Annotated in this window: 37 protein-coding genes, 1 tRNA gene, 1 pseudogene and 1 riboswitch; of the genes and pseudogenes, 17 read left to right on the top strand and 22 right to left on the bottom strand. The window is 62.4% G+C overall.

Annotated elements, in window-relative coordinates; translation table 11 throughout:
• Positions 1 to 76: 76 nt before the first annotated feature.
• The 3 genes and pseudogenes from NKJ35_RS28735 to NKJ35_RS28725 form a co-directional block, all read right to left on the bottom strand.
• A pseudogene (locus NKJ35_RS28735) lies at positions 77 to 586 on the bottom strand (PQQ-dependent sugar dehydrogenase); the annotation flags it as partial.
• 68 nt (positions 587 to 654) lie between these two features.
• Positions 655 to 1,104 (bottom strand): DUF2231 domain-containing protein, encoded by a 450-nt coding sequence (locus NKJ35_RS28730; protein ID WP_254818349.1) that lies wholly within the window; start codon positions 1,102 to 1,104, stop codon positions 655 to 657.
• 128 nt (positions 1,105 to 1,232) lie between these two features.
• Entirely contained in the window at positions 1,233 to 1,589 is a 357-nt protein-coding gene (locus tag NKJ35_RS28725) for an SPW repeat protein (protein WP_254818350.1), read from the bottom strand.
• 494 nt (positions 1,590 to 2,083) lie between these two features.
• On the opposite strand from NKJ35_RS28725, the gene NKJ35_RS28720 reads away from it, so the two are divergent.
• The 3 genes from NKJ35_RS28720 to NKJ35_RS28710 all read left to right on the top strand — a co-directional run bounded on the left by NKJ35_RS28720 (position 2,084) and on the right by NKJ35_RS28710 (position 7,219).
• Positions 2,084 to 3,178, top strand: a complete 1,095-nt coding sequence (locus tag NKJ35_RS28720; protein WP_352650921.1) for a glycosyltransferase family 4 protein — start codon at positions 2,084 to 2,086, stop codon at positions 3,176 to 3,178.
• Between the two features lie 247 nt (positions 3,179 to 3,425).
• Positions 3,426 to 4,280 carry a class I SAM-dependent methyltransferase gene (locus tag NKJ35_RS28715; RefSeq protein WP_352479767.1) on the top strand — a complete coding sequence of 285 codons (855 nt, stop codon included), beginning with the start codon at positions 3,426 to 3,428 and terminating at the stop codon, positions 4,278 to 4,280.
• A 359-nt stretch (positions 4,281 to 4,639) separates the two neighbouring features.
• Positions 4,640 to 7,219, top strand: coding sequence for a bifunctional diguanylate cyclase/phosphodiesterase (locus tag NKJ35_RS28710; RefSeq protein WP_352650930.1), 2,580 nt, complete (start codon positions 4,640 to 4,642; stop codon positions 7,217 to 7,219).
• A gap of 87 nt (positions 7,220 to 7,306) precedes the next feature.
• On the opposite strand, the gene radC is transcribed toward NKJ35_RS28710, so the two are convergent.
• Both radC and map read right to left on the bottom strand, forming a co-directional pair.
• Positions 7,307 to 8,053: a RadC family protein gene (radC, locus tag NKJ35_RS28705; RefSeq protein ID WP_352650918.1), complete on the bottom strand. Its 747-nt coding sequence runs from the start codon at positions 8,051 to 8,053 to the stop codon at positions 7,307 to 7,309.
• Between the two features lie 52 nt (positions 8,054 to 8,105).
• Entirely contained in the window at positions 8,106 to 8,933 is an 828-nt protein-coding gene (gene map, locus NKJ35_RS28700; RefSeq protein WP_254818354.1) for a type I methionyl aminopeptidase, read from the bottom strand.
• Between the two features lie 304 nt (positions 8,934 to 9,237).
• Here map and NKJ35_RS28695 point away from each other — a divergent pair, with 304 nt between their 5' ends.
• Entirely contained in the window at positions 9,238 to 9,537 is a 300-nt protein-coding gene (locus NKJ35_RS28695; RefSeq protein ID WP_254818355.1) for a DUF982 domain-containing protein, read from the top strand.
• 115 nt (positions 9,538 to 9,652) lie between these two features.
• Here NKJ35_RS28695 and NKJ35_RS28690 read toward each other — a convergent pair.
• The 3 genes from NKJ35_RS28690 to phaC form a co-directional block, all read right to left on the bottom strand.
• Positions 9,653 to 9,727, bottom strand: a tRNA-Glu gene (locus NKJ35_RS28690).
• 173 nt (positions 9,728 to 9,900) lie between these two features.
• Complete coding sequence (locus NKJ35_RS28685) at positions 9,901 to 11,052, bottom strand: YcbK family protein (protein ID WP_352650915.1); 1,152 nt, start codon at positions 11,050 to 11,052, stop codon at positions 9,901 to 9,903.
• Between the two features lie 288 nt (positions 11,053 to 11,340).
• Positions 11,341 to 13,176, bottom strand: a complete 1,836-nt coding sequence (gene phaC / locus NKJ35_RS28680) for a class I poly(R)-hydroxyalkanoic acid synthase (protein ID WP_352650912.1) — start codon at positions 13,174 to 13,176, stop codon at positions 11,341 to 11,343.
• Positions 13,177 to 13,273: 97 nt separating this feature from the next.
• Here phaC and NKJ35_RS28675 point away from each other — a divergent pair, with 97 nt between their 5' ends.
• The 5 genes from NKJ35_RS28675 to recJ all read left to right on the top strand — a co-directional run bounded on the left by NKJ35_RS28675 (position 13,274) and on the right by recJ (position 19,302).
• A complete protein-coding gene (locus tag NKJ35_RS28675; protein ID WP_352650909.1) occupies positions 13,274 to 13,660 on the top strand; it encodes a hypothetical protein in 387 nt (128 codons plus the stop codon).
• Positions 13,661 to 13,700: 40 nt separating this feature from the next.
• Positions 13,701 to 14,918: an LL-diaminopimelate aminotransferase gene (locus tag NKJ35_RS28670; protein WP_254818358.1), complete on the top strand. Its 1,218-nt coding sequence runs from the start codon at positions 13,701 to 13,703 to the stop codon at positions 14,916 to 14,918.
• Positions 14,919 to 14,960: 42 nt separating this feature from the next.
• A complete protein-coding gene (locus tag NKJ35_RS28665) occupies positions 14,961 to 16,274 on the top strand; it encodes a homoserine dehydrogenase (protein ID WP_352650905.1) in 1,314 nt (437 codons plus the stop codon).
• A gap of 199 nt (positions 16,275 to 16,473) precedes the next feature.
• Complete coding sequence (gene glpX / locus NKJ35_RS28660; protein ID WP_352650902.1) at positions 16,474 to 17,457, top strand: class II fructose-bisphosphatase; 984 nt, start codon at positions 16,474 to 16,476, stop codon at positions 17,455 to 17,457.
• 60 nt (positions 17,458 to 17,517) lie between these two features.
• Positions 17,518 to 19,302: a single-stranded-DNA-specific exonuclease RecJ gene (gene recJ / locus NKJ35_RS28655; protein WP_352650901.1), complete on the top strand. Its 1,785-nt coding sequence runs from the start codon at positions 17,518 to 17,520 to the stop codon at positions 19,300 to 19,302.
• A gap of 21 nt (positions 19,303 to 19,323) precedes the next feature.
• Here recJ and NKJ35_RS28650 read toward each other — a convergent pair whose 3' ends face one another.
• The 3 genes from NKJ35_RS28650 to folE form a co-directional block, all read right to left on the bottom strand.
• Positions 19,324 to 20,295, bottom strand: coding sequence for a patatin family protein (locus NKJ35_RS28650; RefSeq protein WP_352650899.1), 972 nt, complete (start codon positions 20,293 to 20,295; stop codon positions 19,324 to 19,326).
• Positions 20,296 to 20,379: 84 nt separating this feature from the next.
• On the bottom strand, positions 20,380 to 20,850 hold the full coding sequence (gene hisI, locus NKJ35_RS28645) for a phosphoribosyl-AMP cyclohydrolase (RefSeq protein WP_352650897.1): 471 nt from the start codon (positions 20,848 to 20,850) through the stop codon (positions 20,380 to 20,382).
• A gap of 10 nt (positions 20,851 to 20,860) precedes the next feature.
• Positions 20,861 to 21,523 (bottom strand): GTP cyclohydrolase I FolE, encoded by a 663-nt coding sequence (gene folE / locus NKJ35_RS28640; RefSeq protein ID WP_254818364.1) that lies wholly within the window; start codon positions 21,521 to 21,523, stop codon positions 20,861 to 20,863.
• A 240-nt stretch (positions 21,524 to 21,763) separates the two neighbouring features.
• Between folE and NKJ35_RS28635 the strand changes: the two genes are divergently transcribed.
• Positions 21,764 to 22,210, top strand: coding sequence for an iron-sulfur cluster assembly scaffold protein (locus NKJ35_RS28635; RefSeq protein WP_352479757.1), 447 nt, complete (start codon positions 21,764 to 21,766; stop codon positions 22,208 to 22,210).
• Here the strand turns inward: NKJ35_RS28635 and NKJ35_RS28630 are convergent.
• Positions 22,207 to 23,121: a LysR substrate-binding domain-containing protein gene (locus NKJ35_RS28630; protein ID WP_352650895.1), complete on the bottom strand. Its 915-nt coding sequence runs from the start codon at positions 23,119 to 23,121 to the stop codon at positions 22,207 to 22,209. The two genes, NKJ35_RS28635 and NKJ35_RS28630, sit on opposite strands and share 4 nt — an antisense overlap.
• A gap of 339 nt (positions 23,122 to 23,460) precedes the next feature.
• On the opposite strand from NKJ35_RS28630, the gene yidD reads away from it, so the two are divergent.
• From yidD to thrS, 3 genes are all read left to right on the top strand, one after another.
• Entirely contained in the window at positions 23,461 to 23,835 is a 375-nt protein-coding gene (gene yidD, locus NKJ35_RS28625) for a membrane protein insertion efficiency factor YidD (RefSeq protein ID WP_352650927.1), read from the top strand.
• Between the two features lie 145 nt (positions 23,836 to 23,980).
• On the top strand, positions 23,981 to 24,793 hold the full coding sequence (gene blaOXA / locus NKJ35_RS28620) for a class D beta-lactamase (RefSeq protein WP_352650893.1): 813 nt from the start codon (positions 23,981 to 23,983) through the stop codon (positions 24,791 to 24,793).
• Positions 24,794 to 24,960: 167 nt separating this feature from the next.
• The gene (gene thrS / locus NKJ35_RS28615; RefSeq protein WP_352650892.1) at positions 24,961 to 26,934 is read left to right on the top strand and encodes a threonine--tRNA ligase; all 1,974 of its coding nucleotides are present in this window, start codon (positions 24,961 to 24,963) and stop codon (positions 26,932 to 26,934) included.
• A gap of 230 nt (positions 26,935 to 27,164) precedes the next feature.
• Here the strand turns inward: thrS and NKJ35_RS28610 are convergent, their stop codons facing one another.
• A complete protein-coding gene (locus NKJ35_RS28610; protein ID WP_352650924.1) occupies positions 27,165 to 28,130 on the bottom strand; it encodes an RgsD C-terminal domain-containing protein in 966 nt (321 codons plus the stop codon).
• Between the two features lie 156 nt (positions 28,131 to 28,286).
• Here NKJ35_RS28610 and NKJ35_RS28605 point away from each other — a divergent pair, with 156 nt between their 5' ends.
• On the top strand, positions 28,287 to 28,871 hold the full coding sequence (locus NKJ35_RS28605; RefSeq protein WP_254818370.1) for a nitroreductase family protein: 585 nt from the start codon (positions 28,287 to 28,289) through the stop codon (positions 28,869 to 28,871).
• A gap of 18 nt (positions 28,872 to 28,889) precedes the next feature.
• On the opposite strand, the gene NKJ35_RS28600 is transcribed toward NKJ35_RS28605, so the two are convergent.
• Positions 28,890 to 29,771, bottom strand: coding sequence for an HpcH/HpaI aldolase/citrate lyase family protein (locus NKJ35_RS28600; protein ID WP_352650891.1), 882 nt, complete (start codon positions 29,769 to 29,771; stop codon positions 28,890 to 28,892).
• A gap of 3 nt (positions 29,772 to 29,774) precedes the next feature.
• On the bottom strand, positions 29,775 to 30,224 hold the full coding sequence (locus NKJ35_RS28595) for a MaoC family dehydratase (protein WP_352650890.1): 450 nt from the start codon (positions 30,222 to 30,224) through the stop codon (positions 29,775 to 29,777).
• A 152-nt stretch (positions 30,225 to 30,376) separates the two neighbouring features.
• Here NKJ35_RS28595 and NKJ35_RS28590 point away from each other — a divergent pair, with 152 nt between their 5' ends.
• Positions 30,377 to 31,498: a DUF2336 domain-containing protein gene (locus NKJ35_RS28590; protein WP_352650888.1), complete on the top strand. Its 1,122-nt coding sequence runs from the start codon at positions 30,377 to 30,379 to the stop codon at positions 31,496 to 31,498.
• 158 nt (positions 31,499 to 31,656) lie between these two features.
• Here NKJ35_RS28590 and parE read toward each other — a convergent pair whose 3' ends face one another.
• A complete protein-coding gene (parE, locus tag NKJ35_RS28585; protein ID WP_352650887.1) occupies positions 31,657 to 33,708 on the bottom strand; it encodes a DNA topoisomerase IV subunit B in 2,052 nt (683 codons plus the stop codon).
• 274 nt (positions 33,709 to 33,982) lie between these two features.
• Between parE and NKJ35_RS28580 the strand changes: the two genes are divergently transcribed.
• Positions 33,983 to 35,152, top strand: coding sequence for a GGDEF domain-containing protein (locus NKJ35_RS28580; protein WP_352650885.1), 1,170 nt, complete (start codon positions 33,983 to 33,985; stop codon positions 35,150 to 35,152).
• Positions 35,153 to 35,224: 72 nt separating this feature from the next.
• Here NKJ35_RS28580 and gcvP read toward each other — a convergent pair whose 3' ends face one another.
• The 4 genes from gcvP to NKJ35_RS28560 form a co-directional block, all read right to left on the bottom strand.
• On the bottom strand, positions 35,225 to 38,035 hold the full coding sequence (gcvP, locus tag NKJ35_RS28575; RefSeq protein ID WP_352650883.1) for an aminomethyl-transferring glycine dehydrogenase: 2,811 nt from the start codon (positions 38,033 to 38,035) through the stop codon (positions 35,225 to 35,227).
• Positions 38,036 to 38,051: 16 nt separating this feature from the next.
• Positions 38,052 to 38,420, bottom strand: coding sequence for a glycine cleavage system protein GcvH (gene gcvH / locus NKJ35_RS28570; RefSeq protein ID WP_352650881.1), 369 nt, complete (start codon positions 38,418 to 38,420; stop codon positions 38,052 to 38,054).
• Positions 38,421 to 38,425: 5 nt separating this feature from the next.
• Positions 38,426 to 39,544 (bottom strand): glycine cleavage system aminomethyltransferase GcvT, encoded by a 1,119-nt coding sequence (gene gcvT, locus NKJ35_RS28565; protein WP_352650879.1) that lies wholly within the window; start codon positions 39,542 to 39,544, stop codon positions 38,426 to 38,428.
• Positions 39,545 to 39,692: 148 nt separating this feature from the next.
• Positions 39,693 to 39,779: riboswitch (glycine riboswitch) on the bottom strand.
• 117 nt (positions 39,780 to 39,896) lie between these two features.
• Positions 39,897 to 40,724, bottom strand: coding sequence for a transporter substrate-binding domain-containing protein (locus NKJ35_RS28560; protein ID WP_352650877.1), 828 nt, complete (start codon positions 40,722 to 40,724; stop codon positions 39,897 to 39,899).
• Positions 40,725 to 40,811: 87 nt separating this feature from the next.
• Between NKJ35_RS28560 and NKJ35_RS28555 the strand changes: the two genes are divergently transcribed.
• Positions 40,812 to 41,414: a DUF3011 domain-containing protein gene (locus tag NKJ35_RS28555; protein ID WP_352650875.1), complete on the top strand. Its 603-nt coding sequence runs from the start codon at positions 40,812 to 40,814 to the stop codon at positions 41,412 to 41,414.
• A gap of 28 nt (positions 41,415 to 41,442) precedes the next feature.
• On the opposite strand, the gene NKJ35_RS28550 is transcribed toward NKJ35_RS28555, so the two are convergent.
• Both NKJ35_RS28550 and NKJ35_RS28545 read right to left on the bottom strand, forming a co-directional pair.
• Positions 41,443 to 42,252: a molybdopterin-binding protein gene (locus tag NKJ35_RS28550; RefSeq protein WP_352650874.1), complete on the bottom strand. Its 810-nt coding sequence runs from the start codon at positions 42,250 to 42,252 to the stop codon at positions 41,443 to 41,445.
• 1 nt (position 42,253) lies between these two features.
• Positions 42,254 to 43,132, bottom strand: coding sequence for a cytochrome b/b6 domain-containing protein (locus NKJ35_RS28545; protein WP_352650873.1), 879 nt, complete (start codon positions 43,130 to 43,132; stop codon positions 42,254 to 42,256).
• Positions 43,133 to 43,341: the final 209 nt, after the last annotated feature.

Raw genomic sequence — 43,341 nt, 5'->3', positions numbered from 1 at the left:
AGTCGCTCCTTCGCTCAACTGCCTCTCCAAAGAATCCTTTCTCAGCCTAAACTCAACCCCAAAATCGCCATATGCGATTCCCCTGAGTGTTGTAGGGATAGCGGACGATGGAATCGGTATTGGCGACGTAGAGATCGCTTCCCACCAGCGCCACGCCGAAGGGCGAGTTGAGGTGGTCGAGGAATACGCTGGTCAGCTCCGGCTTGCCATCGCCGTCGGCGTCGCGCAGCAGCGTAATGCGGTTGCTCGGGCCGCTGTCGCCGCCCGAGGTGACCCAGGACTCGATCCAGCCCATCACCAAATCCTTGGGCCGTTTGATCGGTTCGCCGCCAGGCGCCTTGGACTCAACCACCAGGACATCGCCATTGGGCAGCACATAAAGCGACCGCGGATGCTGCAAGCCGTTGACAAAGGCCTGGATCTGCAGCCCCTGCGCGACTGTCGGCTTTTCGTCGTTCTTCCATCCGACCACGGAAGCGAGATGCATGGGCGGGAAGAAATATTGGACCGGCTCCGGCAGTTTTGGATTCGGCCCTATCTGACTGCTGGGGTCCGGGTCGTTGCCGCTGCACGCTGCAAGAGTGATCGCCGCAGTGCAAATGAGCACGGACACCGTGATGCGCCTGGTCTGACTGATGGAGCTTGCTGCGCGTATCAATCCGCCACTCCGACGTGATGCCGGTAAACCATGGACCAGCCCAGCCAACCGGTGAAGATAAGGATGAGCACGACAACCGCCGAGAGGATCAAGCCGGTGGGAACGATGGAGGTCCATGCATCGCGAGTGTGCACGAGCATGTTGATGATGGACAACGCCAGCGCCAGCAGATTGCCGAGCACGTGCGGCCAGGCGGGGGGCTGTGCCCTTACCAGCGGATTGGCCAGGAAATCGATCAGCCCCGCGATCGCTGCAAGGCAGCCCATGATCACGCCGACGGTAACCAGCCAAGCGGAGAAGTCAGCCCACATCATCTCCGCTGTTCGCCAGTAGGCCAGATCCGTCAGCAGGGTGCCGACGAAGCAGGCGATCGGAAACGGCACCAGCATCGGATGAATAGGATGTCCCGCAATCCTGGCCGTCGAACGCGGATTGTCACCGACCATGATGCGCCATCCTTCTTGGTTCTCGTCCAGACAACCGCCTACCCGGCCTCCGGCGGCTGTTGCCGAGAGGCCGGCAGACGACCGATCGATCTGTCAGGCCCAAAAAGGGCGCTGGCTGGCTGCGCCTGCTAGGCGGCCGACTGGGTCGGCGGGTTCTGATACATCATCCAGAGTTCGATCGCCGCCAGCACGGCGACCAGAATGCCGATCACGACATGCACGGTCATTGCCGTTGTCGCTTGGAATCCAAGCACCCAGGGCGATACGAGAACCCACAGTCCGACGACCAGATTCACCCACTCTTCCCACACGGCAAATGCTGCGAGGGCGGCAACCGAAAGCACGACGATCAAGATTCCGCTGCCGAGGGCGTTCTGCGTCTGCGGGCCTGCCGCAAACGTGAAGATCCAGGGAGAGAAGAACAGAATTGCCCCAAGGATCAGGTTGGCTACGTCACAGAGCCTGGCGTTTGTCCACTGGTTCATGGCATCCTCCATAGGGAGCGTTTATGGCTCCCGAGTTCGGCAAGGTGGTGCCTGAGTTCGGCGAGATGCGCCCGAAGCCGCTCACTCCGTGTCACGGTAGTGCCCTGCCCAGCTGGAATTCCGCATCTGGCGGTACTCCAGCCAAATCCGGCTATCTAACTGAATTCCGGGCTTTATGTTCCATTCGGCACCGGCACGCCTGGATCACTTGGTGGTGATCGAGCGATCCAAAGCTGCCTGTCAGGGGGCGGCGGGGCGGCGGCGCGTAGCTCATTCTGTCTTTTTATCGAGCCGGTGAAACATTTCTTATGGATCGCAGTTCTTGGATCCAGAGGAGTTGAATAAGGGCAACTTGCTTGCACGGGAGGAGCACGGACGGCACAACTATAAATACGCTCTGCATAGAATACTTCGCAACGAGAAGCTCTCGCTTGTCTTGGTTGCCGCCGAAGCTTGTTTGAAAGACGGCGGTCGCCGCCGAAAAGATTTTCTAAATGAAAATAGCCCAGATCGCGCCGCTAACCGAATCCGTGCCGCCCCGAACCTACGGTGGAACCGAGCGAATTGTTTCGTATCTGACCGAAGAACTTGTCCGACAGGGCCACGAGGTGACGCTGTTCGCCAGCGCCGATTCTCGCACCTCAGCCAAGCTGGTGCCGTGTTGCGACGTCGCGCTGCGCCTGAACCCCAGGGTCCAGGACGGTGGTGCGCACCACGTTATGATGCTTGAACGGGTGCGCCGGCGAGCCGATGAGTTCGACGTTTTGCATTTCCACGTCGATGTTCTGCACTTCCCCATCATTCGGGATTTTGCCAGACGAACGGTTACCACGCTTCACGGCAGGCTCGACCTGCCCGATCTGGCGCAGCTTTATGCGATGTTCGACGACGTTCCCCTGGTCTCGATTTCCTTCGACCAGCGCCGGCCCGTGCCGCCAGTCAATTGGATTGGAACCGTGCATCATGGCCTGCCCCGCGATCTTCTGCCATTCCACCCGAACACCTCTGGCTATCTTGCGTTTCTCGGTCGCATCTCGCCGGAAAAGGGGCCGGAAGCGGCCATAGAGATAGCAGCGCGGGCCGGGTTTCCCCTGAAGATCGCCGCCAAGATCGACAAGGTGGACCAGTCGTTCTGGAAGGAAAGGGTCGGGCCGCAAGTGCTGCGGCATTCGAACGTGGAGTTCATTGGCGAAATCGATGAGCGGCAAAAGGCGGATTTTCTGGGCAATGCGAAAGCGCTTTTGTTCCCAATCGACTGGCCGGAACCCTTCGGGCTCGTAACGATCGAAGCAATGGCCTGCGGCACGCCGGTGGTTGCGTTCCGGCGTGGCGCCGTCCCGGAGATTATCGATGACGGTGTGTCCGGATGGATCGTGGATACCGTCGAGGAAGCTGTGGGCGCGCTCCAGCGGATAGACAGCCTCGATCGCGCACGAGTGCGGCAGACGTTCGAGAAGCGGTTCACGGTCGAGCGCATGTGCAGCGATTATGTGGCACTCTTTCGAGCACTCACGAACGGCACGGCGGGCGCAGGTGCCCCCACAAACGAACTCTCCCGAAATGTCGCGATGGTGGCTGTGCCGGGCTGAGGAACCGACAATCCACATGCAGACCACGAGGATGGCGTCAGGTGCGCCTGCAGGGTCTTATTGCCAAGCGCGGCGACTGCGCCAGAAGCCTTTGATCTGCGGCAAGCGTTCCAGAAGCTATGGTGTCCGCGAACGGTGGCAAACTGCCGCCCGGTCCGGATTGACGCGCGATACTTTCGCTGCAAAGGTAGTTTAACGACTTGTTTACCATGCGTCAGTCAGGGGTGGGGGGAATTTGGAACGGTTTTTGGGTGCGAACCGCCTTAATTGGGATGATCGGGCCGAACTGCACTCGACCGACACAACGGGCAGCTACCACATCGAGAATGTGCTGGCCGGCGGATCCAATCTCTACGAGCTGGAAACGCGCGAGGTCGGCGATATTGCCGGCAAGGATATCGTCCACCTGCAGTGTCACATCGGCCTCGATACGATCAGCCTGAAGAATCTCGGCGCAGGCAGTGTGACGGGGCTCGACTTTTCACCGGCGGCGATCGCGGCGGCGCGGGATTTTGCTGCGAAGGCAGGCACCGACGTGCGCTTCGTGGAAGCGCCACTGTTCGAAGCGGTGGAAGCGCTCGGTCGGACCTTTGACATCGCTTACGTTACATGGGGCTCGGTAAACTGGCTGGACGACGTTTTCCGTTGGGCGCGGGTGGTTGCCGACCTCCTGAGACCCGGCGGCCGTCTCTACATGGCCGAGGGCCATCCATTGATGTTTCAGTGCGATCGAAAGGCCGCGGCCCTGGAATTGAAGCACGACTGGCGAACGCCGATAGCTCGACCGCTCGCCTGGAACGAGGAACTGACCTACACCGGCGATGACCGCATCTTGAAGCATCCTCGCTATTATGAATGGATCCACCCGATCAGTGACGTGGTGAATGCGCTGATTTCAGCTGGTCTGACGCTCGATTTTCTCAATGAGCATGACACTGTTTCGTGGCAGCACTTTTCATTTGCCGTGCGGGCCGGCAAGGATATGTACGGCTTGCCAGAGAACTCTCCCAAGATACCGATGGCCTATTCCATTGGCGCGACGAAGCGCAGCATCGGCAAGATACCATACCTTGTGTCTCCCAAGGCGATCGAGGGGCACTAGTCCAGGTCGACGCTCCTGAGTACTCGGGTCGGAGCGTCGAAGTTTGCAATCGCTCGCGCTCCTCGATCTTCCGAAGGATCGCCGGCGCCAGCGCATCTCAACTCAATCAGTGGGACCATGTCAGTGGAAGTCGGCAGCTGGCTCCAACCGCTCGGGCCTGCAGCATCAGCAACGGGTCGGAAAGCGCAAAGCTCTAAGGAGCGTGAAGGTGACATTAAACATTGAAAGCTAATGTTTCCTCATCGGGTCGACCCGGGAACCTGAAATGGCACTTGAGGAATCGCCTATTGGCTTTTTTCCGCGCTAAGTTCGGCGGCATCAAGGAGGTCGTCTTTTCGTCGGCAAATATTCCGGCGGCGATCGCGCTTGTCGTCATACTTATCAGCGCCGCGTTCGCGGAGCACCAGAACAAAGTCGTCTCGGACCAGGCCGTCCGTGCGGACGTGTTGACCAAGGTCAATCTCATCCGCGCCAAGCTCGAAGGCAATATCAACGGAAACCTTCAACTCGTGCGTGGATTGGTCGCCGCCGTCGTGACCGAGCCTTATATGGGACAGCAACGCTTCGCCTCGCTGGCGAGCAATCTGTTTGGCGCCGACTCGCAATTGAACAATATTGCCGGCGCGCCCGATCTGGTCGTTTCCCTGATGTACCCGATGGAGGGTAATGAGCAGGCGATGGGCCTGGACTACCGCAAGAACGAGCGGCAGCGTGCGGCTGCGCTAAGGGCGCGAGATGAACGCAAGCTGGTGCTTGCCGGTCCCGTCGAGCTGAAGCAGGGGGGACAAGGCTTCATCGGCCGCTTTCCGGTTTTCGTGCCGAGCGCGGGCAATACGGAAAGGTTCTGGGGCATTATTTCCGCCGTTGTCGACGTGCAGCGCCTTTACAAAGCGAGCGGCATGCTTGACGACGATCTCGGGATCGACATCGCGCTGATCGGCAGGGACGCCCTCGGTCACCGAGGTGGTCAATTCTACGGCAATGAGGAGATCAGCAAAAGCGATCCGGTGACGGCTGACGTTTTGCTTCCTTCCGGCTCGTGGCAGCTCGCTGCCATTCCCAAGAACGGCTGGCCTTCGACGCCAAGTAACGCATGGTTGTTGCGCGCGATCATGGCGACGGCCGGGGCCTTGGTTGTGTTCCCTTTCCTGGTCACTGGTCGTCTGATAGGCGAAAGACAGCGCAATTATGCAGAATTGCGCCGATTGTCACGACGCCTTGAACTCGCTCTGGAAGCTTCGGCTATCGGGGTTTGGGAACACGATCTCGCGACCAACGAGCTTACATGGGATGAACGCGTCAATGAAATATATGGCAAACCAGCGGGGGAGCACCGGGGCTACACAGACTGGGCGGGAGCGATCCATCCAGATGATCTGGCTGGCGCCAACGCAGATTTCGATACGGCGGTGGCCAGCGGACGACCATATTTGTCGGAGTACCGGATTGTGCGCCCGAATGGCGAGGTCCGTCATGTCCGGTCCAAGGCGATCCTTTACCGGGCCACAAACGACACCCCAAAAATGATCGGCGCGGAATGGGACGTGACTGCCGACGTCCTGCTGAACAAGGATCTGGTTCGCGCAAAACAGCTGTCGGAGTCGAAAAATGCAGAACTCGAGTCGGCCAAGGCGCGCATAGAGCACATTGCGCTTCATGACTCGCTGACCGGCTTGCCCAACCGGCGTTACCTCGACCAGGTACTGGAAGACTACGCGGCAAACGCCAGGCGCTCAGGCGGGCGTGCGGCACTGCTTCACATCGATCTGGATCGGTTCAAGCACATCAACGATACGCTGGGCCACGCCGCCGGTGACGCGATGCTGGTTCACGCGTCGACAGTCCTCAGATCGAAGGTCGGCGACGAAGGATTCGTCGCCCGCATCGGAGGAGACGAATTCATCGTTCTGTGCGTGGTACGCGACGATACCAAGCAACTGGCGCTGCTTGCCGATCGGGTCATCAGCCAGATGCGCGAGCCCGTCTACTATCAGGGCCATCGGTGCCGTTTTGGCGTCAGCGTGGGAATCGCTGTCGACAACGGAAAAAATGTCGAAGCCAAACACCTGCTGGTGAACGCAGATATCGCGCTTTACCGAGCAAAGAGCCGTGGGCGCAATCGATACGAATTCTTCACTGACGCGATGCAAAGCGAAATCGTCGATACAAAACGGATTGCCGACGAAATTCTCGGCGGCCTCGAGCGCAACGAGTTCATCCCGTTCTACCAGCCCCAATTTGACGCAAAGACGCTCGAAATCGTTGGGGTTGAGGCGCTGGCGAGGTGGCGACATCCAGTAAAAGGTATTTTGGCGCCCGACATCTTCCTGAGGATTGCAGAAGAACTGAACGTCGTCTCGATCATCGACCAAGCCATATTGAAGCAATCGCTTTCGGATTTCGAAGAGTGGTCCACTGCAAAATTTAACATTCCACGGGTGTCTGTCAATGTCTCGGCGAGGCGCCTTCAAGACGAGGAGCTTATCAAGAGCCTGCGAGAACAAGATATCAAGAAAGGAACAGTTTCGTTCGAGCTTGTTGAGTCGATTTTCCTGGACGAGAACGACGATCTTGTCACGTGGAACATCGAGCAAATAAAAGAACTGGGGATTGACATCGAAATAGACGATTTTGGTACCGGCTACGCTTCGATGGTCAGTTTGCTGAAGTTGCAGCCGCGCCGGCTGAAGATAGATCGGCAGCTGGTCACCCCAATCGTCAAATCGCCGCAGAGAAGGCAGGTTGTCTCGTCAATCATCGAAATCGGCAAATCGCTGGGTATCGAGGTCGTGGCGGAAGGCGTCGAGACGATGCAGCACGCACGGCTACTCAAGGGCCTGGGCTGCGACATATTGCAGGGTTATGCCTTTGGCCACCCGTTCGACTCCGAGGGACTTAAGACATTTGTCCGATCGCGGCGCCTGCGCACGGCCAGCTGAGCCTCGGCGCCAGAATTTATCGAGCGACCGCCTTGACGTTGCGGTACATAGGCGCATAGCGGACAAAGCTGAAAACAACGCCAAACCTCAGATCAGCAGCAGGCCCTTCATGCTGGAGTGGCCTTTCCTGCCGATGATGATGTGGTCGTGAACGGCAATGCCAAGCGGTTTGGCCGTCTCTATGATCAGCTTGGTCATCTCGATGTCGGCGCGCGACGGCGTCGGGTCTCCCGACGGATGATTGTGCGCCAGAATGATCGCCGTGGCAGAGAGCTCCAGGGCGCGCCTGACCACCTCGCGCGGATAGACCGGTGTGTGGTCGACGGTGCCGACCTGCTGCACTTCGTCGGCGATCAGCGCGTTTTTCTTGTCGAGGAACAGGATGCGGAACTGCTCGCGCTCCTCGAAGGCCATCACCGACCGACAGTATTCGAGAACCTGCGTCCAGGTCGACAACAGCTCGCGGCCGGCGATCTCGCCGCGCGCCATGCGCTGCGCCGTTGCCGCAACCACCTTGAGGTCGAGCGCCACCGCCGGGCCGATGCCCTTCACTTCCTGCAGGCGCTCGACGGGCGCGCCGAGGACCTCGGCCAATGTACCGAAGCGTGCCAGCAAGGCCTTGGCGACCGGCTTGGTGTCGGCGCGCGGGATCAGCCGGAACAATAGAAGCTCGAGCAGTTCGTAGTCGGGGAGGGTGTTGGGACTGGCGGCGAAGCGCTCGCGCAAGCGGTCGCGATGGCCGAGATAATGCGGCTTGTCGGCGGCCACCGCCTTCGCGGGCGATCGCACCGGCCTTTCGGGAAAGAAGGCCCGCTCGTCGTCGTCACCGTTCATGGCTGCCCCACCCAGCATTTGCCGGGCACGGTAACGCCCGATCTGCCAGACACTAGGCCCGCAGGCCGGGGCGGTCGAGGTTTTTTGGCGACAGCGTGAAGATCTCGCAGCCGGTTTCGGTGACGCCGATCGTGTGTTCGTATTGCGCCGAAAGCGAACGGTCACGCGTCACCGCGGTCCAGCCGTCCGACAGCACTTTCACATGCGGCCGGCCGAGATTGATCATCGGCTCGACGGTGAAGATCATGCCCGGCCGCATCTCGACGCCTTCGCTGGCGCTGCCGTAATGCAGGATGTTCGGCGCGTCGTGAAACAGCCGGCCGACGCCGTGGCCGCAGAAATCGCGCACCACCGAGCAACGCTCGGCTTCGGCATAGGTCTGGATGGCGGCGCCGATGGCGCCAGTGCGGGCGCCCGGCTTGATTGCCGCGATGCCGCGCATCAGGCACTCATACGTGACTTCGAGCAGCCGCTCCGCGGCACGCTTGATCGTGCCCACCGGATACATGCGCGAGGAGTCGCCATGCCAGCCGTCGAGTATATAGGTGACGTCGATATTGACGATATCGCCATCCTTCAACGGCTTGCTGTCGGGTATGCCGTGACAGACGACGTGGTTGATCGAGGTGCAGGATGATTTCGTGTAGCCGCGGTAGTTGAGTGTCGCCGGAAGCGCGCCATGGTCCATGCCGAACTCGAAGACGAAGCGATCGATCGCTTCGGTGGTGACGCCGGGCGCCACCATCGATACCAGTTCGTCGAGGCAGCGCGCGGTGAGATCGCAAGCCTTGCGCATGCCGATAAAGCCTTCCTCGTCGTAAAGACGGATCTGGCCGGTGTTTCTGAGCGGTGCCGTGGCGGCGTCGAGATAGGTGACCATTTTTGTCCGTCTTGCAGGGATGCGAGGGCTGGATGAGCCCCCGCCAGAGAAATCTCCCCAGATTTGGCACTGGAAGGCCCAAGGTTCAAGAACGAACTGCCGGCGACGGTCGAGGACCTGCGATATTCACGCCAAGGGGCGTCCTCCTTTGCCTGTAGCGGCCTAATGCTTCCGCCGGGTTCATTGGCTACCGCAGTGACGACACATTTCTAGGCGAGAAGTCGGCCCAGGCATGAAGCCGCCACGGCAACTTTTTTTATGCCGAACGATGTTGCTGCGGGGGTGTCGGTTCGGGAGAGGTCGAATGGACAGACTGCAATTTGCGGTGCCGGTGCGTATCGCGCCTGTGCCCAGCCAGCCGGTCGAGGAAATCTACAGTGTCGAGCAGGCGCTCGATTTCCTGCAAACGTGGCCGGTTCGCCGGAAGGGGCCAACCTACCAGGCCGCGTTCAATGCCTGTTTTGGCGCCACGGTGGACATCGTCGAGACCGAAGACGCATGGCGGGCCTTCATGGCCTTTTGCCGGGTGAGCGGCCTGCTTGCCAGGGACATGATGGTTCCTCCGCGCAAGCGCGGCGGCGAGGCGAGGGGACTGCGGGCGTAGGGAGCCCTGGGCACAATGTCTTCGCCCTTTGCTGACACCCCCATCAGAGTGGGTGGGGTCCGGCCAAGTTTGCCAGCGTCACGCTGGCGATAGACATATGCCGAGTTGAAATTGCTGGTACGCCCAAGGGGAATCGAACCCCTGTTACCGCCGTGAAAGGGCGGTGTCCTGACCGCTAGACGATGGGCGCGCTCAGATGTGAGCGCTTATAGTTGCGTCGCGGCAAACCGGCAACCCGTCTGCCGCCGGCTGCGACAACTTTTTTCCTTTGGCTCCAAACCGCGTCTTTCCGACAGCCAAGGTGGTTTTGCAGCATGCTGCAACGTCGCCGAGGGGACTTCGCTGTGGCCGAAGAACCTCTCCCTAGCCGCGCCTGCGGCAACGCCAGTTCCAGTCGCGCTCGGGGCCGACATCGACATGGACGGATTCGGTGTGGCAGTAGGTGCCGACGCCGCCGCGGCCCGGCATGGTGCGGATATAGCTCGCCAGTTCCCATTTCGAGACGCCGGGGACCTGGATGTCGGCGGCGGCGCAGTACATGTGCAGCGAATTCTTGGCGCCGTTGGCGCGGCGGTTGCGGGCCGGGTCGCGATAGCCGGAGGTGACCGTCATCTTGCGGCCGTAATGGCCTTCGATCGTCTTCAGCACGCGAACCAGCGACGGCTTCAAGCAGGCGACATCGACGCTTTCGTTCTGTTTCAGGAGGCCGTTGGGCGCCAGCCGGGCGAGGCCGGCGGCGGAGGCGACCTGGTAGGCGCCACCCGAACCTTCGTCTTCGTTGAGATCGACGTCGCTCTCATCGTCGAGGCCGGATTTGCGCTTGATCTCGAACAGCGCCGTCTGGCGCACTCCGGGCAGCGCATCGGCCGTGAAATGGCTGGTATCGCCGGTCGACACCAGCTGCACCGGCTTTTCAGCCGGATTGGCCGAGGCCAGGGTAACGGTGGGTTTTGCCGCGGGCGTCGCCTTGGCCTGCACGACCGTTGGCTGCCCGCCCGATCTGCTGTTGGCCGGCGATGCTGCCGAAGCGGGGGTGGCGCTGAACAGCGAGGCCAGGAAGTTTTTCTTCGGTGCGTAGGCCTGTGGCTGCGGCATCTCGCCGGCGGTTACATAGACCGGGTTGTTCATCGCCGCCGCGGCGGCCTTGGCGTCGGGCTTCGATGCATCAGCACTGTTCTGTGCCACGACCTGTTCGGCCGTCTGGGCGTTTGGTTGCAGCGGCTGCGGCGTGTGTCCCGCGATCGTCTCGGCTGCCGTTGGAACGGCGATCGGGAAGCCGGCATCGGGCTTGGCCCCTGGCTTGGCTATTGGCACATAGGCGACCTGCTCGGGAAGGCTGGCGTCACCGTCGGCATTCATCGTCATTTGTGCGGTTGTCATCTGCGACGATGATGCGGCCGTGCTGGCCTGGGGCGTACCGGCGGCCGTGCTGATTTCGGTAGCCGAGGTATTGTAGCCTGGCATGCCGACCGACATGGTCGGGTCGCCGGCCGAGGTGCAGGACGCCAGGAGCATCGAGAAAAGCGCCGCCACAATGGCGCGGCTTTCTCCCTTCGCGAGGCGCGATCCTGCTGATCTCAAAACAAAATTCCCCCTCGATATCCGACCGGTTCGTCATTGGCGCGGCGCCGAAACGTCTCGTCGAAATGACCCTTGTTCCCCGAACCGGAAACGAGACCTGTGTCAAATCTGCAAGCCTCAAAGTAATTTGGCGGCTAGAGGATGAATCAAGGCTGCTCAGGGTTGACGGCACCATTTCGCCCGCTTTTGGCGGCGCGTCAACTCACCACACATTACAGATGGTTACACGCGCACCTTGACATAGGTGCCGGGGGCTTCGCCTAGAACTTGCATGTGCTCGCCCGGTTTGCGGGCCGGAACGCGGGTATTGTCCTTGGCTTCGATCCAGCGTTGCCAGTGCGGCCACCAGGAACCGGGGTGGGCTGTGGCCCCGGCGAGCCATTGGTCGAAGTCGCCGGCCGGCTTGCCGCCGGTCCAGTATTGATATTTTTGCGCCGCCGGCGGATTGACGACCCCGGCGATGTGGCCGGAGCCGGCCATGACGTAGTCGACCTCGCCGCCGAAATATTTCGAGCCGAGGAATACCGACAGCGCCGGCGCGATGTGGTCCTCCTTAGAGGCGAGGTTGTAGACCGGAATGGTAACGTCCTTCAGCGAAACCGTGCGGCCCGCAAGTTCCATCATGCCTTGCGAGAGTCTGTTCTCGAGATAGCAATTGCGCAAATAGAAGGAATGGTTGGCAGCGCCCATGCGGGTCGAATCGGCATTCCAGTAGAGCAGGTCGAAGGGCAGGGGATCCTTGCCGCGCATGTAGTTGTTGACGACATAGGGCCAGATCAGGTCGCCTGAGCGCAGCATGTTGAAGGCGGTCGCCATCTTGGTGCCGTCGAGATAGCCTTTCTCGTTCATCGCCTTTTCGACGGCCGCGACCTGCTCCTCGTCGACGAACACTTTTAGATCGCCGGCATAGGTGAAATCGACCTGGGTGGTGAAGAAGGTGGCGGATTTGATGCGGTGGTCGCCTTCCTGCGCCATCAGCGCCAGGGCCGCCGCCAGAAGAGTGCCGCCGACGCAATAGCCGATGGCGTTGACTTGCCTTTGGCCGGTGGCCTTCTCGATCGTGTCGAGGCCGTATTGCAGGCCCTCCCTGATATAGGCCTCCCAGCTCTTGGCGCCGTGCCGCTCGTCCGGGTTGATCCAGGAGATTACGAACACGGTGTGGCCTTGCTCGACCGCCCAGCGAATGAAGGATTTTTGCGGGTTGAGGTCGAGGATGTAGTATTTGTTGATCCATGGCGGGCAGATCAGCAGCGGCCGCTTGAGCACGGTGTCGGTAGTCGGCTCGTATTGCAGGATTTCGGCGACGTCGCTGCGGCCGACCACCTTACCCGGCGTGGCGGCGAGATTCTTGCCGATCTCGAAGGGCGAATAATCTGCCTGCCGCAGCTTCAGGTCACCCTTGCCCGCGGCGATGTCCTCGGCGAGCATCTTCATGCCGCGCACCAGGTTTTCGCCGTTCGAGGCGACAGTCTCGCGAAACAATTCCGGATTGGTCAGGATGAAATTCGACGGCGAGATGGCATTGGACACCTGCTTGACATAAAAGCCGGCCTTGTGGCGGGTATGCTCGTCCAGGCCGTCGGCGTGCTCGACCAGTTCGGCCGCCCAGCGCGAGGTGACCAGATACGCCTGTTTGAGGAAATCGAAGAAGGCGTTGCGGCCCCATTCCGGGTCCTGGAAACGCTTGTCGCCGCGCTCGGGCTTGACCGCGTCCTCGGCGTCCTCGGCGCCGGCGCCGACGCGCTGGACAGCATTGGCCCAGACGGTCATGTAGCCGGCAAACAGCCGCGTTTGCGCCTCCAGCGCGCGCTGCGGGTCGGAGAGCCAGTACTCGGTGAGCTTGGAGAACGTCTTCACCATGTCGACGACCGGCTCGGCGACGTGATCGCGTACCTCGCCCTTTTCCCGCGGCTCGGCCCATGCCGAGGCGGCTTTGCCGGCCTGCTCGATCATGCGGGCCATATTCAGAGCGAAGCGTTCCGGGTCCTTCACCAGATATTGCTCGACGGTCGAAGGTTGGTCATCTTCCGCTTTGCCCGAATCGGGTGTTTTGGCCATGGTTCGCGGGGTTCCTCCCGAAGCGTTTTGTTGACATATTACCATGGGATATCGAACAGGGTCCAATGTGCTCTAACCCGGCCGCCAGGAAAACAATATGACGATTAATATTGGCAAGAACGTTTTTTCCGGCACTGGTCGCTTTTGCCGCATGGTGCTCGTCATGTTGGCGATGGCCGGTTGCACGAGCAGCAACATGGAAGGTGCGGCGCCCGCCACCGGCCTTGTCGGCGCGAAGGACACCGGTTCCTATCCGAACCTGAACATCCGGCCGCAGGTGGCGGCCGAGCAATTCACCGACGAGGAAAAGAACGCCAAGCTCGCCCAACTGAAGGCCGAAAAGCAGAGCCAGGCCGCCAGGGGCGGCGGCGTCAAGGTTGCGGACCAGGCAGCGCTGGACCAGCTGGCAAAAAAACACGGCGCCGAGGTGCTGAAGCAGATCGAAGGCAAATGCGACCCCGCTCTCGACCCTAGTTGCAAATAAGCTTATACGCGCGACCGCAACCTCACTGTCTGGAACTGCCATGGAAGAATTTCACAAGGTCCGCCGGCTTCCGCCCTATGTCTTCGAACAGGTCAACCGCCTGAAGGCCAGCGCCCGTTCGCGCGGCGCCGACATCATCGACCTTGGCATGGGCAATCCGGACCTGCCGACGCCCAAGGCCATCGTCGACAAATTATGCGAGGTGGTGCGCGATCCGCGCACGCACCGATATTCGTCGTCGCGCGGCATTCCGGGTCTTCGCCGTGCCCAGGCTAACTACTACGCACGCCGCTTCGGCGTGAAGCTCGACCCGGACAGCCAGGTGGTGGCGACGCTCGGCTCGAAGGAGGGCTTCGCCAATATGGCGCAGGCGATCACCGCCCCCGGCGACGTGATCCTGTGCCCCAATCCGACCTATCCGATCCACGCCTTCGGCTTCATTATGTCGGGCGGCGTCATCCGCTCGCTGCAGGTCGAGCCGGACGACGGCTTTATCCCGGCCCTGGAGCGCGGCATCCGCCATTCGATCCCGAAGCCGCTGGCACTAATCCTCAATTATCCGTCCAACCCGACGGCACTGGTCGCTTCGCTCGATTTCTACAAGGAGGTGGTGGCCTTCGCCAGGAAGAACGACATCATCATCCTATCGGATCTTGCCTATTCGGAGATTTATTTCGACGGCAATCCGCCGCCTTCGGTGCTGCAGGTGCCGGGCGCCATAGACGTCGCCGTCGAGTTCACCTCGATGTCGAAGACCTTTTCGATGCCGGGCTGGCGTATGGGTTTTGCGGTCGGCAATGAACGGCTGATCTCGGCGCTGACGCGGGTGAAATCCTATCTCGACTATGGCGCCTTCACGCCGATCCAGGTGGCGGCGGCGCATGCACTGAACGGCGACGGCGCCGACATCGCCGAAGTGCGCGACGTCTACCGCAAACGCCGCGATGTCATGGTCGACTCCTTCAGCCGTGCCGGCTGGACCATTCCCGCACCGGCGGCATCGATGTTCGCCTGGGCGCCGATCCCGGAGCCGTTCAAGCACCTGGGCTCGCTTGAATTCTCCAAGCTCCTGATCGAGCACGCCGACGTCGCGGTGGCGCCGGGCGTCGGCTTCGGCGAGCATGGCGACGATCACGTGCGCATCGCGCTGGTCGAAAACGAGCATCGGATCCGGCAAGCGGCGCGCAACATCAAGCGCTTCCTCGCATCCAGCGCCAAGCAGCCGAATAACGTCGTACCGCTCGCCGCACATCGCTGATCTTATACACATCGACCGAATTGTTGAGGGGCGTCGCCGGACATGGCTGAAGCGTTGCGTGTTGGAATTGCCGGCCTCGGCACCGTCGGTGCGTCTGTGGCCCGTGTGCTGCGCGACAAGGCGGCCGAACTGACGCGGCAGTGCGGACGCGACATCGGCGTGTCAGCAGTTTCGGCGCGCGATCCCAAGCGCGACCGCGGCGTTGATCTTGGCACAGCACAGTGGTTCGACGATGCCGTCAAGATGGCGCACACCGCCGAGATCGACGTCTTCGTCGAACTGATCGGTGGCGACGAAGGAGCGGCACGATCATCAGTGAAGGCCGCGCTCGAGGCCGGCCGTCATGTCGTCACCGCCAACAAGGCACTGCTTGCCAAGCACGGCGTCTCACTGGCCGAGATCGCAGAAAAGAGGGGTGTGCTGCTCAACTACGAAGCGGCGGTGGCAGGCGGCATTCCGGTCATCAAGACGATGCGCGAGGCGATGGCCGGCAATTCGGTGACCCGCGTTTTCGGCATCCTCAACGGTACCTGCAACTACATACTGACACGCATGGAGGCCGAGGGCCTGTCGTTCGATGCCTGCCTGAAGGACGCGCAACGGTTGGGCTATGCCGAAGCCGACCCGACCTTCGACATCGAGGGCCACGACACCGCACACAAGCTGTCGATCCTGACCAGCCTGGCTTTCGGCACGAGGATCGCAGCCAACGATATCTATATGGAGGGCATCTCCAACATCAGCCAGGCCGACATCCGCGCGGCCGGCGATCTCGGCTACCGGATCAAGCTGCTTGGCGTCGCCCAACGCACCGAAAGCGGCATCGAGCAGCGCGTGCATCCGACCATGGTGCCGACGGCCTCGGTCATCGCGCAGGTGCACGGCGTCACCAATGCGGTGGCCATCGAGACCGACATCCTCGGCGAATTGCTGCTCTCCGGCCCTGGCGCCGGCGGCAACGCCACCGCGTCGGCGGTGATCGGCGACATTGCCGACATCGCCAAGAGCCGGCCTGGCTTCCAGCATGGTCCGGTTTTCGGCCGGCCGGCGAAGGAATTGAAGCCTTACAAGAAAGCGCAGATGCGCAGCCATGCCGGGGGTTATTTCATCCGGCTGACCGTGCACGACCGCCTCGGCGTCTTCGCGGCAATAGCCAAGCGCATGGCCGACAACGACATTTCCCTGGAATCGATCGTCCAGCATGCCGCCGGGCCGGAAACCGAGGCACAGAAGACGGTCATCCTGGTGACCCACGAGACGACCGAGGCGGCGGTGCGCAAGGCCGTCGACGGCATCACCAGGGACAGCCTTCTGACCGACAAGCCGCAAGTCATCCGCATCGAGCGGGCCGGATAGAAGTCTCCTTATTTGCCTTCAATCGATTGATATTGCTGCGCTTTCAAAAAGGCCCGGCGCAGGTCTTGCTGTTGTCACGGGGCTTTGACACAAGAAGCGCGTCTCTGGTGGAAGGCTAATGCATGTCGCCCAAAAGTGTGCGGCGGTTTTGGGACAACGACATGCACAAAAACAAAGTGCCAACGAGGATTGTCCATCGATGAATGTGGCCCAGAACATTGTCGCCGGCCTCGACCGGATACTGACTATGGAATTGGTGCGCGTCACCGAACGCGCCGCGGTCGCGGCCGCCAGATTGCGCGGACGCGGCGACGAGAAGGCCGCCGACCAGGTTGCGGTCGATGCCATGCGGCAGGAACTCAACCGTCTTGCCATCAATGGCACGGTGGTGATCGGCGAAGGCGAGCGCGACGAGGCGCCGATGCTTTATATCGGCGAGGAAGTCGGTACCGGCAAAGGCCCGGCTGTCGACATCGCACTCGATCCGCTCGAAGGCACGACGATTTGCGCCAAGAACCTGCCCAACGCATTGGCCGTTATCGCCATTGCCGAAAAAGGCAGCCTTTTGTTCGCGCCGGACGTCTATATGGACAAGATCGCGATCGGCCCGGGCTATGCCGACGGCATCATCGACATCGATGCCTCGCCGGCCGAAAACATCGCCAGCTTAGCCAGGGCCAAGCGTGTGCTGGTGGCGGAGATCACCGCCTGTATTCTCGACCGGCCACGCCATGGCGCGTTGATCGAAGCCGTGCGGGCGACCGGAGCCGCGATCCGTCTGATCGGCGACGGTGATGTCGCCGGGGTCATCCACACCACCGATCCGGACGAGACCGGTATCGACATCTATCTCGGCACCGGAGGCGCGCCCGAAGGCGTGCTCGCAGCTGCCGCCTTGCGCTGCACCGGTGGCCAGATGCAGGGCAGGTTGATCCTCGATACGCCGGAAAAGCTGGCGCGCGCCGCCAAGATGGGCATCTCCGACCCCAAACGGATCTACCACACGCAAGACATGGCACGCGGCGACGTGCTGTTTGCCGCGACCGGCGTCACCGACGGCAATTTGCTGGCCGGCGTCAAGTTCGGCCGCAATTTCATCACCACGCACACGATCGTGCTGCGCTCGTCATCGCGGACCGTGCGCGAAATCAAAGCCAGGCACCAGGATCTGGAAAAGTTTTGATTTCGACTCAGTTAGCCGTTGCATATTGTGCGCAATGACAAATTGCAGACGGCGCGCCACGTGACGGGGGAAAGACGCTTTTTCCTCGATGTAAGGCAATCGGCCACCGGCGTTTCCTGGGAACACCGGCTGACCGAGCGCCAGGACATGGCCGCGCTCGCCATCGCGCAAGGTTATGGCGTGCCCGACATCGTGGCGCGCGTGCTGGCCGGGCGCGGCGTCACCGCCGAGCAGACCGAGCGGTTTCTCGATCCGACCATCCGCAACCTGCTGCCCGACCCGGCATCGCTGACCGACATGGACAAGGCCGCCTCTCGTATCGCCCAGGCGGTAACGGCCAGGGAAAAGGTGGCGATCTTTGGCGACTACGATGTCGACGGCGCCGCCTCGTCGGCGCTGCTCAAGCGCTTTCTCGCGCATTTCTCGGTGCCGTCGGAGATCTACATACCGGACCGCATCTTCGAGGGTTACGGCCCCAATCCGGAAGCGATGCGCGACCTCGTCTCGCGCGGCGCGACGCTGATCGTCACAGTCGATTGCGGCACCAATAGCGCCGCTTCCATCGACGCCGCAAAGGCCGCCGGCGCCGACGTCGTGGTGCTCGATCACCATCAGGTCGGCGGGCCGTTGCCGGCGGCGGCTGCGGTCGTCAACCCAAATCGCGAGGACGACCTTTCCGGCCAAGGTCATCTTTGTGCCGCCGGCGTCGTCTTCCTTTGCCTGGTGCAGACCGCGAAGATCCTGCGCGGCCGCTTGCCGGAAGCCGCACCGCCGGATCTGCTTGGCCTGCTCGACCTGGTTGCGCTGGGCACAGTCTGCGACGTGGTGCCGCTCACCGGCGTCAACCGTGCCTTCGTGGTCAAGGGGCTGCAGGTGGCGCGGCAGCAGAGAAACGAAGGGCTGGCGGCGTTGGCGCGGGTGTCGCGTATAGGCGAGCCAATCAGCACGTTCCATCTGGCCTTTCTGATCGGTCCGCGCATCAACGCCGGCGGGCGCATCGGCGACGCAGCACTTGGCAGCCGCCTGCTTGCAACCGACGACCCGGTCGAAGCCCGCACCATTGCCGAGACGCTGGATCGACTCAACCAGGAGCGGCAGTCGATGGAGCAGGAGATGCTGGCCGCGGCGCGCTCAGAGGCCGACGCCGAGCTTGCCGGCGGCAATGGTCCGGCCATCGTGGTCACAGCCAGCAGCAACTGGCACCCGGGCATTGTCGGCCTGCTTGCCTCGCGGCTCAAGGACCATGCGCGCCGGCCCGCATTTGCCATTGCCTTCAACGCCAATGGTGTCGGTACCGGTTCAGGCCGTTCAGTGTCTGGTTTCGACCTCGGCCGGCTGGTGCGCGAGGCGGCCGATGCCGGACTTATCGTCAAGGGCGGCGGCCATGGAATGGCGGCCGGCATCACTGTCGAGCGGGCGAAGCTCGGCGAACTCAGGGCTTTCTTCGAAGAGCGCGCGGCGGTGGACGTGTTCCGCCTGCAAGGCGAGGAGAGCCTGGCGATCGACGGTGCGCTTGCCGCCGAGGGCGCGACGCTCGCGCTGCTCGATGCACTTGAGAGGGCAGGGCCGTTCGGCGCAGGGCATGTCGCGCCGGTGTTCGCGCTGCCGCGCCACCGGCTTGTCGATGCGCGGGCGGTCGGCACCAACCACATCCGCGTCGACCTGCAGTCGGAAAGCGGCGGCCGCATCCAGGCGATCGCCTTTCGCGCCGTCGATACCGCGCTCGGCGAATTCCTGTTCAAGAACAAGGGTAAGCCGGTGCATGTAGCCGGCTCGCTGTCGGGCAACCACTGGAACGGCAACCGCACGGTGCAATTTCGTATCGTCGACGCGGCGCTTGCCTGAGAAGCTCGCTGTCCGCTCTGCCTAAGCGAGGACGGTCTGCAGCCGGGTCAGATCGCCGATCTGCGCCATTGTTGCCTGGTAGCCGATACGGATTGCTTCGTCGGCGCGGTGGAATTCGGTCAGGCCGATATGGCTGAGCTTCGGCTGCAGCGATATGTCCGGCGGGTCGCCGGCCAGCCTGGCGCGCGAAATGCGGTCCTGGATGATGTTGAAGGCCTCTACCATGACGCCGGTGATGCCGAGCCGCGTCTCGCGCGACTGGCGTTCGGGATTGGCGTGGCCGGCCCGCGGCGCGTCTTTCTCGATGACCAGCTCGCCGGCGCTGTGCTTGATCACCGCGGCGCGGCCGAACAGATCGTAGTGAAGGTTCACCGCGACCACGAGGGGCTGCTCGTAGGCGCGGCAGACCGAGACCGGCACCGGATTGACCAGGGCGCCGTCAACCAGCACACGCCCATTGCAGGCGACCGGCTCGAACACGCCGGGCAGCGCGTAGGAGGCGCGCATGGCGGTGCTCAACGAGCCGCTCGACAGCCATATCTCATGGCCGGTGCGGATTTCCGAAGCGACGCAGACGAACGGTTTTGGCAGGTCCTCGAAGCGGATGCCGGCTATGTGCTCGCGCAGCCGCGCATCGAGCTTCATGCCACCGAACAGGCCGCTGCCGCGTAGATTGAGGTCGAGAAGGCCAAAAATGCGCCGCCTGGTCAGGCTGCGGGCGAATTCTTCCAACTCGTCGAGCTTGCCGGCAACATAGCAGCCGCCGACCAGCGCGCCGATCGAGGTGCCGGCGATCATCGACACTTCGATGCCGGCTTCGTCAAGCGCGCGCAGCACGCCGATATGCGCCCAGCCGCGCGCACAGCCGCCGCCCAATGCCAGCGAAATCGCTGTTTTGCCCGGAGATTTGGTTTCGGATGCGCCCGCGGCCGAGGAGAGGCCATTCGCCTCCCGAACGTCAGGTCTGTTGCGCAATGACGCCCACTCGAGCATCACAATCTCCCTTGTCCCACGGTCATCCTACAGGCGGGCCGTATCGAAATCATGAATACACGTGGCTGAAGTGCTGCGAATGGTTCATATTGATGGTGTATTGAGCTTTCGATAGGTTTTTTCCGCATCGAACAGCGGCTTGCTGCCGTCGCTGGCAAGCGTCCCTTTGCCATCGCTCAGCCCCACCGTCCGATAAAAGCATGAACGTCGGCCGGTGTGACAAGTTGCTTCATGACCCAGCACTTTGACGCGCAACCATATCGCGTCCTGGTCACAATCCGTGAGCATCTCGACGACCTGCTGGACATTGCCCGAGGTTTCGCCCTTCTTCCACAGCGCGTTGCGCGAACGCGACCAGTAGTGCGCGATGCCGGTCTCGAGCGTCAGCGCCAGCGCCTCGGCATTCATATGCGCGACCATCAGCAGCATGCCGTCTTCGGCATCGGTGACGACGGCGGTGACGAGGCCGCCGGCATCGAAGCGCGGCGAAAGGACCGTGCCTTCCTCAAGCGCCTTCTTGTCTGAGGGAGCTTTCGGGAATTCCAATGCCGACATTCGCCGGTCCTTATTTAACGAAGGTGGGGCGGGTCTGATCAGTTCCGCCGCCGCGCACCATGGTGACGAAGCGGACCTGCTCTTCGGGTGTATCCTTGAAGGCGCCGGTGAAGGTCGAGGTCAGCGTGGTGGAGCCCTGTTTGCGGATACCGCGCATGGCCATGCACATATGCTCGGCCTCGAGCATGACGGCGACGCCGCGCGGATTGAGGACGTCCTGGATGACGCCGGCAATCTGCGCCGTCATCGCTTCCTGGGTCTGCAGGCGATGGGCGAAGATGTCGACGACGCGGGCGATCTTGGACAGGCCGACAACCTTGCCGTCAGGCAGATAGCCGACATGCGCCTTGCCGATGATCGGCACCATGTGATGCTCGCAATGCGAGTGGAAGGATATGTCCTTGACGAGGACGAGGTCGTCATAGCCGGCGACTTCCTCGAAGGTGCGGCCAAGTTCCTCGGCTGGGCACATATCATAACCGTTGAACATTTCGCGGAATGCCTTGGTGACGCGCTTTGGCGTGTCGATCAGGCCCTCGCGGTCAGGGTTGTCGCCGGTCCAGCGCAGCAAGATGCGCACAGCGGCTTCGACTTCGGCCTCGCTCGGCCGGTCGGTGACCGGCTTTTCCATATAGGCGGACCGCGGCATGAGTTTCTTGATAACGGCGTCCATAAAGGCGTCTCCCGTAGTTCCTCTCTCAGGAGGAACGAGTTGAACGGACCACGACCTTTCGGGTGTCAGAAACTCGCCCGGTTTCCAGCCCGTAAGTGGCGTGAACAGAATTGGGCACGACGAGGTTCGTGGTCGCCTTGTCGATACCCGACTACCGCCATTATATATGTTCGTGCCGAGCGAAAGGAAGACGCCAGAGCGGCAATGACTGTTCGCTGGGCGGCGACGGATTGGAAAAATATGATCGACGATGTCTACAATGCGAAAATTCTGGGTTTTGCTGGAAACATCGCACGGATCGGCCGGCTCGACCGCCCCGACGCAACCGCACGAGCACATTCCAAGCTGTGCGGCTCGACGGTGACCGTCGATCTGAAAATGGATCATGGCGTCGTCACCGATTTCGCGCATGACGTGAAGGCCTGTGCGCTTGGCCAGGCATCCTCTTCGATCATGGCGCAGCATGTCGTCGGCGCCAGCGCCGAAGAATTGCGCAGCGTGCGCGAGACGATGCTGAAGATGCTGAAGGAAAACGGCCCGCCGCCCGAAGGCCGCTTCGCCGACCTGAAATACCTGGAACCAGTGCGCGACTACAAGGCGCGCCACGCCTCGACGATGCTGACGTTCGACGCAGTGGTCGACGCCATCGGCCAGATCGAAAAGAAGCGGGCGGAAGAGGCGGCTTAAGCCTTTGCAAGGAAACGCCGGCTTTCGGCGAATTCCGCCCGGACCCAGTCGGCAAAAGCCCTGGACGGCTCGGAAAGGTCACTCAGCCTTCTGGCCACCAGCCAATAGGCGCCCGACGCGACGTCGATGTCGAAAGGCTTGATCAGCGCGCCGGACGCAAGTTCTTCGCCGATCTGCAAAAGATCGCCCAGCGCGACACCATGTCCAAGCAAGGCTGCCTGCTTCGAAAGCGAAGCATCCGCCAGCATCGGGCCGCGCGCAGGCACGGCCTCAGCCGTCACGCCAGCCGCTTCGAACCAGCGCGCCCAAGCTTGACGGTTTTCTTCGTGCAGCAATGTGTAGCGACCAAGGTCGATCGGTTTTTCCAGAGCTGGCCCGGATGCAAGAAGCGCCGGCGACAGGACTGGTGAATCGACGACCGCGGCAAGCTGTTCGGCTTCGCTGCGTGGCCATGAGGTGGCGTGCGCACTGAAGCGCAGGGCAAGTTCGGGCTGATCGCTGCGAAACTCTATCAACCTCGGGTCGACCTCAAGGGAAACGTCGATATCGGGTCGCAACTCGCGAAAGCGGTTGAGCCGCGGCACCAGCCATACGGATGCAAGCGATGGCTCGACGCTGACACGGACCACGGATTGCGTCTGGGCCGCCGTCAACTCCGAAAGCAGCCTGTCGATGCCCTCGAAACTTCTGACCAACTGGTCGAGCAGCCGCCGGCCGGTGTCGGTCAACTCGACGCGGCGATGATGGCGGAAGAACAAAGGTTGGCGCAGGAAGGCTTCGAGCTCGCGGATCTGGCGGCTGATCGCTGCCTGCGAGACATAAAGCTCCTCGGCCGCACGGCTGAAGCTGAGGTGACGACCGGCTGCTTCGAAGCTTCTGAGAGCCGTCAGGGGGAGGTGTCCGCGCTTCATTCGCATAACTCAGAGTTATCTGACGTGGACGTTATACTCGTTTGAAAGGCAAGGCCAGCGGCGCTCTAATCGGCGCTCAAGGAGTGCTGCCATGATCCAGTTTCTCAACGTTCTGGGCGATGTCGTGCGGATCGCGACGTTTCAATGGCATGACGAGAAGCCGCATAGGGATTGGTGCGAGGGAGAGGCCGCCGACCAGCGTCGCCGTATGCCGGAAGCCGACGCCCGACCGCTACCCGGCTTGCCGTGCCAGGCCATGACCGGATTACCGAAACGCCATTGCGTTCCTGGCCCGATGCGCACATCTATCGTGTTGAAAAACGTGATGTGGAGACTGCGGTGGTTGGCCAATATCGGCATGCACGCGGTGCCAGGCCGATTCGACAAGGACGCAACTGGCCCGGCCCGTGGCGCAAGACGCCGGGCCGCCTCCTCGGCACGTCGCTCGTCCGGCTCTACCAGCTGACGGTGTCCGGCTTCGTCGGTAATTCCTGCCGGCATCTGCCAACCTGTTCCGAATACGCGCACGAGGCGATCGCCCGGCATGGACTATGGGCCGGCGGCTGGATGGGGTTTTTCCGGGTGCTGCGTTGCGGACCGTTCGGAACACACGGCATCGACCGCGTACCGGAAATCCTGGCTGATCGTTACCGTTGGTTCACGCCATGGCGGTACTGGCGGATCGGGAAAAAACGTGGCGACCTGGACAGTTGACCGCAACTGTTCGGCGAACAACCGGACCGCTTTTACGATCTGGTAGGGTTAACCGCAGCTTGCGCGGACGTAGCGCATTTAAGACAAAATCGAGACAAGACGCCTCGCTAAGCCGCTCCTGATACCCTTCAGGAGAGATTGCCAAATGCGCCGGATAGATCGTCTTCCCTTCGTTTTCGCCGTGGTTCTCTATGTCCTGGCGTGGCTGTTGGGCTTTCCGATCCGTGCGCAATCGGCGCCTCTCGGGGACGTCGAATGCACGCTGATCGTCGACGCCGCGAGCGGCGAGACGCTGTACCGGCAAGGGGTTTGCGATCAGCGCGTCAGCCCCGCCTCGACATTCAAGATTCCGCTGGCGCTGATCGGCTATGACGCCGGAATCCTGGGCGACGAGCATACACCGAATTGGGAGTACAAAGCGGAGTTCAACGCGCCGAAACGGGACCGCAAGACCGTCGACCCGACGATCTGGGAAAGGGATTCGGTCATATGGTTCTCACGCGAGATTACGCGCCGGCTCGGCAGCAAACAATTTGCCGGCTACGTGTCGAAACTCGAGTATGGCAACACGGACGTTTCCGGAACTCCCGGCAAGAATGATGGACTCACCCATTCCTGGGTGAATTCTTCGCTCGAGATATCGCCCGTCGAACAGGTCAATTTCCTGCGCAAGCTGCTGGCGCGAAAACTGCCGGTTTCCAATAAGGCCCACGCCATGACCGGTGCGATCATACCGACCTTTCGAGCAGGCGATTGGACGGTGCAGGGCAAGACCGGGACGACCGGGCTCGGCGACGCCGACAAGCGCTCGCTTGGCTGGTTTGTCGGGTGGGCGCAGAAGGATGCTCGCAAGATCGTCTTTGCCCGCCTGGTAATCGATACGGAACGTTCCGACACGCCCAAGGGACCCAAGACGCGGGCGATGTTCCTGAAAGAGCTGCCGAATCTCGTCAGGTGACCATATCCGGCTTTACGGCGCCGAAAACTGTCCATAAAAGACCGCTCGCCGCCGGACGCATCCGGCTCTTACTTGATGTATGTCGTAACTCCAAAACAGCTAGGCAGTTTTGGGCGACGTGCATTTTACCACCCGCGCTCGTTTGCGGGACTGGATAGGAGAACTTTATGCTGAATTCCGTTTCCCTGACATTTCCCGATGGCTCCGTCCGCGACTACGACGCGGCGATAACCGGCGCCGGCCTGGCGGAATCGATCTCGAAGTCGCTGGCCAAGAAGGCCGTTGCCTATTCGATCGACGGCACGCTGCGCGATCTTTCCGACCCGATCGGCAAGCCGGGCAAGGTCGAGATCATCACTCGCGAGGACCCGCGCGCGTTGGAGCTCATCCGTCACGATGCAGCCCATGTGCTGGCCGAAGCCGTGCAGGAACTTTGGCCGGGTACGCAGGTGACCATCGGGCCGGTGATCGAAAACGGATTCTACTACGACTTCGCCCGCAACGAGCCGTTCACGCCCGACGATTTCCCGGTGATCGAGAAGAAAATGCGCGAGATCATTGCGCGCAACAAACCGTTCACCAAAGAGGTATGGTCGCGTGAAAAGGCGAAAAGGATCTTTGCCGACAAGGGCGAGCGCTACAAACTGGAGCTGATCGACGCCATTCCCGAGGATCAGGATCTCAAGATCTATGCGCAGGGCGACTGGTTCGACCTTTGCCGCGGCCCGCATATGGCCTCGACCGGCCAGATCGGCAGCGCCTTCAAGCTGATGAAGGTCGCCGGCGCCTATTGGCGCGGCGACAGCAACAATCCGATGCTGACGCGCATCTACGGCACGGCCTGGGCCGATCAGGCGCAGCTCGAAGCCTATCAGACGATGCTGGAGGAGGCCGAGAAGCGCGACCACAGGAAGCTCGGCCGTGAGATGGACCTGTTCCACTTCCAGGAGGAGGGGCCGGGCGTCGTGTTCTGGCACGCCAAAGGCTGGAGGATGTTCCAGAACCTGGTCAATTACATGCGTCGCCGCCTCGACGAGCAGGGCTATCAGGAGGTCAACGCGCCGCAGGTGCTCGACAAGAGCCTGTGGGAGACATCAGGCCACTGGGGCTGGTACCGGGACAACATGTTCAAGGTGACGGTTGCTGGCGACGACACCGACGACGACCGGGTGTTTGCGCTGAAGCCGATGAACTGCCCCGGCCACGTGCAAATCTTCAAGCACGGGCTGAAGTCCTACCGCGATCTGCCGGTAAAACTTGCGGAATTCGGCAATGTGCATCGCTATGAGCCGTCCGGCGCGCTGCACGGGCTGATGCGCGTGCGCGGCTTTACCCAGGACGATGCCCACATCTTCTGCACCGAGGAACAGCTCGCCGACGAGTGCATCAAGATCAACGATCTGATCCTCTCGACCTATGCGGATTTCGGCTTCGACGAAATCACCGTCAAGCTGGCGACCCGCCCCGAAAAACGGGTCGGCACCGACGCGATGTGGGATCATGCTGAGGGCGTGCTGCAGGACGTGCTCGACAAGATCGCGGCGCGGTCGGGCAATCGGATCAAGACGGGCGTCAATCCGGGTGAGGGCACGTTTTACGGGCCGAAGTTCGAATATGTGCTGAAGGACGCCATCGGCCGCGACTGGCAATGCGGCACCACACAGGTCGACTTCAACCTGCCGGAGCGGTTCGGTGCCTTCTACATCGGCTCCGATTCGGAAAAGAAGCAGCCGGTGATGGTGCATCGTGCCATCTGCGGCTCGATGGAGCGGTTTCTAGGCATCCTGATCGAGAATTATTCCGGCCATTTCCCGCTCTGGTTCGCACCGCTGCAGGTGGTGGTGGCGACGATCACTTCCGATGCCGACGATTACGCGCGAAAGGTCGTCGCGCAGCTGAAGGCGGCCGGGCTGATTGCCGAAGCCGACCTGCGCAACGAGAAGATCAACTACAAGGTCCGGGAGCATTCGCTGGCCAAGGTCCCGGTCATCCTCGTCTGTGGCAAGCGCGAGGCCGAGGAAGAAACGGTCAATATCCGCCGTCTCGGTTCGCGCGACCAGGAATCGCTTGGTCTCGCAGCTGCCGTGAAGCTGCTTGCCGAGGAGGCGGTGACACCCGACCGCAAGCGCCGCGCGGCCTGAACCAGCCGACCTGCAATGAATGGCGGTGGAGCGATCCACCGCCATTTTCATATGACTGTTGCGCCGCGCCTATCCGGCAAATCGATCGACGTGCGCTTCGGTCAGGTGCTGAATGAGACGAATTGCTCGAGCGGCTTTACCGGGCTGTCGTCGATCCGGCTCCGGTCGTATGGCGTGGCCACGCGCAGTTGCTGGCGCGACGCATGCAAAGCAACTTAGAGGGGCGCGGCTTAGTCGGCGCCTTCCTCGGAATCGATGGCCGAAGCCTCTGTGGCCAGAACCTCGATGTCCTGGTTGTGCCCCGCCACCACCGTAAAATCCTTCTGGTAGATGCGGTCGCGGTTCTTGGCGATGATGGTGTAGTCGCCCTCGGCCAGCACCATCGAGGCAAAGGCACCGACGGTTTCCTTGATCGGATCGCCGGATTCGTTCAGCAGCGACCAGGAGGTGTCGGCGATCGCCTCGCCGCCCGGTTCGCGCACCAGCTTCATGGTCATCTCGGCGGCACGGTGCTCGACGGTCGCTTCAGTCAGCTTGCCGGCCTCCACGCGGATGTCGGAGCGGATGACCGCGTTCACAGCGCCATAGGTCGAAACAACGTGGTAGGTGCCGGCATTGAGCCGCACGACGCTGTTCGGCTCGACATCGGGTATGATCAGGGCGCGATCGCCGTCGGCCGCGGCGTGGCTCTCATAAATCGAGAAGCGCAGCTTCTTCGGCGGTATGCGTACCCCGCCGGACAGCACGGCATCAAGCTTGAGGCCGCCTGCATCGAGCACGAGGCTCTCGCGCTTGGCTTCCTTGCCGACGGTGATGCGCTTGGTGGCGCCGGCCCGCCCGTAGGAGGCGTGGACCAGATAAGACCCCGGCTCGAGCTGGAATACGGCGGTACCGCCATGCGCGGAGGCGACCATCGGCAACTTGCCGTCGCTGGCCGATTCGGGCTTGAAGACGCGCCAGACGATGCCGCGCGTGATGTCGGCGCCCTTGTCTGTCAATTGCGCCGACAGCGTGATTGCCCCGCTGCTCCCCAACACCAGCGATGTCTCGCTTTTCGGAGGCGCATAGCCCGAAATTCCGGGAAGTTTCAGCTCGCCGAGGCCGTCCACATCCTGGGCGACGGCGAGCGAAACCGGCACCATCAACAGTGCGGCAGCGAGCGCTATCAGGAAAAGACGCAATGTCCCCTCAAACATGCCTTGCGTTGAAGCCCAAGGCGGTGGCAATTTCAAGGCTTAAGAGTCCGGTCGGCTTCTGCTACAGGGCTCTTTGTCCGGCGCGCTGCGCCAATGCCCAAGCCGCCCGATGTCCCGATGGTGCGCTTCAGCTCAAATTCCAGGAGACTTGCGCCCATGGCGTCGCCGATCATCGATTTTCTGCTGACCCGAAATTCCGCGCCGATCCCAGATTTGAAAGAGCCGGCACCGGGCGATACGGAGATCGCGACGATGATCGCCGCCGCCTCGCGGGTGCCGGACCACGGCCGGCTGGAGCCCTGGCGTTTCGTCCTCTATCGCGGCGAAGCTCGCGTCGAGATCGGCAAGAAGCTGGCGGCACTTGCCGAGCAGCGCGAAGGACCGCTGCCGGAAGGCCGTCGCAACCAGGAATTGGCGCGCTTTTCGCGGGCGCCGCTGGTTATCGGCGTGATCTCGATCCCCAGGGAAAATCCAAAGATCCCGCAATGGGAGATGTTCCTGTCCGGCGGCATGGCCGCGATGAACCTGATGCTCGCCGCCAATGCGCTGGGCTACGGCACCAACATGATCAGCAACTGGTATTCCGACGTGCCCGAGGGCAGGGCGATCCTCGGCCTGGCGCCACATGAGCGGGTCGTAGGCTTCGTCCATATCGGCTCCTACCAGGGGCCGGCACCGGAGCGGCCACGGCCCGATCCGGCAAAGCTCTATGCCGATTATTCGGGGCCGTGGGTGGGATAATTTCGGCGCGAAACAGACCTAAGCGCCAAGCCCAGCTACCCTGGCCCGCGCCAGGAGCCGCTCGGCGAGCTTGAGATGCGGCCGGTCGTACATCTTGCCGTCGATGCCGACGACGCCGGGGTTTCCCGCCGCCTTAAATGCCTCGACGATCGCCAGGGCGCTTTTCACCGCTTGCGCCGAAGGCGTGAAGGCGGCGTTGATGACCGGCACCTGCGCCGGATGGATCGCCATCTTGCCGGTGAAACCGTCGCGCTCGGCCTCTGCGCATTCGGCCTCGAAGCCCGCCATGTCGCGAAAGTCCGGAAAGACGGTGTCGATTGCCGCGACTTCCGCGGCACTTGCGGCAAGCATGGTCATGGTGCGGGCGAGGCGGAACACATCCGTGTAGCGGCCATTCGCGTCGCGCGTCGCGCGCGCGCCGATCGCCGCCGACAAATCTTCCGCCCCCCAGGTGACGCCGACAAGCCGCGCGCTTGCACGGGCGTAGGTCGCTGCGGCCAAGACGCCTGCGGCCGTTTCTGTGATGATCGGCAGGATCTTTATAGCTCCATCGGGCAGGCCGCTTTCAGCTTCGTGCACCCTGAGCTTGGCCGAGAGATGCTGGACATCCAGTCCGCTGTCCGACTTAGGCAGCATGATGCCGTCTGGTTTTGCCGGCACGAGCGCCGCCAGATCGTCGTCGGTCAGTCCGGTCGAAAGATCATTGACGCGCACATAGATCACGGAGCTGGTTCGGTGCCTGTGCCCGGCGATGAAACGCGCCGCTGTGTCGCGCGCCAGATCCTTATTCTGCGCGGCAATCGAATCCTCGAGGTCGACGATGACCACGTCGGCGCCCACGCCAAAGCCCTTCTCCAGCTTTTTTTCCGAGTCGCCGGGGACGAAGAGCAGAGAACGCATCGGCTACGCCTTTTTCATCATCATGGCTTGCCTCGTGCATTTGGCAACCAGCACGTCGTTCTGGTTATAGGCGCGATGCTCGAACTCGACGATACCGCGGTCCGGTTTGGACCTGGAGTCGCGCACCGAAACCACCGTGGTCTCGACGCGAATGGTGTCGCCGTGGAAGACGGGGTGCGGAAACACTGTCTCCTTCATGCCGAGATTGGCGATGGTGGTGCCGACGGTGATGTCGTTGACCGAAATGCCGATCATCAGGCCCAGCGTGAACAGCGAATTGACCAGCGGCTTGCCCCATTCGCTCTTGGCGGCGAAATCGAAATCGATGTGCAGCGGCTGCGGGTTCAGCGTCATCACCGAAAACAGCATATTGTCGGTTTCGGTCACGGTCTTGCGCAGCGTGTGCTTGAACTCTTGGCCGACAGCGAACTCCTCAAGATAAAGCCCGGCCATGGTCGATCTCCTCTGCTGCCTAAGGGTTGATAGGCGTTGCATACCGGGCTCGCAAGCCAGTTAACGAACATGGTGAACCGTTCGTAAACCATTTGTGCCTACGGTCGCGACAGGGGCCAGAAGCGTTCTGGCAAAGGGCGTAAGCAGGCGACATGGTCGTTTCGCATTTCCTGAAATGGATCCACACGGCGAAGGTGTCGGAGCGCGTTGCAGCGGCAAGCGCACTTGCTCGCGCCTATGTCGATTCGGACCTGCCTTTCGAGGACCGCTGCGCTGCGGAGGCGGCACTGACATTGCTGCTCGATGACGCATCGTCGAAGGTGCGACTGGCGATCGCCGACGCGCTTTCCATGAGCCATCATGCGCCGCCGCAGATCGTCAGCGCGCTGGCCTCGGACCAGCCGGAAGTCGCAGCCCTGGTGCTGGCGCGGTCGCCACTGCTTACTGATGCCGACCTGATTGATCGGGTTGCCGGCGGCCAGAAAGCGACGCAGAAGGTGATCGCCGACCGGCCGCGGGTGTCGATGTCGGTTGCGGCGGCGATCGCCGAGATCGGCGAGCCGGAGGCCTGCACCACGCTGCTCGCCAACAGCGGCGCCGACATCGCATCGATCAGCTTTCGGCGCATGGCCGAGCGGCACGGCCATCTGCCTCTGGTACGCGAGGCGCTGATTGCCGACGCGCGCCTGCCCGCCGATTGTCGGCATTTGCTGCTGGTCAAAGTAGGCGAGACGCTCAAGGGCTCGCCGCTGGTGCTGGCGCTGATGGGCGCCGCAAGAGCCGAGCGCGTCACGCGGGATGCCTGCGTCAAAGCTTCCGTGACATTGATCGAAGGCACGCGTGCCGAGGAACATACAGCGCTTGTCGAACATCTGCGTCTGCGCGGTGACCTGACCGCAAGCTTCGTCATCCGCACCATCGCGCACGGCAAGGTCGACTTCTTTGGTTCGGCCCTGGTCGCGCTCAGCCAGCAATCCGAACAACGGGTGAGAGCACTGCTGGCCGGCGGCCATGACGTGGCACTGCAGGCACTGTTCCGCAGCGCCGGGCTTGCCGCCGCCACTCACGCCATCATCCTGCGCGCGCTGAAGGTCTGGCGCGAGGTCGCCAATGGCAAACGCCTCGCCGGCGTGCAGGAAGTCAGCTGGTTGATGCTGAAGGAATTGGGCGGGCAGTCCGCCGCGGGCGATCTCGCCGGGCTGGTCAAGTCGATCCATCTCGACGCGTTGCGCGAGAACGCGCGCGGGCACGCGCTGGCGATCGCGGCTGCCTAAAGCAAAAGTGTGAAACGGTTTCCGTCCGGAATTGCGTCAAGACAAAGAGGGAGCGGTTCGGCGTTTCCGTAAACGCTGAACCCGTTCCAGGCCTCGTCCTTCGCGAAAATATCCGGATCGCAACAACCGTCCTCTGTGGCTCACCTGGCAGAAGACGCTCAGATATCCAGCACTTCCGTCTCGGCGAATTCCGCGCGTTCCTGGATGAAGCGGAAGCGGGCCTCGGGCTTGGTGCCCATCAGTGCGTCGACAGCATCCTTGGTCGCCGCCTCGGCGTCGATCACATCGACCCTGAGCAGCGTACGCTTTTTCGGGTCCATGGTGGTTTCCTTGAGCTGGGCGGCCATCATTTCGCCCAGCCCCTTGAAGCGGCCGATTTCGACCTTGCCGCGCCCGGTGAATTCGGTGCGCAGGAGTTCGTCCTTATGCGTGTCGTCGCGGGCATAGCCGACCTTGCCGCCTTGGCGGATCGAATAAAGCGGCGGCACCGCCAGGTAGAGATGGCCGCCGCGAACCAGGCTCGGCATCTCCTGGTAGAAGAAGGTGATCAGCAGCGAGGCGATATGGGCGCCGTCGACGTCGGCATCGGTCATGATGATGACCCGGTCGTAACGCAGGTCCTCGTCGCGATATTTCGAGCGCGTGCCGCAGCCCAAGGCCTGGATCAGGTCGGATATCTGCTGGTTGCCGGCAAGCTTGTCGCTGCCGGCACTGGCGACGTTGAGGATCTTGCCGCGCAGCGGCAGCACCGCCTGGCTGGCGCGGTCGCGCGCCTGCTTTGCCGAACCGCCGGCCGAATCGCCCTCGACGATAAAGAGCTCGGCGCCGGCGGCGGCATTCTGCGTGCAGTCGGCGAGCTTGCCGGGCAGGCGCAGCTTGCGCACCGCACTCTTGCGCGACACTTCCTTTTCCTGGCGGCGGCGCACCCGTTCGTCGGCGCGCGCGATCACCCATTCGAGCAGTTTCGAGGCCTCCTGCGGATTGTCCGCCAGCCAGTGGTCGAACGGGTCGCGGATGGCGCTTTCGACGATGCGGATCGCCTCTATCGTTGCCAGCCTGTCCTTGGTCTGGCCGACGAATTCCGGTTCGCGGATGAACACCGACAGCATGCCCGCCGCCGAGATCATCACATCCTCGGATGTGACGATCGAAGCGCGCTTGTTGCCGACCAGGTCGGCATAAGCGCGCAAGCCGCGCGTCAGGACGTTGCGGAAGCCGGCCTCATGCGTGCCGCCTTCGGCGGTCGGAATGGTGTTGCAATAGGAATTGATAAAACCGTCGCCGCCGAACCAGGTCACGGCCCATTCGAGCGAACCGTGACCGCCCTGCTTGTCGCTCTTGCCGGCGAACATCTCACGGGTGACCTGGAATTCGTCGCCGAGCGAGGCTTTCAGATAATCCTTGAGGCCGCCCGGAAAATGGAATTCGGCCTTGGCCGGCGTCGTGTCCTTTTCCCTGATCAGGGAGGGATCGCAAGTCCAGCGGATTTCGACACCGCCGAACAGATAAGCCTTTGACCGCGCCATGCGGTAGAGCCGCGCCGGCTCGAAAGCAGCACCCTTGCCGAAAATCTGCTCGTCTGGATGGAAGCGGATCTTCGTGCCGCGCCGGTTATGCACGTCGCCGAGCTGCTCAAGGCCGGTCACCGGAACGCCTCGTGAGAAGCGCTGGCGATAGAGCTTGCGCCCAATCGCGACCTCGACCTCGAGATGGTCGGACAGCGCGTTGACGACGGAAACGCCGACACCGTGCAGGCCGCCGGACGTCTCGTAAACCTTACTGTCGAACTTGCCGCCTGAATGCAGCGTCGTCATGATGAGTTCAAGCGCCGGCTTCTTGAATTTAGGGTGGGGATCGACCGGAATGCCGCGGCCGTTGTCGGTGACTGACAGATATCCGTCGGCGGAAAGCTCGACATCGATGAAGGTCGCATGGCCTGCGACCGCCTCGTCCATCGAGTTGTCGATGACCTCGGCGAACAGATGGTGCATCGCCTTGTCGTCGGTGCCGCCAATGTACATGCCCGGGCGGCGGCGCACCGGCTCCAGCCCCTCCAGCACCTCGATGTCGGCGGCACTGTAACTCTCGCTGGCGTCGCGGGGCGCCGGCCGCTTCGCCGCCTGCACCAGCGGATCGGCCGGGCGCGCGGCGGCGCGAGCCGGTTGCGGCTGCTTGTCCAATTTGGCGAAAAGATCGTTGTTGTCGTCCATGCCGGTCCTGGATTCCGATGCTGCGAATCACCACCCGATACTGCCACGCTTTTCGCGGGCAGGCGACGGAGGTTCCTGTTACGTTCGAGGATAGAGCCTCTTACTGCAAAACCATTCGACAGCCAAGCGGCGGAAATGGGGTCGAAGCTTGGAGCATCGACGCTTTGTATACCTTGTCCGAAGGTTACGCCGGAAGACTGGCTGAAAAAACGGTATTTGCGGACTGTCGCTGACCTAGAATGCAGCGGAACCCTCACGAGGCTGTCGCGTACGCATGTTGGATTACAGTTCGCTCCTGCTCGCGGCGGCGCTGTCGGGCACGTGCCTCAGCATCACCATGTTTGCGATCTGGTTCAGCGCGCCACAGGCACGCTTTGTGCTGACGGTAGCGTGCGGCATTCTCGTGCTCGTCGCACATGTGGTGTTGTTCTGGCATTACACCAGGGATCCAAGCCTCTGGCTTTGCCAGATCGTGCTTGCGCCTCTCAGCCTCGGTTTCCTGATTATCTGCCTGTCGGCCATGCAATATCTCGGCATAGGCGATTACAGGCGCGCCATCTTGCCGACCTTGGTTGCGATGGCTGTTTGCGCGGGCGCGACGTATCTCGGGTTTGATGGTGTCGGCTTCATCGTCACCTACGCGACGGTAACGGCGCTGCTCTCGCTCATCGGGGTGATGTTCTGGATTGAGGGTGGTCACGATCGACGGATATTGCTGGTCGTCTCGTTCCTGAGCGGCGTCTGTGCGCTGTCGTTCGGACTTTGCGGCGCGGTCCTGCTGGTCAAGGGGCAATGGGTGCTGGGTGTTGCGCCCGACAATTGGGCCGAGCGGGTGAATTCCGTCGTGGCTGTCGCCTGCATGACCGGGCTCGGCGCATTGACGCTCTCCCTGCACCATTTGCAGGCGCAGATCGAATTGAAGGCCGAGACGATGACCGATCCATTGACCGGGCTTATGAACCGGCGGGCGTTGACGGCACTCTACGGCGAGCGGGTCTTCGGTCCGTTCATGTCCGTCGCCATGTTCGACCTCGACCATTTCAAGAGGACGAACGACGTTTTCGGTCATCCGGTCGGCGACCAGGTTCTGCGCCGCTTTGCCGCCGTCATCAGGAAATACGCCAGGACCGGCGTCGACGCGTTCCGGTTGGGCGGCGAGGAGTTCGTGCTCGTCATGTCGCGGATGCCGGAAGAGAAGGCCTATGACATTGCGAGCAAGATCAGCGTCGCCTTCGGCACGGAAGTCGTGGCCACACAACTTGGTCCGTTGCGAAGCACAGTCAGCGGCGGCATCGGCTTTGGCGGAACAAACGAAACCGGTCTCGACGATGTGCTGGCCGAAGCCGACGCAGCACTCTATGCGGCAAAGCGCGCCGGGCGAAATCGCGTGGTCGTTCGGGACCGGGCGAGCAAGGCCGACGGGCCGGCCTTGCGTTCTGCCTGATTGGGGTTTCTAGCTTCTTGTTAGACCCATGATCTTGTCGGAAAACCGGATTCCACTTTTCGGAATCATGATCTATTCCGCCGCACCCAGATATTCCGACAGCGGCGGGCAGGAGCAGACAAGGTTGCGGTCGCCGGCGACATTGTCGATGCGTGACACCGGCGGCCAGTACTTTGCCGCCGTATCGGCATCGCCGGCGGGGTAGGCCGCCTCCAGACGCGAATAGGGATGAGTCCATTGGCCGGCCAATGCCTCGGCGGCGGTGTGCGGAGCGTTGACCAGAGGATTGTCGGCCAACGGCCATTCGCCGTTCGCCACCTTGGCTGCCTCGCCGCCTATGGCGATCATGGCCTCGCAGAAACGATCCAGCTCGCGCTTGGGCTCGGATTCGGTCGGCTCCACCATCAGCGTGCCAGCGACCGGGAACGACATGGTCGGCGCGTGGAAGCCATAGTCGATCAGCCGCTTGGCGATATCGTCGACGCTGATGCCGGCGCTGTCCTTGAGCACGCGGGTGTCGAGGATGCATTCATGCGCGACGCGTCCGTTGCGCCCCTTGTAAAGCAGGGGGAAATGCTCGCCAAGCCGCGTCGCCACGTAGTTGGCGGAGATGATCGCCGTCTCGGTCGCCTGCTTCAGGCCGGAAGCGCCCATCATGCGAATATACATCCAGGTGATCGGCAGGATCGAGGCGCTGCCGAACGGTGCCGCCGCCACGGCATGGACCGAGCCCTCGGTGACGTGGCCGGGCAGATGCGGCTTCAGATGCGCCTTGACGCCGATCGGGCCGACGCCCGGGCCGCCGCCGCCATGCGGGATGCAGAAGGTCTTGTGCAGGTTCATGTGGCAGACATCGGCGCCGATATCGCCGGGACGGGCGAGGCCGACCAGCGCGTTGAGGTTGGCGCCGTCGAAATAGACCTGGCCGCCATGGCTGTGGACGAGGGCGCAGAGGTCGCGCGCGCCTTCCTCGAAGACGCCATGCGTCGAAGGATAGGTGAACATCAGCGCCGCGAGATTGTGCGCATGCTCGGCCGCCTTGGCCTGCAGGTCGTCCATGTCGATATTGCCGTCCTCGGTGCAGCGCACGACGACGACGCTCATGCCGGCCATGGCCGCACTTGCCGGATTGGTGCCATGCGCCGAGGAGGGGATCAGGCAGACGGTGCGATGGCCTTCGCCACGTGACAGATGATAGCGGCGAATGGCGAGCAGCCCGGCATATTCGCCCTGGCTGCCGGCATTGGGCTGCAGGGTCACCGCGTCGAAGCCGGTGATCTCCGCCAACCAGCCTTCCAGCTCGTCGATCATGGCGCGATAGCCTATCGAATGGTTTGCCGGCGCGAAGGGATGCAGGTTGGCGACATCAGGCCAGCTCACTGGCATCATTTCGGCGGCGGCGTTGAGCTTCATGGTGCAGGAGCCGAGCGGGATCATGGCGCGGTCAAGCGCCAGGTCCTTGTCGGCCAGCCGGCGCAGGAAGCGCATCATGTCGGTTTCCGAGTGGTTTTCGCGGAACACGGGCTGGGTGAGGAACTCCTTGCCGCGCGGTTTTCCTGGCATGGAACTGCCGGCGGCAACGCCGGCCTTGGCGCCGAAAAGTGCTGCGATCGCCTCCAGATCGGCTTCGGTGGAGGTCTCGTCGAAGCTGATGCCGACATGGTCGGCGTCGATGACGCGCAACAGGCGGCCCGTCTTTTCTGCGGCGGCGGCAATCGCGCCGGCTCTGCCCTTCACTTCCACAGCCACCGTGTCGAACCGGCTTTCGCCGACCACCGAAACGCCCGCTGCCTTGAGGCCGGCAGCCAGGCGGTTGGCCAGCGTGTGGACGCGGCCGGCAATCGCCTGCAGCCCGGCAGGGCCATGCCAGATCGCGTAGGCCGTCGCCATGTTGGCGAGCAGCGCCTGTGCGGTGCAGATGTTGGAGGTCGCCTTGTCGCGGCGGATATGCTGCTCGCGTGTCTGCAAAGCCAGGCGATAACCGGGACGGCCCTTGCTATCCGTCGACTGGCCAACGAGCCGGCCGGGCATCAGCCGCGTCAGCCTGTCGGAGACCGCGCAATAGGCGGCGTGCGGCCCGCCAAAGCCCATCGGCACGCCAAAACGCTGCATCGGGCCGACGGCGATGTCGGCGCCAAGCCTGGCCGGCGCATCGGTCAGCGTCAAGCCAAGCGGGTCGGCGATGAAGACGACCAGCGCGCCGGCGGCATGGGCCTTGTCGATGGCTGCCTTGTGATTGCCGTAGACGCCGAATGTATCGGGCCAGGAGACCAGCAGGGCGGCGGTGTTGTCGTCGATCACCTCGCCGTCCACCTCGATGCCGAGGGGCTCGGCGCGGGTGCGCACGACGTCCAGCGTCTGCGGGTGCGGCGTGCCGGCCAGTGCCACCTTGGTGCGCTTGTCGCGATGATGGCGCAGCGCAATGCCGACCGCTTCGGCCACCGCCGTCGCCTCGTCGAGCAGCGAGGCCGATGCCACCGGCAGGCCGGTCAATTCTGTCACCAGCGTCTGGAAGTTGAATAGCATTTCCAGCCGGCCCTGGCTGATCTCGGCCTGGTAAGGCGTGTAGGCGGTATACCAGGCCGGGTTCTCGAACAGGTTGCGCTGGATCACCGGCGGCACATGGACGCCATGATAGCCGGTGCCGATGAAGCTCTTCAGCACTGTGTTCCTTGCCATCGTCGCCGCGAGCTCGGTCAGCGCTTCCGCTTCGCTTGCGGGGGCGGGCAGGGCCAGCGGCCGGTCGAGCCGGATCGACTTCGGCACTGCCTGACTGATCAGGGTCTCGACCGAAGGAACGCCGATCGTCGCCAGCATGGCTCTGACGTCATGGAGGCCCGGGCCGATATGGCGAGCCGAGAAGGGGTAGGGTGCTGCGGTCATCTTCCTGGTCCTGCTATCAACCAATATGGGCTTTGTAAGCGGCTTCATCGAGGAGCTCGTCGAGCTGGCTCTCATTGGCCAGCTTCATCTTCCACAGCCAGCCGTCGCCGGTTGCCGCCGAATTGACGAGCGAAGGATCCGATGACAGCGAGGTGTTGGCCTCGGTGATCTCGCCGTCGACCGGTGCGTAGACGTCCGAAGCCGCCTTGACCGATTCGACCACCACGGCCGTATCGCCCTTGGCCAGCTTTTTCCCTGGCTCCGGCAGTTCAACAAATACGAGATCGCCGAGCTGCTCCTGCGCGTAATCGGTGATGCCGACGGTGGCGATGCCGCCCTCGACGCGCAGCCATTCGTGATCTTCGGTGAAATAGGTCTTTGCCATTGAAATCATCCTTTGCGGTAGCGATGGGGCGTGAAGGGCAAGGGGTGGATGTCGACCGGGATTTTCGTCCCGCGGACATCGGCGAACAGTTTTGCGCCGGATTTGGCAAGCGGTGTCTGGACGTAGCCCATGGCGACCGGATGACCGGCCGAGGGGCCGAAGCCGCCGGAGGTGACGTGGCCGGCAGGGTTGCCGTCGGCATCGAAAAGGGCAGCACCGGCGCGCACCGGCTGGCGGCCTTCCGGCTTCAGGCCGACGCGTTTTTGCGCCGGGCCGCGCTCCACGATGGCGCGCAGCGCATCGGCGCCGATGAAGGCGCCAGAGGCGCGAACCTCCTTGGGGATCGCCCACATCAGCCCGGCGCTGGCCGGATCGATCTCCGGCGTGATGTCCAGCCCGTGCAGGCACAGCCCGGCTTCGAGCCGCAGGCTGTCGCGGGCAGCAAGGCCGACCCACATCACCCGCTCGTCCTCGAGCAGCCTGGTGACGAGGTTTCGCGCATCCGCTTCCGGCAGGCCGATCTCGAAGCCGTCTTCGCCAGTATAGCCAGACCGGCTCATGAACCAGTTTTCGCGCGGCTCGATACCGTGCATGAACACCAGCGAACCCGTCTCGATGCCGACGCGGGAAAGGGCAGCCCACGCTTCGGGGCCCTGGATGGCAAGGAAGACGCGGTCGAGTGCGTCCACCTTCACGTCGAAATCGCCCTCTGCTTCGAAATTGTTGGCCAGTGCGCGCAGATGCTTTTCGTCGGCGGCGGCATTGCCGGCATTGGCGACCATCATGAAGCGCTCGGCGCCAAGCCTGGTGACGATCAGATCGTCCAGAATGCCGGCGGCCTCGTTAAGGAAGAACGTATATTTGGACTGGGAAACCTCAAGCGCGCCGGCATCGAACGGGCAGGCGCGGTTCAGAAGCGCTGCTGCCCCCGGACCGCTGATTTCGAACAGCTTCATGTGCGAGATGTCGAACAGGCCGGCATGCTCGCGGCTGTGCAGGTGCTCCTTCATTACGCCGGCCGGGTAGGTCAGCGGCATCGACCAGCCGGCGAAGGCGCCAAAGCGCGCACCGGCTGCCATATGCAGATCTTCGAGGGGAAGGTGTTTGGTGTCGTCGCCCGTCATGTCATCTCCAGAGTCGCACGCAAGCGGCCGCGAATGGCGACCAGTCCGTGCCCCTCTGTCTGAAGCCTGAGAGACTCGCGCCCCGTAACTCTGTCGGCAGCGCTTACACCTTCGGCGCGGGGGCAAGCCCCGACTTTCCAGAGTGTCTTTCCCGTCTACGGTTCTTTTGCCTGAGAGATTTCGGGCGATTTCCCCTTCGGCGGCAGCTCTCGCTGCTCTCTCCCGCAAACAGGTAGGACTCGGTCAGGAGCCCTCGACTCGTCATCCATAGCCCGTGGACGACACCTTGTCACCTGCCAGCGACATTTTTACTGGCAAGTCTTCGCTACCTCGTCGCGAACAGGTCGCGACCCTATTGTTTTGCGGGCTCGGGCTTGGCTGTCTCGAAGCGCGACATCCATTTGAAGCTGCCGAACCAGTAGCGGCGAACGCCGCCTATGGTGCCGTCGGCGGTGCGCGCGCCGATCCAGTTGTTGACGTATTGGATGAGGCGGACATCGTCCGGCCGCATGGCAAACGCTTCCGGCGTCCGCAACAGCGGGCCGCCCACCAGCTTGAGCCTGGCGTCATAAAGCCTGGCGGCCATTTGCGGCGTCGGCGATGTCGCCACCATCGCCTGTGCTTGTCCGCTGATGACGGCGGTGAAAACATCGGCCGCATTGTCGAATGACACGATGGCCGCTTTCGGGAATGCTTCCCTCGCGGCGGCTTCGTCCGTCGAGTTGGAGAGCACGGCGATCTTGTAGCCCGGCGCCGCAAGTGCCTTGCCCGGCCTTTTCCCAAGGCTGGCGATCGTCGCCACCATGCGGATATCGGCGGTACCGGTCTGGTCGGAGAACACCACCTCGCGTGCGCGTTCCGGCGTGCTGGCGTAGCCCGCCGCGATCATGTCGAAATCACCCTTGAGCAATCGCGTCTTGAGGTCGTTCCATGGCACCTCGACCAGCTTCAGGTCGACGCCGAGATCGGACGCCAGCGCACTGGTCAGGTCGACATCATAGCCGGCGAACTTTCCGTCGGCCTTCTTGAGGATCCATGGCGGATTAAGCGCGACGCCGACCGTCAGTATCTTCTGATCGATGATGCGCTTGAGGCTGTCGTCCGCCCGGGCTGGCAGCAGCGACAACGCCAACCATGCAGAAAGGGCAAGTATAATAGTGGCGATAATCTTAGCGCGCATTAATATAACCTCACTGAGCCCGTCCGGTTGTCCAGACTTACACAGAGGTGCCATTCTGTCGATAGCGGACCCTGATGGAGAGTTGCGATGTCGGCACGGATGGCGGTTACCGGTTCGATGATGTTCCTGGGTTGCATCCTGGGCAACCCGGCGAAGCTTTCGTTGCTGCCGGCGGCAGCGCAGGCTGCGGGGGCAAAACGCGTGGTCTGCTCCAGCGCCGATTACCGTTATTCCTATTGCGGGGTCGATACGCGACGTGGCGTGCAGTTGACCTCCCGTCTATCGAAGGCGCGTTGCGTATACGGTAGAAGCTGGGGCTATGACGGCGGCGGCATCTGGGTCGACAATGGTTGCTCGGCCGAATTCGCGGTCGCCGGCCCCAACCGTAACCCCTCTGCTGGCGACCTCGCCGCAGCCATTATCGTCGGCGGCGTGGTAGGCGCCATTCTCGACAACAGCAATTCGCATCGCCATCATTCCGATAATTACTATCCGAAGCCGCGCCCGCGCCGTTACGACCAATCGATTGATCCGACGCCGCAATTCGACAATCAGGGCAATCCCAACTTCGATACCCACGGCAACTACCAAGGACCGCACGGGCTTGGGAAGCTCGTCACCCCGGACGATAATCCCGACCTGAATCCGGCCCTGCGGAGCGACGGCGACGACAGCGACGACGACAGTTAGTTTAGGTGAAACTGAGATCAGGTTTCAGTCAGATGCCGCCGTACCAGTCGTAGCCATTGTCCTCCCAATAGCCGCCTCTGCCGCCGCCGATATTGGCGAAGCCGTCGACCAACTCGATCTTGTAGAGGTATTTCGGCATCTTGTAGCCGAGCTGGCGCTCGACGCGGACGCGCAGCGGCGCGCCGTTCTCGACCGGCAGCGGCTTGCCGTTGAGGCCATAGGCAAGGATCGTCTGCGGATGACGGGCATCGATCAGGTCGATCGAGCCGTAATATTTGATATCGCCGGCAAGGCTGCGGTCGATCGTATCGAGGCAGTGGAACATGACATAGCGCGCCTGCGGCTTGACCACGGCCTGGTCGAGCACCAGCGACAGCGGCGTGCCGGTCCATTTGGCAATGCAGCTCCAGCCTTCGACGCAGTCGTGGCGGGTGATCTGGGTGCGGCTCGGCATGTTCATCAGCTGCTCGCGGGTCAGCGACAGCGGCTTTTCGACAAGGCCGGAAACCTCCAGCCGCCAGTCGGCGAAATCGCTGGCGAGCAGGCCCTTGTAGAAATCGTCGTCGGGTGCGGTGACGCCGTTCGGCCGCTGCGGCTGGCGAATGTCGGCCTCGGTGAATTCCGGCGCCAGCGCATCAGTGCCGGCAAGCAGTCGCTGCGCCCGCCAGGTCAGGCCATTGGCGCTTTCGAGGAAGCTGCGCAGGCTGTCGCCGACGCCAAGCTGGCTGTCGAAGGCGTCGCAGCCCGACAGCATGATGCCGGAAAGGCCGAGGCTGGCCGAGGTCAGGAACTTTCTTCGGCTTATCTGTAGCTTGGGGCTGATCTCGAATTTCGCCATGTCAGGCACTCCTCTCTGGCGCATTGTCGGCATGCGCCGGCGGGTCGGTTCGATACCAGCCGGTGATGATTGAGCGCAGCTCGTTGATCGGACCGGCTGCCAGGATCATCAGGATGTGAATAATGAAGAAGGCGACGAGCAGCAGCATCACCGTGAAATGAATGGTGCGCGCCGTCTGACGGCCGCCGAGCAAATCGTTCAGGAACGGCAGCACCGAATCCATGCTCGGCGACATGGCAAGGCCGGTGATGATCATCAGCGGCAGCAGCACGAACAGCACACCGCCATAAGCCATCTTCTGCAAGGTGTTGTATTCGCGCCTGTGGTGAAACCTGAACCTGGCGTGGTCGACAATGTCTTGCGGCAGCCGCCTGAAATCATCGAGGCGCGGGGCAAGATCGCGGCGCAAATGGCCGTTGATGAGGCTGGCGACCAGCCAGACCAGCAGCGTGGTGGTCAGCACCCAGGCAAAGAAGAAATGAACGACGCGCGCGGTGCCGAGATCGTAGTAGGAAGGGATCGTCGCCCAGGACGGGAAAGCCCGGGAAGTCTCCTGGCCGGCCGGACCCGACCAGCCGAGCACGCCAGTGGTATCGAAGCGCTTGCCGAAGATTTCGGTATAGCCGCGCGGGCCAGTCGCGGTATTCTCGGCGCCGATGGCGAAGACGGTGTTGTTGTAGCCAAAGCCCGACTCCTTGCCGATGTAGAGCTGCGGGCGGGCGTTGAAGATCTGCAGGCCGGAAAGCAGCATGAAGAACAACGCGATCGCCCACAGCCAATGCGTCAGCCGCGTCCAGCGTGACTGGCGATAGATCAGCGTCGCATCGCTCGGCGCGGCGGTATCTGCTCCGGCGGCTTGGTTTCTGGCAAGCGATTTCATCTGTTGTTCCCTCCGGCCGCGCGTTCGCCGCGGCCTGTCAGATCTCTTCTCCTCCCAATACGTCGCCAGCCTAAGCGATGTTTCACCCGATCACGGATTTATTACGGACTGCCGAGGCTGACGGCTAGAGCGGTTCCTGATTTGACGGAATCGAAGGGGATTGAACGAAGCCGCTGACGCGGCATTTGGTGCACCGGTTTGCGGATGAC

Source organism: Mesorhizobium sp. M0136 (genome assembly GCF_040322515.1).
Lineage (GTDB): Bacteria > Pseudomonadota > Alphaproteobacteria > Rhizobiales > Rhizobiaceae > Mesorhizobium.
This window is presented reverse-complemented; position numbering and strand designations above follow the sequence as displayed.

What these genes read in the sequence shown, in the direction of transcription:
- NKJ35_RS28720 (WP_352650921.1), top strand. Translation starts at nt 2,084, where the DNA reads ATGAAAATAGCCCAGATCGCGCCGCTAACCGAATCCGTGCCGCCCCGA.
- gcvH (WP_352650881.1), bottom strand. Translation starts at nt 38,420, where the DNA reads ATGGCAAAGACCTATTTCACCGAAGATCACGAATGGCTGCGCGTCGAG.
- NKJ35_RS28635 (WP_352479757.1), top strand. Translation starts at nt 21,764, where the DNA reads ATGATCGACGATGTCTACAATGCGAAAATTCTGGGTTTTGCTGGAAAC.
- NKJ35_RS28665 (WP_352650905.1), top strand. Translation starts at nt 14,961, where the DNA reads ATGGCTGAAGCGTTGCGTGTTGGAATTGCCGGCCTCGGCACCGTCGGT.
- map (WP_254818354.1), bottom strand. Translation starts at nt 8,933, where the DNA reads ATGGTCACCTATCTCGACGCCGCCACGGCACCGCTCAGAAACACCGGC.
- NKJ35_RS28550 (WP_352650874.1), bottom strand. Translation starts at nt 42,252, where the DNA reads ATGGCGAAATTCGAGATCAGCCCCAAGCTACAGATAAGCCGAAGAAAG.
- NKJ35_RS28605 (WP_254818370.1), top strand. Translation starts at nt 28,287, where the DNA reads ATGGCGTCGCCGATCATCGATTTTCTGCTGACCCGAAATTCCGCGCCG.
- NKJ35_RS28580 (WP_352650885.1), top strand. Translation starts at nt 33,983, where the DNA reads ATGTTGGATTACAGTTCGCTCCTGCTCGCGGCGGCGCTGTCGGGCACG.
- NKJ35_RS28545 (WP_352650873.1), bottom strand. Translation starts at nt 43,132, where the DNA reads ATGAAATCGCTTGCCAGAAACCAAGCCGCCGGAGCAGATACCGCCGCG.
- NKJ35_RS28730 (WP_254818349.1), bottom strand. Translation starts at nt 1,104, where the DNA reads ATGGTCGGTGACAATCCGCGTTCGACGGCCAGGATTGCGGGACATCCT.
- NKJ35_RS28630 (WP_352650895.1), bottom strand. Translation starts at nt 23,121, where the DNA reads ATGAAGCGCGGACACCTCCCCCTGACGGCTCTCAGAAGCTTCGAAGCA.
- thrS (WP_352650892.1), top strand. Translation starts at nt 24,961, where the DNA reads ATGCTGAATTCCGTTTCCCTGACATTTCCCGATGGCTCCGTCCGCGAC.
- hisI (WP_352650897.1), bottom strand. Translation starts at nt 20,850, where the DNA reads ATGTCGGCATTGGAATTCCCGAAAGCTCCCTCAGACAAGAAGGCGCTT.
- NKJ35_RS28675 (WP_352650909.1), top strand. Translation starts at nt 13,274, where the DNA reads ATGACGATTAATATTGGCAAGAACGTTTTTTCCGGCACTGGTCGCTTT.
- NKJ35_RS28695 (WP_254818355.1), top strand. Translation starts at nt 9,238, where the DNA reads ATGGACAGACTGCAATTTGCGGTGCCGGTGCGTATCGCGCCTGTGCCC.
- NKJ35_RS28670 (WP_254818358.1), top strand. Translation starts at nt 13,701, where the DNA reads ATGGAAGAATTTCACAAGGTCCGCCGGCTTCCGCCCTATGTCTTCGAA.
- radC (WP_352650918.1), bottom strand. Translation starts at nt 8,053, where the DNA reads ATGAACGGTGACGACGACGAGCGGGCCTTCTTTCCCGAAAGGCCGGTG.
- NKJ35_RS28595 (WP_352650890.1), bottom strand. Translation starts at nt 30,224, where the DNA reads ATGGCCGGGCTTTATCTTGAGGAGTTCGCTGTCGGCCAAGAGTTCAAG.
- NKJ35_RS28600 (WP_352650891.1), bottom strand. Translation starts at nt 29,771, where the DNA reads ATGCGTTCTCTGCTCTTCGTCCCCGGCGACTCGGAAAAAAAGCTGGAG.
- NKJ35_RS28685 (WP_352650915.1), bottom strand. Translation starts at nt 11,052, where the DNA reads ATGCTCCTGGCGTCCTGCACCTCGGCCGGCGACCCGACCATGTCGGTC.
- NKJ35_RS28555 (WP_352650875.1), top strand. Translation starts at nt 40,812, where the DNA reads ATGTCGGCACGGATGGCGGTTACCGGTTCGATGATGTTCCTGGGTTGC.
- gcvP (WP_352650883.1), bottom strand. Translation starts at nt 38,035, where the DNA reads ATGACCGCAGCACCCTACCCCTTCTCGGCTCGCCATATCGGCCCGGGC.
- phaC (WP_352650912.1), bottom strand. Translation starts at nt 13,176, where the DNA reads ATGGCCAAAACACCCGATTCGGGCAAAGCGGAAGATGACCAACCTTCG.
- NKJ35_RS28590 (WP_352650888.1), top strand. Translation starts at nt 30,377, where the DNA reads ATGGTCGTTTCGCATTTCCTGAAATGGATCCACACGGCGAAGGTGTCG.
- NKJ35_RS28725 (WP_254818350.1), bottom strand. Translation starts at nt 1,589, where the DNA reads ATGAACCAGTGGACAAACGCCAGGCTCTGTGACGTAGCCAACCTGATC.
- blaOXA (WP_352650893.1), top strand. Translation starts at nt 23,981, where the DNA reads ATGCGCCGGATAGATCGTCTTCCCTTCGTTTTCGCCGTGGTTCTCTAT.
- parE (WP_352650887.1), bottom strand. Translation starts at nt 33,708, where the DNA reads ATGGACGACAACAACGATCTTTTCGCCAAATTGGACAAGCAGCCGCAA.
- NKJ35_RS28650 (WP_352650899.1), bottom strand. Translation starts at nt 20,295, where the DNA reads ATGCTCGAGTGGGCGTCATTGCGCAACAGACCTGACGTTCGGGAGGCG.
- folE (WP_254818364.1), bottom strand. Translation starts at nt 21,523, where the DNA reads ATGGACGCCGTTATCAAGAAACTCATGCCGCGGTCCGCCTATATGGAA.
- gcvT (WP_352650879.1), bottom strand. Translation starts at nt 39,544, where the DNA reads ATGACGGGCGACGACACCAAACACCTTCCCCTCGAAGATCTGCATATG.
- glpX (WP_352650902.1), top strand. Translation starts at nt 16,474, where the DNA reads ATGAATGTGGCCCAGAACATTGTCGCCGGCCTCGACCGGATACTGACT.
- NKJ35_RS28610 (WP_352650924.1), bottom strand. Translation starts at nt 28,130, where the DNA reads ATGTTTGAGGGGACATTGCGTCTTTTCCTGATAGCGCTCGCTGCCGCA.
- NKJ35_RS28560 (WP_352650877.1), bottom strand. Translation starts at nt 40,724, where the DNA reads ATGCGCGCTAAGATTATCGCCACTATTATACTTGCCCTTTCTGCATGG.